We start from the raw sequence: 57,671 nt of genomic DNA, 5'->3' as shown, positions 1-57,671 counted from the left end.
AGCGGCACCGTGCCGGCTCAGTCTCGCCGCGGTGGGGACCAGCAGGGCGAGGAGGAGGCACCGCTTCCACCCCTGCACCAGAAGGCGGTCGATGCGCTCGAGGGAGGTGACCTCGACGGTGCTGTCGCTGCGTATGAGCAGGCGCTGAAGGAGAACCCGGCCGACGAGGATGCCAAGCTCGGCGCGGCGCAGGCAAAGCTCATGCAGCGCACGCAGAGCGCGGACCTCAGCGAGGTGCGGCAGCGTGCTGCCGATGAGCCTGACAGTGTGGAGGCTCAGACAGCCGCCGCGGATGTGGACGTCCTGGGCGGCCACGTCGAAGATGCCTTCGCCAGGCTCGTCCGCTTCATCCAGGCTCATCCTGGTGAGGAGCGTGAGGCCGCGCGCAAGCACCTCGTCGAGCTCTACAGCATCGTGGGGGACAGCGACCCTCGGGTGGCGACTTCACGCCGCAGCCTCGCACGGGCGCTGTTCTAAGCCGCTGTGGCTGTGCGCAGCGCCGGGAGAGCCGGTGGACCGAAGGGCGGGGCGGTCAGCTTCCGCACCGCCGAGCCCGCCCCCGTTGTTCTTCTGCGCGGCGCCGAAGACTACCTCGCCTCGCGTGCTCTCGATCGCATCAAGGCCGCGCTGCGTGAGAAGCACTCCGAGCTCGAGTACACGCGCATGGACGTGTCGGAGGCGGTCGTCGGCGAGCTGTCCACCCTCGCATCTCCGTCTCTGTTCGGGGAGCCCCGGCTGATCCTCGCCGAAGACGTCGCGAAGACGAGCGATGCGTTCCTGTCGGATGCCCTCACATTCCTCGAACAGCCAGTCGATGAGGACGTCACGCTCGTGCTTCGCCATACCGGCGGAAATCGTGGCAAGAAGCTCCTCGATGCACTCAGCAGGAGAGCGGTCGTCGTCGACTGCGCCGCCGTGAAGTCAGACACCGACAAGCTCGAGTTTCTCCGCCAGGAGTTCAAAGGGGCGGGGCGCACCATCCATCCCGACGCCGCCCGGGCCCTCGTCGCGGCCGCCGGAGGAACCTTGTCGGACCTCGGCGCCGCCGCGCAGCAGCTGATGCGCGATGTGCCCGGGGATGTGACCGCGGAGCATGTGGACAAATACTTCGGCGGTCGCGTCGAAGCCAGCGCATTCAAAGTGGCTGACGCGGCGTTCGAAGGGCGCGGTGAGGCCGCCATGCGGCTGTACCGGCACGCTCTTGCCACGGGAGTGGCGCCCGTGGCGGTGACCGCTGCACTTGCGCGCAAGGGGCGCCAAGTGGGGGCCCTCGTCGACCATCGCGGACGCCCAGACCAGCTCGCATCCGCCCTGGGAGCTGCGCCGTGGCAGCTGCAGCAGAGCGCCGAGACCGCACGCCGATGGACGCCCCGCGCGGCGGCCCGTGCAGTTGAGGCCATTGCCCGTGCCGACGCCGAGGCGAAGGGCGCCGGGCGCACCCCCGAGTACTCGGTGGAGCGGGCCCTTGCCGCGATCGCAGCCGACGCTGGGCGCTGACGATGCGCGCTCGCGAAAATGGCTCTCCTCTCTGATAAAGTAGAAAATTAGTGTCTTGAGGTCTGTAGAAGGATCTCAGCGCGCCCGACGACGGCATCAGCGCCTGCGGCTCAGGGCCCCTCTACCCGACGGGCCGCAGGTCTTATCGCCATGGTGCCCCACACCACTGAAGTCTTCAGCCGTCATGGATCGGGAACGCGCAGCCCGTCAACGACGCACACAGAACAGGAATAACCGCGATGGCAAACATCAAGTCTCAGAAGAAGCGCATCCTCACCAACGAGAAGGCCCGGCAGCGCAACCAGGGCGTCAAGTCCGAGCTGAAGACAGCTGTGAAGAAGGTCCGCAACGCTGTTGCCTCCGGTGACAAGGACGCGGCCGTTGCAGCTCACCGCTACGCGGCCATGAAGCTGGACAAGGCCGCCTCCAAAGGTGTGATCCACAAGAACCAGGCGGCGAACCGCAAGTCTGGTCTGGCAGCCAAGGTGAACGCTCTCTGATCACCCGCTCTGCCGTTCGAAGGCTCCGCTCCTCACTGGGGCGGAGCCTTCGGCGTATTATGGAGCACTGATTCTCCCCGCCGCCGAGCAAAGGATGTCCCACCTCGTGTCACCCAAGGCCAGCTCCCCACTGGTGCCTGCCAAGACGGACCCTGCGTCGATTCGCAACTTCTGCATCATTGCCCACATCGACCACGGCAAGTCCACCCTGGCAGACCGGATGCTTCAGCTGACCGGAGTGGTCGAGCCTCGCGACATGAAGGCCCAGTACCTGGACCGGATGGACATCGAGCGAGACCGCGGCATCACCATCAAATCCCAGGCTGTCCGCATGCCCTGGGGTTACAACGACGGCACGTACGCGTTCCATATGATCGACACCCCCGGCCACGTCGACTTCTCATACGAGGTGTCGAGATCACTCGCCGCCTGCGAAGGCGCGGTTCTGCTGGTCGACGCCGCACAGGGCATCGAGGCGCAGACCCTCGCCAACCTGTACCTGGCTATGGAGCATGAGCTGGCCATCATTCCGGTCCTCAACAAGATCGACCTCCCCGCAGCCCAGCCCGACAAGTACGCAGCGGAGATCGCAGGGCTTATCGGCTGCGAGCCCGAAGATGTGCTCCGCGTCTCGGGGAAGACCGGCGAAGGCGTCGAAGACCTGCTGGACAAGATCGTCGAGGAGGTTCCTGCTCCGGTGGGGGACGAGGATGCTCCGGCCCGAGCGATGATCTTCGACTCTGTCTATGACACGTATCGGGGCGTCGTGACGTTCGTGCGCGTGGTGGACGGCTCTCTGGGCCACCGGGAGAAGATCCAGATGATGTCCACCGGGGTGACGCACGAGCTCTTGGAGATCGGCGTCTCCTCGCCCGAGCCGGAGCCCACCAAGGGTCTCGGAGTCGGTGAGGTCGGATACCTGATCACAGGTGTGAAGGATGTGCGCCAGTCCAAAGTCGGTGACACTGTGACGGCTGCCAACAAGCCGGCGGAGAGCATCATCGGCGGCTACCAGGAGCCCCGTCCGATGGTCTTCTCCGGGCTGTTCCCCATCGACGGCTCAGACTTCCCCGTACTGCGTGAGGCCCTGGAGAAGCTGCAGCTGAACGACGCTGCGCTGAACTTCGAGCCCGAGACCTCCACCGCCCTCGGATTCGGCTTCCGTGTGGGCTTCCTCGGCCTTCTCCACCTGGAGATCACCCGGGAGCGGCTCGAGCAGGAGTACGGCCTGGACCTGATCTCCACCGCGCCGAACGTGATCTACCAAGTGACCGCGGAGGATGGGGAGCACCACCAGGTGACCAACCCATCAGAGTTCCCCGAAGGAAAGATCTCGGAGATTCGCGAGCCGATCGTTGACGCCACCGTCATCGTCCCGGCCGAGTTCATCGGCCCGGTGATGGAGCTGTGCCAGTCCCGCCGCGGCCAGATGAAGGGCATGGACTACCTCTCCGAAGAGCGGGTGGAGATCCGCTACGTCATGCCGCTGGCCGAGATCGTCTTCGACTTCTTCGACCAGCTCAAATCGCGCACCAAGGGGTACGCGTCCTTGAACTGGCAGGGGACCGGCGAACAGGTCGCGGACCTCGTCAAAGTGGACATCCTCCTTCAGGGCGACAAGGTGGACGCATTCTCCGCCATCACGCACCGTGATCAGGCCTACAGCTACGGGGTCAGAATGGCCTCTAAGCTCAGGGAGCTCATTCCGCGTCAGCAGTTCGAGGTCCCCATTCAGGCAGCGATCGGAAGCCGCATCATCGCCCGCGAGAATATCCGCGCCATCCGCAAGGATGTCCTCTCGAAGTGCTATGGCGGGGACATCAGCCGCAAGCGCAAGCTGCTCGAGAAGCAGAAGGAGGGCAAGAAGCGGATGAAGATGGTCGGCACCGTAGAAGTGCCGCAGGAAGCCTTCATCGCCGCGCTGAGCTCCGACGAGGACGCCGGCAAGGAGAAGGCGGGCAAGAAGTAGGTGGCACCCTCCGCCCTGCCTGTGGGCGACCCTGTCCCAGCTGACGGATCATTTCCCCTGACCATCCGCCAGGCTCTGCAGGCCAGAGCCGACATCCCCCTGGGCCTCTACGTGCATATCCCGTTCTGCTCCGTGCGGTGCGGGTACTGCGACTTCAACACGTATACGGCTGAGGACCTGGGGCCGGGAGCGTCACGCCAGTCATACCCGGACACGCTGATTGAGGAGCTGAGATTCTCCCGCGGCGTCTTGGACTCCGCCGCCGCACCCGCCCGGGAGCTCTCCACCGTGTTCTTCGGCGGCGGCACTCCAACGCTGCTGCCTGCAGAGGAGCTCGGCCGCATCCTGGGAACGGCAAGAGACCTCTACGGGTTCCGGGCCGACGCCGAGATCACCGCGGAGGCGAACCCGGATACGGTGACCCTCGACTCGGCGAGAACATTGGCTGAGGCGGGATTCACCCGCATCAGCCTGGGCATGCAGTCGGCTGTTCCGCACGTCCTGCGCACGTTGGACCGCACGCATGACCCTCGCAACGTTCCTGCGGCTGTCGATGCCGCCCGCTCAGCGGGACTGGAAGTCAGTGTTGATCTGATCTACGGAACTCCCGGCGAGTCGCTCGAGGATTGGCGAGCGAGCCTCGAGGCAGCCATCAGCATGTCACCTGACCATGTGTCGGCCTATTCGCTGATCGTGGAAGAGGGGACCGCCATGGCCGCCGCTGTGAAGAGGGGTCAGCTTCCGGATATCGACGGCGATGATCACGCTGACAAGTACATGCTGGCCGATGAGCTGCTGAGGGCAGCGGGATACGACTGGTACGAGGTCTCAAACTGGGCGCGTTCGCCGGAGACCAGGTCCGAGCACAACCTGAACTACTGGCTGGACTCTGACTGGTGGGGGGCTGGACCGGGTGCGCATTCCCACATGGCAGGGCTGCGCTGGTGGAACGTCAAGCACCCCGCCGCCTACGCCCAGCGGCTTCATGGAGGCACCACGCCTGGTCACGGCCGCGAAAAGCTCGACGAGGAATCCCTGGCACTGGAGCACCTCATGCTGCGCCTGCGCATAGCCGAGGGGCTCGACATTGCTCAGTACAGCCGCCTGCCTGGCGCTGAGGAGATCAGCTCCGCCCGTCTTGATCAGTTGGCCGCGCAGGGGCTCCTCGAGCGGGAGGCTCTCACTCCCACACCGGAGCACCCGGCGGGCCGAGCCGTCCTCACACTGAACGGTCGGCTGCTGGCGGACGCCGTCACTCACCAGCTTTCGAGCTGAGCCCTCGCGGCGCCCTCGGAGGAGCAATTTATGGGCCTGGCGCCCGCGGCCGCTACTGAATGAACCTGAAGTTCAAGCGATAGCGGTAGGGCCGTCCCTTGTTGCACTCCGCGCCGGCGACCAATCCTGTGATGGCCATGATGGCCCAGAGGAACACGGCGACCAGGCTGAAGATCCAGCCCACGGCGGGGAGGTACCCGAGTGCGAAGAGCACGACGAGGACCACGGTGAGCGGGAGCGTGAAGTTCAGCGCCTCCCGGGACTCCTGCGCCGTGAAGGGGCCGCGGTCCCTGAAGATGAAATAGATGGCCGCAGAGGGCAGGCATCCTGCGATGCCGCCGAAATGCGACAGAGTCGCCCACCGGCGATCCTCCTCAGGCGTAAGAGGAGGAGCCGAGGAATCGGAGCCGCGCATGAGCTGGGAGGCGGTGGGGCGGGAAGGGTGCGACTGCGGCATGTCCCTCATTTTACGTCTCTTCGGCTGAACGTGCGCTGATCCCATGGCCGCGCCCGAAACGGCGTGTCATGGATCGTCAGCCGTCTTCGACAGTGACGAAGTCGATGAGCTCCTCGACCCGTCCCAGCAGTGAGGGCTCCAGGTCTGCGTAGCTCCGCACCCGTCCTAGAATCTGCTTCCAGCCGGCTGCGATGTGGCGCTGGTCAGCGTGGGGGAGTCCCAGGGCCTTGAGGGTGCCCACTTTGATGTCCGTTCCGCGGGGGATGTGGGGCCACGCCTGGAGGCCGACCCGTTCGGGCTTCACTGCCTGCCATACGTCCACGTAGGGGTGTCCGAGGATGAGGACGTTTCCGCGAGCCCCGGGCCGCCCCATCGTCTCCTCGGCAATCCGAGTCTCCTTCGAGCCCGCCACAAGGTGGTCCAGCAGCACGCCGAGTCTGCGGTGAGGAGCAGGCTGGAAGTCTGCGACTGCACCGGCGAGGTCATCAGCGCCGTGCAGAGGCTCGACCACGATGCCCTCGCCGCGGAGATCATCGCCCCACACCTTCTCCACCAGCTCAGCATCGTGCGTGCCCTCGACCCATATGCGGGAGGCCCGGGCGGTGCGGGCCCTCGGCGGGGCGCCCTCAGCGGCGAAGGAGCCGGAGGCGGTGCGCCGTCGGACGGGCTCCGCAGACCCGCGCTGCGGAGCACGAAGCTCCACAGGCCTGCCGTCCACCAGGAAGCCTGCCCCCAGGGGGAAGGTGCGTACGGCTCCTCGGCGATCTTCGAGCCGGACGCTGGGCACCCCGTGGACCTGCTCCAGCCCGACCACGGCGCCCACCCAGCCGGTCTCCCGATCCTCCACGACGGCCCCGGGCTCGGCATCATGCGTCGGCAGGCTGGGGCGTCGTTGCGCAGTCAGATCCTGCGGGCCCCACGAATCAATAGGCATGATGCAGAACTCTACTGAGGCGGCGTGAGGGGCTGCGGGCGGCACGCCATAGGGGCGCCGCAGTCACCCGTATAATTAGCAGTCGAGATCGTAGAGTGCTAAGGAGGTGCGCGGTGTCTGATACCCGTCGGCTGCAGGTGCTGCGAGCCATCGTGGAGGACTACGTCCACACCCGGGAGCCTGTGGGATCGAAGGCACTCGTGGAGCGCCACAATCTGGACGTGTCGCCGGCGACGATCCGGAACGACATGGCTCAGCTGGAGGAGGACGGGCTCATTGCAGCGCCGCACACGTCGGCCGGACGCATTCCGACCGACTCCGGCTACAGGCTGTTCGTGGACCGGATCTCAGAGGTCCGCCCGCTGTCCCGAGCTGAGCGGCGGGCCATGGACCTGCTCGCAGAGACCACTGATGATCACGAGGCCATGCTGGAGCAGACGGTGCGGCTCCTCGCTACGCTGACGAATCAGGTCGCCGTCGCTCAGTATCCGCAGAGGAGCTCAGCGAAGATCCGCCACGTGGATGTGATTCCTGTCACGGAGATGCGGACTGTGGTGATCGTGATCCTCTCGACCGGCAAGGTGGAGCAGCGCATGGTCACGCTGGCCGAGCCCGTGCATGAGGATTCGCTGCACACCATCGGCCTCAGGCTCAGCGAGAAGCTCTCGGGACGCCCAGCCTCTGCCGTGCCCCTGCCCGCGGAGAGTCTCATGGCCTCTGTGGAGCCTGCTCTGCAGCCGGTGATGGCGATCATCGCCAACGCCCTGGAGGGCGTTCTGGAGTCAGGGCGGGTGGATCGCATCATCATGGCCGGCACTGCTAACCTCGCCAAGTCAGGCGGCGACCTCGGCCCCTCCATCGCTCCGATCCTCGAAGCTCTGGAGGAGCAGGTCGTCCTGCTGCGTCTGCTGCACGAGATGCAGCAGGATCGGCGGGGCGTCTCCATCCGCATCGGTCAGGAGACTTCGCACCAGTCGCTGGCGGAGACCTCCGTGGTCGCCGCCGAATATGTGTCCTCCCGAGCTGGGGGCGACGGAGCCAAGCTGGGCATCGTCGGCCCCACCCGGATGGACTACACCTCAACGATGTCGGCCGTGCGGGCCACTGCGCGGTACCTCTCGCGCATTCTGTCCGAATAGAGAACCACAAAAGGGTGAGATTCACAGCTGATGAGCTCTGACTACTACGAGGCGCTCGGCGTCTCCCGGGACGCCTCGACCGAGGAGATCAAAAAGGCATATCGGAAGCGGGCTCGCAAGCTCCACCCCGATGTCAACGGTGCGGAGGACGCCGAGGATCAGTTCAAGCTCCTCGGCACCGCCTACGAGGTCCTCTCCGACCCCCAGAAGCGCCAGAACTACGATGCCACGGGCGACCCGGAGGGCAGGCCGTCCGGGTTCGGCGGCGGCGGAGGAGGCTTCGGAGGCTTCAGCGACATCTTCGAGACGTTCTTCGGCGGAGGCGCGGCAGGTCCGGCAAGCCGCACCCGCAGGGGGCAGGACGCGCTGGTGCGCGTCCGCATCGACCTTCGCGACGCCGTCTTCGGCACCACCAAAGAGGTCGAGGTCGAGACGGCCGTGGGCTGCTCGGTGTGCGACGCCTCGGGCATGCAGCCGGGCACCAAGCCCAGCACCTGTCCGGACTGCCACGGGCAGGGTCAGATTCAGCGCCCTATGCGCTCCATCCTCGGCACCGTGGTCCAGACGCAGACGTGCCCGCGCTGCACCGGCTTCGGGAACATCATCGAGGACCCGTGCAAGGAGTGCGACGGGCAGGGCCGCGTGCGCGAGCGGCGGACCCTCAAGGTCAAGATCCCCGGCGGCGTAGATCGCGGCAATCGCATCCACCTGTCCGGTGAGGGAGAGGCAGGCGTCGCCGGAGGGCCTCCGGGCGACCTCTTCATCGAGGTGGACGTCCGTCCCCACGATGTGTTCACCCGTCGCGGAAACGACCTGCACGCCACTGTCACGGTCCCGATGGCTTCGGCAGCCCTGGGCACGACGACCACGATCGAGACCTTCGACGGTGTCGAGGATCTCGACGTGAAGCCGGGAACCCAGTCGGGCGAGGTCATCACCCTGCGGGGCAAGGGCGTTGCTCACCTGCGCGGCACAGGGCGCGGGGACCTCAAGGTTCACCTGAAGGTGGAGACGCCCACCAAGCTCAACGACAAGCAGCGCGAGCTCTTGAAGATGCTGGCCGAGGAGCGCGGCGACAAGCCCGGCGAATCCTCTACGGAGCACAAGGGAATGTTCAAGAAGTTCCGCGAGGCCTGGGAGTCGCTGTGAGCGTGACGCAGGCGGGGCTGTGACTGCTCCGCTGTTCCATATGGCGCCTGGCTCTCTCGATGAGGTCCAGGTCGGCTCCCCGGTGCTGCTGGACGGGGCGGAGGGCCACCACGCAGCGACGGTGATGCGACTGCAGGCGGGCGAGGACGTCCTGCTGTCGGACACGCAGAACACATTGGTCACCGGTGTCGTTCTGGAATCGGGGCAGGGGCGGCTCATGGTCGAGGTGGTGGCGACCCGCACCGAACCTCAGCAGGTGCCCGAACTCGTCCTGGTTCAGGCCCTCGCGAAGGACAAGCGCGACCTCCAAGCCGTGGAGTCCGCCACCGAACTGGGGGTCGATCGTGTGATCCCCTGGCAGGCCGACCGATCAGTGGCACGCTGGAAGGCCGGGCGCGAGCAGAAGAAGCATGCGGAGTGGACAGGCACCGCCGGCTCGGCGGCCAAGCAGACTCGGCGGATACGCGTCCCAGTCGTGGAGCCGATGTGCACGTCGCGGCAGTACGTCCAGCGCATCGCCGCCGATCCGAACGCTGCGGTTCTGGTGCTCGACGAGGCCGACGAGGTCAGTCTCCACGACGGTCTCAGGCGGTGCGGCGCACTGCAGGACGGCAGCCCCCGTCCGGATGAGCTTCACCTCGTCGTCGGCCCGGAGGGCGGGATCAGTCCCGAGGAGCTGGGTCGGCTGCGAGACGCTGGAGCCCATCCCTGCAGGCTGGGTCCGCACGTGCTCCGCTCCTCGACCGCAGGCCCTGCTGCGCTGGCCGCGGTCCAGCTCCTACTCGGGCGCTGGGACCTCCCGCTATCCTGATCTGTGACGATGTCGACTATGACAAGTGAGGCTGCTCATTACCGCGACCCCGAATGCTGAAGAGCGCGAGGCCCCTCAGGCCGAGCGACAGGTCACCTTCGCAGACGCCGAGACGATGTTCCGCACCCTGGGCGTGCAGGATCTGGCTGTACGCATTCTTGCCGGCATATACCCCGATGCGAGCATCGGACTGCGTGAGCGGCAGATCACGGTCAGAGGCCGCACCAGCGAGGTGGCCCAGATCGTCGAGGTCCTCACGCAGCTGAGGACGCTCGCCGCGTCCGGCACCACTGCCACCGAGGAGCTGGCCGAGCAGATCATCACGATGGTTCGATCGCAGAACTCCACGACCTCGGCGCGTATGGTTTCGACGAATATCCTCTCCCACAGGGGACGAACGATCCGTCCCAAGACCGCCAATCAGCAGCGGTACGTGGAGACGATCGACGAATCGACGGTGGTCTTCGGCATCGGGCCAGCCGGCACCGGAAAGACGTACCTGGCTATGGCGAAGGCGGTTCAGGCCCTCCAAGCCAAAGAGGTCAACCGAATCATCCTCACTCGGCCCGCCGTGGAGGCGGGGGAGAAGCTGGGCTTCCTGCCCGGGTCGCTCAACGAGAAGATCGACCCCTATCTGCGTCCGCTGTACGACGCGCTGCACGACATGCTCGAACCGGAGTCGATCCCGCAGCTGATGGCCTCAGGCACCATCGAGGTCGCGCCTCTGGCGTATATGAGGGGCCGTACCCTCAACGACTCCTTCATCATCCTGGACGAGGCGCAGAACACCACCGCTGAGCAGATGAAGATGTTCCTCACCCGTCTCGGCTTCAACTCCAAGATCGTCGTCACCGGTGACATCACTCAGGTCGACCTGCCCCACGGGACCGACTCCGGGCTTCGGACCGTGCTGGACATCCTCGGCGGCGTCGACGACATCACCATTACCCGCCTGACGTCCGAAGACGTGGTTCGCCATGAGCTGGTGGGCCGCATCGTCGACGCGTACGAGCGGCACCAGGCTGACCAGCAGCCCGCACGGCGTGGGCGAGAGGAGCGCTGATGAGCGTCTCCATCAGCGACGAATCGGGGCAGGAGACGGTCTCTGCCGAAGGTTTGGCCGAGCTCACGGACCTCGTCGCATTCCTCTACGCGCAGATGCACTTGGGCAGGGAGGTGGAGCTGGCGGTCACCCTCTGCGATGAGTCGCGCATGGAGCAGCTGCACCAGGAATGGATGAGCCTGCCGGGCGCCACCGACGTGATGAGCTTCCCCATGGACGAGCTCTCACCCGGTCTGCCCGGCCACGTCGTGGAGACCGGCACCCTCGGAGACATTGTGCTCTGCCCGACGGTGGCTGCGGCGCAGGCCGAAGCCCACGGCCACAGCATCCTCGACGAACTGTGCCTGCTGACCGTCCACGGGGTGCTGCATCTTCTGGGATACGAGCACGACACCCCCGAGGCGCGCTCCGAGATGTTCCACCTCCAGAGGGTTCTCCTCGAGGAGTTCCTGGGCCGCGATGCCCCGGTTCCCACAGAGAGCGACCCCGGCTCAGCATGATCGTCACCCTCCTGCTCCTCGGAGCGCTGGCAGCGGCCGCGCTGGCCTTCCTGCTGTCGACCGCGGAGGCAGCCTTCATTCGGCTGACGCGCAAGGAGGCGGAGGAGATCGCGGAGAGGCTGGGCTCCCGCGCCGTTCACCGAATCCTCGAGGAGCCTGTGCCGCATACGCTGGCACTCCAAATGTGGCGATGGGTCCTGACCACCATTGCCGTGGTGCTGATCACCGCTACGGCGGTGATCCTGTTCAACGACCTGGTCGTGGGCGCGATCGTGGCTGCGCTGGCCCTGACGCTGAGCGGATTCGTGTCCGCTGCGATCTCTCCGCGCAAGGTGGGCCGGGCGCAGCACGAATTCATCTCCGCGGCCACAGCGCGGATGGTCCGAGGGCTTCGCATGAGCCTGGGGCCCATCCCGCAGTGGCTCTCCGCTGCGGGTGTGAAGCTCTTTCCCGGGACGGCCGGAGGCGACCAGGGCTTCTTCGACGACGACGAGCTCCTGGAGTACATCGCTCGGGCCAACGAGTCCGACGTCATCGAGGACGCCGAGGCGGAGCTGATCCAATCGGTGTTCGAGATGTCCAGCACGCGGGTCAGAGCCGTGATGGTGCCCCGCACAGACATGGTGACGATCGACGCGGACGCCACACTGGAAGAGGCCATGACCCTGTTCCTCCGATCGGGCTACTCCCGGGTCCCTGTCATTCGCGGTTCCGCAGACGACATCACCGGAATGATCTATCTGAAGGATGTCGCCTACCTGGAGCACATGCTCCGCATCGGTCGTGCGCCCGAGCACTTCTCCTCCCGGGGTCCTGAAACCATCACGGCCGAGGAGCTGCAGCGCGATGTCCGCTACGTTCCGGAGTCCAAGGCGGTCGGTGAGTTCCTCTCTGAGCTGCAGCGCGAAACCACCCACGTGGCCATCGTCATCGACGAGTACGGCGGCACCGCCGGCATGGTGACGATGGAGGATCTCATCGAGGAGCTTGTGGGGGAGATCGTCGACGAGTATGACCATGAGGACGCCGAGCTCGAGCCGTTGGAGGACGGCCGGCTGAGGCTCTCCTCGCGGATGGGCATCGACGACTTCGCCGCTGCGTTCGCCATAGACCTTGAGGATGAGGAAGACGTCGATACCGTGGGCGGGCTCCTGGCCAAGCATCTGGGCAGGGTCCCCATCGCCGGCTCTGAGGTGGAGATACCGCGCAGGAACGGCACGACCGTGGTGCTCCACGCGGACCGGCTCACCGGGCGGCGCAACAGAGTCAGCCACGTGCTGGCCTGGGAGTCCGAGCGCCACCGCGGCGCCCGGGGCGCTGTGGGCACGGCCGATGAGCAGTCGGCGCTGACAGACGACCACCACCAGGAGAGTCCCTCCGCAACAGAGAGTGAGAGAGCCCGATGACAGATGGCGTGCTGCTCGACGAATTCCCCGAGCACGACGAGAACTACCGCGCCGGATTCGCCTCATTCGTGGGTCGTCCCAACGCCGGCAAGTCCACCCTGACCAACGCGCTGGTGGGGGAGAAGGTGGCCATCACCTCGTCGAAGCCTCAGACGACGCGGCACACCGTCCGCGGAATCGTCACGCGCCAGGGCGCACAGCTGGTGCTCGTGGACACGCCTGGTCTCCACCGGCCGCGCACCCTGCTGGGGTCCCGGCTGAATGATCTGGTCGTGGACACGCTCAGCGAGGTCGATGCGATCGGCTTCTGCCTGCCCGCGGATGAGAAGGTCGGCCCGGGGGACAGGTTCATCGCCGCTCAGCTGGCGAAGGTCTCGCACAAGCCTGTGGTCGCTCTGGTGACCAAGATCGACACGGTTGCCCCCTCTCAGGTGCCGGAGAAGCTCATCGCAGCCGACCAGCTGGGACGTGAGCACCTCGCGGGTGAGAAGAAGCAGGCGGACGGCTTCGCCGCCATCATTCCGGTCTCGGCAGTCGACGGGACCCAGGTGGACACGGTGGCTGATGAGCTGACCAAGATGATGCCCATCTCACCGCCGCTCTACCCCACGGGCGAGCTGACGGATGAGCCGGAGGCTGTCATGATCGGCGAACTGGTGAGGGAAGCGGCCCTGGAGGATGTGCGCGACGAGCTTCCCCATTCCATCGCCGTCACCGTTGAGGAGATGACGCCGCGCGAGGGGCGGCCGGACGACAGGCCCCTGCTCGACGTATACGCCACCATCCATGTGGAGCGGGACTCGCAGAAGGCGATCATCATCGGCAAGGGTGCCGGCCGGCTGAAGCAGATCGGCTCCCAGGCGCGTCAGGGGATCACCAAGCTCCTGGGCACCCCGGTGCACCTGGACCTTCGCGTGAAGGTGACCAAGGAGTGGCAGCGTGACGCGAAGAAGCTGAACAGGCTGGGATTCTGAGCCAGCCCGCTCAGCTTCCTGCGGCGCCCACTAGGACTTCTGGCTGTCCCCCGCTGGGTGGGCGGCCTTAGGCTCCGGCCTGTGGTCCACGCCGGCCTCCTTGCGCTGCTGGCTCGTGATGGGGGCCGGGGCGGCGGTCAGGGGGTCGAAGCCGCCGCCGGTCTTCGGGAAGGCGATGACTTCGCGTATCGAATCCTCTCCGGCGAGGAATGCCACGGTGCGGTCCCAGCCGAATGCGAAGCCGCCGTGCGGTGGAGCCCCGTACTTCATGGCATCGAGCAGGAATCCGAACTTCTCCTGTGCTTCGTCCTCGGGAATGCCCATGACGTTGAAGACCCGCTCCTGGATGTCCTGCCGATGAATACGGATCGAGCCGCCGCCGATCTCGTTGCCGTTGCACACCAGGTCGTAGGCATAGGCCAGGGCTTCTCCGGGGTCGGTGTCGAACGTGTCCATGAACTCCGGCTTGGGCGCGGTGAACGCGTGGTGCACTGCGGTCCAGCTGCCGCCGCCGACGGCGACGTCGCCGGCCGCAGTCGCCGCGGCGGCGGACTCGAACATCGGAGCGTCGACCACCCACACGAAGGACCAGCTGCCTTCTTCGATCAGACCCAGTCGCTGCGCGATCTCGTTGCGCGCCGCCCCCAGCAGCGCCCGCGACGGTGCTGCCTCGCCCGCGCCGAAGAAGATGCAGTCGCCCGGCTCCGCGCCGACCGCTGCGGCCAGACCGTCCCTCTCCTCCTCTGAGAGGTTTTTGGCGACAGGGCCTCCGAGCGTCCCGTCCTCCTGCACCAGCACGTATGCCAAGCCTTTGGCGCCTCGCTGCTTGGCCCACTCCTGCCACGCGTCCAGCGTCCGTCGGGGCTGGTCGGCCCCTCCGGGCATCACCACCGCGCCCACATAGGGCGCCTGGAACACGCGGAAGGGTGTGCTGCTGAAGTACTCGGTGAGCTCGGTGAGCTCAAGGCCGAATCGGAGGTCGGGCTTGTCGGTTCCGAACCTCCGCATCGCTTCCCGGTAGGTGATGTGGGGGATCGGGGTGTCGATATCCGTGCCGATGAGCCTCCACAGGCGACGGACAAGCTCCTCCACCAGCGAGATGATGTCGTCCTGCTCGACAAAGCTGGCCTCGATGTCCAGCTGGGTGAACTCCGGCTGCCGATCGGCTCTGAAGTCCTCGTCCCTGTAGCAGCGGGCGATCTGGTAGTACTTCTCGACACCGCCGACCTGGAGGAGCTGCTTGAACAGCTGCGGCGACTGGGGCAGGGCGTACCAGGATCCGGGGGCCAGTCGCGCGGGCACCAGGAAGTCGCGTGCCCCTTCTGGGGTGGAGCGGGTCAGTGTGGGGGTCTCGACTTCGGTGTAGCTCTGCTCGTGCAGGAACTCTCGGGCCACCCGGTTCGCCTCGGAGCGCAGCCGCAGCGCGCGGGCGGGCCCCGGCCGGCGCAGGTCCAGATACCGGTGCTTCAGGCGCGCCTCTTCGCCGACTTCGACGTGCTCGTCCACCTGGAAGGGCAGGGCCTGGGCCTTGTTGAGCACCTCAAGCTCAGAGACGAGGATCTCCACCTCGCCGGACGCGATGCTGGGGTTCTCATTGCCCTCTGGGCGCTTAGCGACGGCGCCGGTGATCTTCAGCACCCACTCGTTCCTCAGCGGGTCGAAGTCCTCTTCGTCGCGAACGACGACCTGGGCCACTCCGGAGGCGTCCCGGAGATCGAGGAAGGCGACGCCGCCGTGGTCGCGTCGGCGGGCGACCCACCCGGAGAGGGTCACGGTCTGGCCAATGAGCTCGGCGCTGATCTCGCCGGCGTTGTGAGTGCGGAGCACGGGTTTCCTCGTCGTTGTTGGTGCAGTTCGAGCGGATGGATGCCCGGCTGGTGCCGGGACGGGGCGGTCAGCCCCTGATGACCTGCGGACGCAGATCCTCAGCCGGTGGGGACCATGTCATCGGGTCAGCTGCGTGCTGCTCACCCGATCGGATGTCCTTGACCTCGTGGCGTCCCTCCGCGTCAGTGAACCACACGAAGGGAATGCCGCGCCGGTCGGCGTATTTGATCTGCTTGCCGAACTTGTCGGCGCTGTAGGCGACTTCGGCGCTGATGCCGCGTTCCCGCAGCTGCTCGGCGGTCGCCGTCGCAGCGTTCCAGTCGTCGTCGGTGCGGAGGGTGACGTACACCGCTGTCGGCACCTGGCGCGACGCCCTGAGGGCCTCTGAGTCGAGCAGGGCCGAGAGCAGGCGGGTCACGCCGATGGAGAGCCCCACGCCCGGATAGGACTTCCGGCCTGCGGATGCCAGTGATTCGTAGCGGCCTCCGGAGCAGATGGACCCGAGGTGCTCGTACCCCTTCAGCACGGTCTCGTAGACGGTCCCCGTGTAGTAGTCGAGGCCTCGGGCAATGGAGAGATCGGCCGCAGCGGTGCCGGGCGCCTGCTCGTTGAGGGCGTTCATCACCTCTGTCAGCTCAGACAGGCCCTCCTCGAGCAGCTCGTTGCTCTCGGTGCCCTCGAGCAGGTCGCGCACCTGCTCGGCGAAGCTCGCGTCGGTGGTGCGGATCTGCGCCAGCGCCAGCGCCTTCTTCGTCTGCTTCCGCGAAGCTCCCACTGCATCGGCGAGCTCAGACTCGACCTGCTGCGCACCGATCTTGTCCAGCTTGTCCACGATGCGGAGCACGGCAGGAGCGTCGTCCATGCCGATGGCCGTGTAGAACCCGGCGGAGAGCTTGCGGTTGTTCAGGCGCAGGGTGAACTCACCGATCTTGAGGGCCTGCAGAGCCTTGGCGATCACGACTGCCAGCTCGGCGTCCGCGCGGAACGGCAGCGACCCGTCCCCGATGATGTCTACGTCCGCCTGGGTGAATTCGCGGAAGCGTCCGGCCTGCGGCCGCTCCCCGCGCCACACCTTCTGAATCTGATATCTGCGGAATGGGAACGCCAGGTGTCCCGCGTTCTCCACGACGTAGCGGGCGAACGGCACGGTGAGGTCGAAGTGCAGGGCCAGGCGCCCCCTGTCTGACCCTTCGTCGTGGATCCGAGAGATCGTGTAGACCTCCTTGTCCACCTCGCCCTTGTTCAGGAGCGTGTCGAGGGTCTCGACAGCACGGGACTCGATGTTCGCGAAGCCGTGGGACTCGAATACTCTGCGCAGGGTGTCGAGCATGTGCACCTCCACCAGCCGTTCGGCCGGCAGCAGCTCCAGATAGCCGGAGAGGGAGGCATTACGGGCCATATGTGCTCAGGACTCCTTGTGCGTGGGGCGTGAGGGCGTGGCAATCATACCGGTGGTGAGGTGCTGGGGACGCGTTCCGGTTACGCTGGAATCTATGAGCCGCGCTGCCGTGAAGCCGACATACCACCAGACCTCACTCGATGAGGCCCGTGAGCGTGCCCGAGTCGATGAGGAAGGGCACGTCTATCTCAAGCCCCCCGAAGAGGGAAGCGAGGAGATCTACGTCGGCCAGTACTCTGCGGCAGGCGAGGAGCAGGCACTGGCCTACTTCACGCGCAAGTTCGACGAGCTCTACAACCGCGCCCTGCTTCTCGGCGCCCGGGTGGCCACCCAGGCCGACGGCGCGAAGTCGCTGCGCGCGAGCCGGATCGCGCTCCTCAAGGAGCTGGATGACGGCGCCTGGGTCGGGGACGTCAGTGCCCTTCGCGCTCTGCTCGCCGAGATCGAAGGCGGCATTGAGAGCATCGCGGCTGAGGAGGAAAAGGCGCACCAGGCTCTTGCTGAGGAGCGGCTCGCGGCTCGCGAGGAGATCGTCGTGGAGGCCGAGCAGCTGGCCGCGGGGGATGAGGAGAGCACGCACTGGAAGAACGCCCAGGCGCGGATGGCCGAGCTCTTCGAAGCGTGGAAGGCCGAGCAGCGGACCACGCCCCGCCTGAGCAAGGCGCAGGAGGACCCGCTCTGGAAGCGTTTCCGCGAAGCCCGCTCCACCTTCGAGCGTCGCCGCAAGGCATTCTTCGTCAAGCGGGACAAGGACGCCGCTGAGATCAAGAAGGCCAAGGACGAAATCATCGCCGAGGCGGAGAAGCTCAGTGCCTCACGCGATTTCGGGCCTACGACCAAGGCGTACCACCGCCTGATGGACCAGTGGAAGGCCTTGGGGCGCGGCCCCCGCAAAACGGAGGATGCCCAATGGAAGCGATTCCGGGCCGCTCAGGATGTCTTCTTCTCCGCCAGAGACCAGGCCAACGCTCAGACGGATGCTGAATTCGCCGAGAACCTCCGGGTGAAGGAGGACATCCTCTCCAAGCTGCGTGAGCTGATGCCGTTCACCAAGCCTGCCGCCGTCAGGGAGCGCTACTTCAAACTGATCGACGAGTGGGATGCCGCCGGCAAAGTGCCCCGGCAGGACGTGAAGCGCATGGAGCGATCCCTGGCGGAGGTTCAGGATGCGTTCCGTGAGGCCAGCTCCACCACCAAAGCGGAGTCGGCCTCGCCGAAGGACGAGCGGCAGGAGGCCATGCTCGCACAGCTGGAGGACACTATCGCCGGCCTCGAAAGGGACCTCGCACACGCTCGCGAAAGCAACGATTCCAAGGCCATCAGCGAGGCAGAGGAGGCTCTCGCGGCACGCCGGAGTTGGCTCCAAATGCTGAAATCGGCTTAAAGTAACGGAGATATTACAATTATGAGCGCCCTGGGATCAGCTGGCATCGATCTCCGTGCGCCTGTCCATGTCCCCGACCGTGCCCCTGTGAGGATTCTGCGTGAGCGATGAACAGCCCCCTGAGGCGGGCTCCAGGCGTCGTCGCCGCGAAATCCGCGAGGCGCGGGAACGCGAACGTGCGGCCGAGCGCGAGAGCGAGTCGGCAGTTCGAAGGCTGAGCACCTCAACTCCATCCTCCGAGCGCCAGACCCCTCCGCTCTTCGACCAGGAGGAGCTGGAGCGCAGGCGCCGCCGCGGTGAGCCCCTCGACGGTCAGCGCTCAGGATCGCTTCGCGAACGCACAGCCGCCTCAGCCTCAAGCGCCGACGCTGCCGGAGCAGCTTCGCGACGGGCGCGGCGCGAGCAGCAGGAGCGCGAGCGTCAGGCAGCCCTGAACCAGCAGCTTGCCGAGCGGAAGAAGGCGGAGCAGGAGGCCGCGGAACGAGCCGCCGCGCCTCGCGGTGCAGCCTTCTACGCGGGCTCCGGGCTCGACGCGGAGTGGAATGGAGGGGCTCCGCTCCGCAGCCTGTCCCCTCCGCCGGGGAGCAGAGGCCCCCCGCCGGCATTCGGCGCGAACAGATGCCGTCGGAACAGCCTGCGGAGCCGAACGGGCAGCGCCAGAAGCCCTTCCCGCAGCCGCCGGCAGCCCCATCGGCGGCTTCGGGCGAGGCCGCCCCGTCCCGCAGATCCCCGCAGCCGGAGCCTGCACGCGAATCCCAGGAGCCGAGCGGCTCCCCCAGGGCCGATTCTGACGACCCGCACCCCACTCAGGCTGTGCCGGCCGCTGTGCCTCCCACGCCCTTTGACGAGGTGGTCGCTGGCTCCCCGTCAGACGCTGAGCAGGGCGAGGACTTCTATGAGGATGCTCATCAGGACGATGAGAGCTTCCACGAGCTCAACGGCTTCGAAGAGCTTGACTGGGACGACTTTGAAGCGGGACTGCCTGAGTACGACGAAACCGGCGCTCCGGTGCTCGTCGCGGCCTCGGACTTCGGCCGCGGCTACCAGACAGTCCAGCCTATGGAAGGGCGCATGAGCCTCACCGCACTGAAGGCGAAGAAGGCAAAGCGCCGTCGTCGCAACATCACCCTGGCCCTCGTGCTGGGCGTATTCGCCGCCATGGTCATCGGCGTCGTCGCCGTGGTCCAGAGCTTCCTCGGAGGAGAGGAGGCCGTGACGGACTATGAGCAGGCCTCCGGCGAGACGATTGACTTCGAGGTCCGGGAGGGCGATGGATTCGAGACCGTCGGAAACCGCCTGATCGAGCAAGACATCGTGGCGTCCTGGGATGCCCTCTCCGGCGCCTTCCAGGCCGCTGATGCCGACGGGGAGATGGGAACCCTTCAGCCCGGCGAGTACCAGATGCAGGAGCAGATGCCTGCGGACGAGGCCATCGAGGCTCTGTTCGCGGAGGGCCCGGCTCAGCTCGTCGTGGGCATCGCCCCAGGCATCTGGATCGATGACGCCCTCGACGAGATCGCTGCGCGAACCCCCTTCAACCGCCAGGAGATCGACGACGCAGCAGCCGACCCCCAGGCGTATGGGCTCCCTGACGAGGCGGAGACGCTCGAGGGCTATCTGGCTCCCGGCGAGTACACCTGGGAGGTCGAGGAGGAGCCTTCGGCCGAAGAGGTTCTGCAGGACATGGTCGACGAGACGTTCTCCCGCTTGGACGACCTGGGCATTGAGGACGAGGAGGAGCAGTGGGAGACAGTGACCATCGCCTCCCTCATCACCGCAGAGGCGAACCATGCCAACCCTGAGGACTATGACCTGATGTCCAGTGCCATCCAGAACCGTCTGGTGCCGGACAATCCAGAGACCGACGGCTACCTCTACATCGACGCCACCAGCAACTACGCCATGGGCGAGCACGACCTGCACATCGCCGCTGAGCACAGCCCGGAGGACCCCTACAACACCAGGACCAATCCTGGTCTGCCCCCGGGCCCCATCGGTGCTCCCACCCGGGCGACCCTTGAGGCAGCGATCAACCCGCCCGACACGGACTACCACTACTGGGTGACCGTCAACATCGAGACGGGCGAGACCGAGTTCGCCGAGGATCTGGCACAGCATGAGCAGTACGAGCAGCAGTTCCTCGCATACTGCGCCGACAACCCGGATGTCTGCAGTCCTGGCGAAGTGGATGCAGCCGAAGAGGAGCTCGACCTGTGAGCGTCGGGGCCTCCGGCGGGCCCCGACGCGCATGTGTTCTGGGCTCGCCCATCAGCCACTCGCGGTCGCCCCAGCTGCACTCCGCCGCCTATGCGTTTCTCGGCCTCGACATCGAGTACACGCGGCGGGATGTCGACCAGGATTCGCTGGAGACGTTTCTCCACGGTGAGGGGTCCGCGTCGGACTGGGTCGGATGGTCCGTCACCATGCCGCTCAAGGCCGCGATGGCGAGGCATGTGGATACACGTTCGGAGCGGGTCAGCTCTCTCGGCGTGCTCAACACTGTCGTCCTGAGTTCGGGCGAGGGCGGCCGTCTCTACGGCGAGAACACCGATGTCGACGGAATCGTCGGCGCGCTCACCGAGGCTGGAGTGCTCGAGCGGCAGGCCGGGGCCTTCGGCATCCTCGGGGCCGGAGGGACGGCATCGGCTGCCGCGGCTGCGGCGGCGGAGCTCGGATTCGACGAGGTGCGTGTCTACGCCCGCTCCCCGGAGCGTGCCGCTGCCCTTGGACCGGTCGCAGAGCGTCTGGGCCTGACGCTTCGTGCCTCGCCGCTCGAGGCACTGGCAGCGGACGTCCAGGCGCAGCGGCTCGCCGCGCTCGTCTCCACCTTGCCGCCCGGGGCGGCCGATGCTGCGGCCCAGACGGTGCTGCCAGGTGCGGAGGGTCCCGTTCTTCTTGACGCTGCCTATGAGCCCTGGCCCTCTGTGATCGCCGCCGCGTGGACCCGCAGCGGCTGGCCCGTCGTCAGCGGGCTTGTCATGCTTCTGCACCAGGCGGTTCGTCAGGTGGAGCTCTTCACCGCTGAGAGCAGGAATCCGGCCGGGAGCCTGTCTGCCGCCGACCGGGCTGAGATGGTCCGGAGCATGCGCGGCGCCGTCGGTCTCGGCTGACCCGCTGAGTACCTGACCCCTTACGAGATATAGGATGTTCTGCATGTTGCGCTGGCTCACCTCCGGAGAATCACATGGCAAGTCGCTCGTGGGCATACTCGAAGGCCTGCCAGCCGGAGTGTCCCTGACCACGTCGGACGTGCAGGAGAGGCTCGCTCGCCGACGCCTCGGCTACGGCCGGGGCGCCCGGATGAAGTTTGAGCAGGATCAGGTCAATCTGCTGGGCGGCGTCAGGCACGGACGGACGATGGGCGGGCCGCTGGCCATCGAGGTGGAGAACACCGAGTGGCCCAAGTGGCAGGTTGTGATGTCTGCGGACCCTGTTGACCCCGCCGCCCTGGAGGGCCTGGCCCGCAACGCGCCCCTGACGCGCCCCCGTCCCGGTCACGCCGACTACACAGGCATGCAGAAGTACGGCTTCGCGGAAGCGCGGCCTGCGCTGGAGCGCGCCTCGGCACGGGAGACCGCCACCCGCGTGGCGCTGGGCACCGCTGCGCAGCAGCTCCTGCGCGAGCTCGGCATCACCACGGTGTCCCACACTGTTGCCGTCGGCGCCGTCTCCGCCCCGGAGGAGGCAGCCCTGCCCGGCGCCGCTGACGTGGACCACCTGGATGCTGACCCGCTCCGATGCTTCGATGCAGCCACTTCGGAAGCGATGGTCGCCGAGGTCGACGCTGCACATAAGGCGGGGGAGACCCTCGGAGGCGTGGTAGAGGTCATTGTGGAGGGCCTTCCGCCCGGCCTGGGCTCATTCGTCCACTGGGACCGCCGGCTGGACTCTCGCCTGGCAGGCGCTCTGATGGGCATTCAGGCGATCAAGGGAGTGGAGGTCGGAGACGGCTTCCGCACCGCCGCGCGTCGCGGCTCAGAGGCCCATGACGAGATCGAGCTGGACGAGACCGGTCAGATCATACGAAGCACCAACCGTGCCGGCGGCATTGAGGGCGGCATGAGCATCGGCGACGTGCTGCGCGTACGTGCCGGCATGAAGCCCATCGCCACCGTGCCCAGGGCGCTGCGCACCGTGGACATGGCCACCGGCGAACCGACTACGGCTCACCACCAGCGCAGCGACGTGTGCGCTGTGCCTGCAGCCGGAGTGGTCGCCGAGGCCATGACGGCGCTGGTGATCGCGGATGCTGTGCTGGAGAAGTTCGGCGGCGACAGTGTGGATGAGGTGCAGCGCAATATGGCGACATATCGAGCCACCCTGCCGCAGCTCGGGACCGGAGCCTCAGCCGGCGGCGACGGAGACCCGCTGCAGGCGCCCGCCGGATTCGACGAGACGCTCAGTCGCTGATCGCTATGCCTGACCAGATTCCTGTACCGGTCCCGCCGGCGCAGCCGAACGTGGTGCTCATCGGCCCCATGGCATCGGGAAAGTCCAGCGTGGGGGCCGCTCTCGCTCGGCGACTCAGCCGTCCACACGTGGACTCCGACCAGTTCTTCGTGGCACGGCACGGTTCAGTGGCCGCTTTCTTCACTGCGCACGGAGAGGAGGCGTTCCGCCGAGCCGAGGAGACGATCGTGGCCGAGCTTCTGGCCTCACCGCGCCCGTCGGTGATCAGCCTCGGCGGTGGGTCGGTTCTCTCTGAGGCGACGAGGGAACGGCTGCGCCGCCACTTCGTCGTCATGCTCGATGTGACGGAGGAGCAGGCTCTGGCACGCATCGGCGATGCGGTCACGCGTCCCCTTCTGAAGGGGAACCCGGCTGCGGTCTGGAAGGGCATCTACGAGGAGAGGGAGCACCTCTACCGCCAGTGCGCAGACCTCGTCATCGATGCGTCGCACCACAGCGTCGAGGCTCGGGTCGATACCATCGAGAAAGAACTTCCGTCTCGCGAGGAGCTGAGATCCTAAGCATGAGCAGCACAACTGACCACACGGCCGAAGACCCTGCACTGGGGGAGGGCGCCGGGTCGCCCGGCGACGGCGGCGCCCCTGAGCCCGCAGCGATACGCGTGGGGGAGGGTGCCGGCACCGGCGGGCAGGAGCTCGGCTACGACGTGGTGATCGGCAACGGCCTGCTCTCGCGGCTGCCGGACATGATCGGCCCGGGCCCGGAGCGGGTGCTCGTCATCCACCCGCGTGCGCTTCGGGCCACCGGCGACGTCGTGCGCGAGGACTTGGAGAAGGCCGGCTACACGGCGCTTGTCGCTGAGATCCCGGACGCTGAGGAGGGCAAGCACATCCAGGTGGCCGCCTTCTGCTGGCAGGTTCTGGGGCAGAACGACTTCACCCGCTCGGACGCCGTCGTCTCCGTCGGCGGCGGCGCGGTCTCCGACACAGCAGGGTTCGTCGCCGCCACATGGCTCCGCGGCGTCAAGGTGATCCACATGCCCACCACGCTGCTCGGCATGGTCGATGCCGCCATCGGAGGAAAGACCGGCATCAACACGGCCGAGGGCAAGAACCTGGTGGGCTCCTTCCACCAGCCCGCCGGAGTTCTGGCCGACCTGGACACACTCATCACTCTTCCCCGCAACGAGCTGGTGGCGGGACTGGCCGAAGTGGTGAAGTGCGGCTTCATCGCCGACGAGCGCATCCTCGAGATCATCGAGGCCTCTCCGGAGGCTGCGCAGAACCCGCATTCGCCCCAGCTGCGTGAGCTGATCACACGCGCGATCCAAGTCAAGGTCGACGTCGTCTCGGTCGACGCGCACGAGGCAGGGGTCCGGGAGCGGGTCAACTACGGCCACACCCTCGGTCACGCCATCGAGCTTGCTGAGAGGTACCAGTGGCGCCACGGCGCCGCGATCTCGGTCGGAATGGTCTTCGCCGCTGAAGTGGCGAGAAGCTTGGGCCGGCTCACGGACGAGGAGGTCGACCGTCACCGGTCCGTCCTGTCCTCCCTGGGCCTGCCGATCACCTACCGCGACGATCGCTGGAACCAGCTGCTCGAGGGGATACGCCGGGACAAGAAGAACCGTGGCGACACCCTTCGGTTTGTGCTCCTCAACGGTGTGGGCTCGGCTGCCACAGTGGAGATCCCAGATGCTTCGCTGCTGTTCGCCGCCTACCAGGAGATCGGCGAGGAGCCGACGCAGACCGTCTCCCTGTAGGATGGCCTGCTGGTATTCGTGAATCGAGTCGAACACTCTGCGCAAGGCTGAGAGGAACCTGTGGCAAGCTCCAACGACATCAAGAACGGCTCCGTGCTGAAGCTCGAGGGTCAGCTGTGGAACACGCTGGAGTTCCAGCACGTCAAGCCCGGCAAGGGCGGCGCGTTCATCCGCACCAAGCTGAGGAACATCAGGTCGGGCAAAGTGGTCGACAAGACCTTCAATGCCGGGGCAAAGGTGGAGTTCGCCACGGTGGACCGGTCTGACTATCAGTACCTGTACCAGGATGGTGATGACTTCGTCTTCATGGACATGCGGGACTACGACCAGATCATCGTGCCCGCCTCGGTCGTCGGCAGCTCGGCGAACTATCTCCTCGAATCTGCTACGGCAACGATTGCGATGCACGAAGGCACTCCGCTCTACCTGGACCTGCCTCCTTCGGTCGAGCTGAAGATCACATACACCGAGCCGGGCATTCAGGGCGACCGCTCCAAGGCGGGCACCAAGCCGGCCACTCTGGAGACGGGCGCGGAGATCCAGGTGCCGCTCTTCGTCGATCAGGGCACCACAGTGAAGGTCGACACGCGCGGCGGCGAATACCTGGGGCGGGTCTGATCCTCCTTGGCTAAACGCAGCAGAGCTCGTCTTCGGGCGCTCGAGATTCTCTTCGAGGCCGAGCAGCGGAGCATGGCGCCCGATCACGTGCTGGCCGCCCGGACCCAGCACTCGGAGCTCACATCCAATGAGTATGTGACTGAGATCCTCAACGGTGTCACAGAGCATCAGGCCGAGATTGACGAGCTGCTCTCCACCTACGCCCGCGGCTGGACGCTGGAGCGTATGCCGCGGGTCGATGTGATGGCACTGCGCATCGGGGCCTGGGAGCTGCTCCACAACCCAGATATTCCTGATGGGGTGGCGGTGGCCGAAGCAGTGGCTCTGGTGCGTCAGATGTCCACCAACGAATCCCCCCAGTTCGTCAACGGGCTTCTGGGGCGCCTGCAGCAGCTGAAGCCGAGTCTCGGGGACGGTGAGGGCTGAGCCTGCGATAGGCTGAGCCCACTAGCCAACTCCTTTAATGATCGTCCTGTGAGGCGAGGAAGGAGTCAATACGGTGAGCGAGTCACCTGAGACGACCCAGGTCATGGGCGCATCTGACATCGATCGTGCCCTGACCCGCATATCCCACGAAATCGTGGAAGCCCAGCGCGGCACTGACAGCCTTATCGTGCTGGGAATACCCCGCCGAGGCGTTCCCCTGGCCTCACGGCTTGCCGAACGTCTTCAGAGCGTCGACCCAGACTTCGACGCGGACGCTCGATCCGGGGCTCTGGACGTGACGATGTACCGCGATGACCTGCGCAGCCGCGCCGCACGGACCCCCGAACCCACCCAGCTTCCTCAGACCGGCATCGACGCCGCGACGGTGATCCTGGTCGACGACGTCCTCTACTCCGGCCGGACGGTGCGAGCCGCTCTGGACGCGCTCTCGGATCTGGGCCGTCCTCGGTCGGTGCGGCTGGCCGTCCTCGTGGACCGAGGCCACCGGCAGCTGCCGATCCGCGCCGATCACGTGGGCAAGAATCTTCCCACCGCCCGCGATGAGCGCGTGCAGGTGCGGCTCCACGGCGTGGACGGGGTCAGTCGCGCCGACGAAGCCGTGGTGATCGAACGATGAAGCACCTCCTCTCCACCGCAGACCTCAGCCGCGAGGACGCTCTTGCGATCCTGGACACCGCAGAGGAGATGGCTGCTGTCTCCGCGCGGGAGGTCAAGAAGCTGCCTACTCTGCGCGGACGGACCGTGGTGAACCTGTTCTATGAGGACTCCACGCGAACACGCGTCTCCTTCGAGGCGGCGGCCAAGAGGCTCTCGGCCGACGTCGTCAACTTCTCCGCCAAAGGCTCCTCAGTGTCCAAGGGCGAATCCCTCAAGGACACCGTCCAGACGCTGGAGGCGATGGGCGCGGACGCAGTCGTCATTCGGCACAGCGCCTCGGGCGCAGCCGCGCAGCTCGCCGCAAGCGACTGGACGGATGCCGCCGTGGTGAACGCCGGAGACGGAACGCATGAGCACCCCACCCAGGCCCTCCTCGACGCCCTCACGCTGCGTCGGGACTGGAGCGCTGCCCGGGGGGCCGAGACGCCGCGCGGGGCAGACCTGGCCGGCATGAAGGTCCTGATCGTCGGCGATGTCGTGCATTCCCGCGTCGCCCGGTCCAACATCTGGCTGCTGCAGACTCTGGGCGCGGAGGTCATTCTGGCCGCCCCGGCCACCCTGCTGCCCCAGTCTGTGGGACGGTGGCCGGTGACCGTCCGGTACAGCCTCGACGACGCGCTGGCCGAGGGACCGGATGCCGTGATGATGCTGCGCGTCCAGGCGGAGCGCATGGGAGGCGCCTACTTCCCTCACGCCGCCGAGTACAGCAGCAGATGGGGGCTCACCGACGAGCGGCTGAAGGTCGTCGAGGGGCTCCGGATGGGAGACGCTGATCGTCGCGCCATCATTCTTCACCCCGGCCCCATGAACCGAGGGGTTGAGATTTCGGCCGCAGCGGCTGACTCGGCCCAATCCCGCATCACTGATCAGGTGGCCCACGGAGTGTCCGTTCGGATGGCCGTGCTCCACCTGCTGCTCACAGGAGGCCCCGATGTCTGACTCATACCTGATCTCTGGAGCTCGACCCTACGGGGAGGAGCCTGCCGACATACTGATCGCCGATGGAGTGATCGCTGAGATCGGTGAGCGCGCCGGATCCCGCGCGTCCCAGATGGAGAACCTCGTTGAGATCGATGCCTCAGGCATGATCGCTCTGCCCGGAATGGTGGATATGCACACCCATCTCCGCGAGCCCGGCCGCGAAGATGCGGAGACGGTGGAGACAGGGACCCGCGCCGCGGCCAAGGGAGGCTTCACGGCTGTCCACGCGATGGCCAACTCCTTCCCCGTGGCGGACTCGGCTGGGGTCGTGGAACAGGTCCGGAGGCTGGGCGAGGAGTCAGGCTGGTCTGAGGTGCATCCGGTCGGGGCCGTCACCGTCGGCTTGGAGGGTGAGCGGCTCGCCGAGATGGGGGCCATGGCCTCATCTGAGGCGCAGGTGCGCATGTTCTCCGACGACGGACACTGCGTCGCCGACCCGCAGCTGATGCGTCGAGCCCTCGAGTACGTCAAGTCCTTCGGCGGCTTCATCGCCCAGCATGCGCAGGATCCGAGCCTGACCTCGTGGGGAACGGCGAACGCCGCCCAGATGAATGAGGGCGAGGTCTCGGCAGTGCTTGGGCTGCCGGGCTGGCCCTCGGTGGCCGAAGAGGCGATCATCGCCCGCGACGTGCTGCTCGCCGACTATGTGGGATCCCGGCTCCACATCTGCCATGTCTCGACGAAGGGGTCGGTGGACATCGTGCGCTGGGCGAAGCAGCGCGGCATCAGCGTCACCGCCGAGGTGACGCCCCATCACCTGCTGCTGACCGACGAGCTCGTCCGCAGCTATGACCCCGTCTACAAGGTCAACCCCCCGCTGCGCACTGAGGCTGATGCTGAGGCGCTGCGCGAAGGTCTGGCCGACGGCGCCATCGACGTCGTGGGCACAGACCATGCTCCGCATCCGACTCAGGCCAAAGAATGCGAATGGCAGCAGGCAGCGATGGGCATGACCGGCCTGGAGACGGCACTGTCCGGCGTCCAGCGCGCCATGATCGAGACCGGCCTGATCGGCTGGCGACGCTTTGCCGAAGTCACCTCCGAGCGACCTGCCGAGATCTACGGGCACCGGCATCAGGGCCGCCCTTTGGCAGCAGGTGAGCCCGCACACCTCATCCTGGTCGATGCGCAGGCCCGCCGCGTCGTCGTCCCCGAGGAGCACGCCACGAAGGGCCGCAACAGTCCCTTCCGCGGAGTCGAGCTGCCGGGCCAGGTGATCGCCACCTTCTTGGGAGGCCACCCCACGGTGCTTGACGGGCAGCTCGCCACCTCCCGCACCGGGAGGACCGCATGACGGCCGCGGCGCAGCGGACGGCTGACGCGGCTGTGCGCCAGCTGGACATGACGGGCACGTACCTCAACTACCTGTGGGTCTCTGGGGCTGTCATCCTCATCATCTGCCTGCTGCTGTGGTGGGGGTGGCGCGGGCGCAAGCGCCGCCAGGGAGATCTTCCGGCTCCGGGCGACGTTCCTGCGGAGGTCCTCGAGGCCGAGCCGGCAGCGGCTGCCGAAGGCATGGTGATCGGCACCGTCAGCGCCTCCGACTACCTCGACCGCATCGCCGTCCACCAGCTCGGACTGCGCACCGGCGGACGCTTGGAGGTCCACGAGGCCGGGGTGGCCGTATTCCGGGCCGGGAGCGCCAACTTCCTCATACCGGCCGACGACCTGCACCACGTCCGCACGGATCGCGGAGTGGTCGGCAAATTCGTCGAGCGCGACGGAGCGATCATCATCGGATGGTCCCTGGGCGGCTACGAGGTTGAGACCGCATTCCGCCCCCGCCATGCCGCCGAGGCCCAACGACTGCTTGATGTCCTGCATCCCAGAACAGGAGAGAACCCCACCTCATGAGCACCTCATCCCCAGCACTCCTCCTCCTGGAGGACGGCTCCTCGTATTCAGGCCGGGCCTTCGGCGCCGAGGGCACCACCCTCGGCGAAGCTGTGTTCTCCACCGGAATGACCGGCTATCAGGAAACCCTCACGGACCCCAGCTACGCGCGTCAGATCGTGGTGATGACGGCTCCGCACATCGGAAACACCGGCATCAACGATGAGGATCCAGAGTCTCGCCGGGTCTGGGTCGCGGGCTACGTGGTCCGGGACGCATCCCGCCGTCCCTCCAACTGGCGGTCCGAGCGCAGCCTCCACGATGAGCTGGCCGCCCAGGAGGTCGTGGGCATCAGCGACGTCGACACCCGGGCGATCACCCGACGGCTCCGTGACCAGGGGTCGATGAAGGCCGGCGTCTTCTCCGGCGAGGCGGCCCGAGCGCCGCTGCCGGAGCTGCTGGAGCAGGTCCGCAGCCAGCCGGGCATGCTCGGAGCGCGCCTGGCCGAAGAGGTCACCGCCGAGCACGTGTACGTGGTGGAGCCGGCCGACCATGGGTGGAACGAGGAACCTGTGGGAACGGTCGCCGCCATCGACTTGGGCATCAAGTCGATGACTCCGGTGCGGATGGCTGAGCGGGGGCTGCGCGTGCATGTGCTGCCCGCCACGTCCACCTTCGAGGAGATCCAGTCGATCCGCCCCGACGGCGTGTTCCTCTCGAACGGACCGGGGGACCCGGCGACCGCGGCCGGCCAGGTCGGCATGCTCCGCGAAGTCCTCGGCACGGGCACCCCGTTCTTCGGGATCTGCTTCGGGAACCAGATCCTGGGGAGGGCCCTGGGCTTCGGCACCTACAAGCTGCCGTTCGGCCACCGAGGCATCAACCAGCCTGTGATGGACCACGCCACAGGCAAGGTGGAGATCACCAGCCAGAACCACGGCTTCGCCGTGGACGCCCCCGTGGGTGAGACGATCACCGCGCCTCAGCATGAGTTCGGGAGAGTCCAGGTCAGCCACAGCTCTCTGAACGACGGCGTTGTTGAGGGGCTCCGCTGCCTGGACATCCCGGCATTCAGCGTGCAGTACCACCCGGAGGCTGCGGCAGGCCCGCACGATTCCGCCTACCTCTTCGACCGCTTCGTCGAGCTCATACGCGCTGCGCAGTCCGGAGAGTCGGCCACCGGTGCCGACACGCTCCCGCCCGCAGACCGACGCCCCAGCGCTGAGCTCGACGCTGAGAACAAAGCCGCACCGACCACAGGAGACGCCGCCCATGCCTAAGCGCCAGGACCTCAAATCCGTGATGGTGATCGGCTCCGGCCCGATCGTGATCGGCCAGGCTGCCGAGTTCGACTATTCGGGGACCCAGGCCCTGCGCGTCCTGAAGGAGGAGGGCATCCGTGTCATCCTCGTGAACTCCAACCCGGCCACCATCATGACGGACCCTGAGTTCGCCGACGCCACCTATGTGGAGCCCATCAGCCCGGCCGTGGTGGCGAAGATCATCGCCAAGGAGCGCCCAGATGCCCTGCTGCCGACCCTCGGCGGCCAGACGGCCCTGAACACGGCGATCGCCTTGGACAAGGACGGCACCCTCGAGCAGTACTCGGTGGAGCTCATCGGTGCGAACATCGAAGCCATCGAGCTGGGCGAGGACCGTCAGAAGTTCAAGGGCGTCGTGGAGCGCTCCGGCGGCGAGTCGGCGCGCTCCACCATCGTGCACTCGATGGACGAAGCCCTCGAGGCCGTGCAGGATCTCGGCTATCCGGTCGTTGTCCGCCCCTCCTTCACCATGGGCGGGCTCGGTTCGGGCATGGCCTACAACGAGGAGGACCTGCACCGCATCGCCGGCGCCGGCCTGCAGTACTCACCCACCACGGAGGTGCTCCTGGAGGAGTCGATCCTCGGGTGGAAGGAGTACGAGCTGGAGATGATGCGCGACGCCAACGACAACGTGGTCGTCGTCTGCTCGATCGAGAACCTCGACCCCGTGGGCGTCCACACAGGCGACTCCATCACCGTGGCCCCGGCCATGACGCTCACCGACCGGGAGTACCAGAAGCTCAGAGACATCTCCATCAACGTGATCCGCGAAGTCGGCGTCGACACCGGCGGGTGCAACATCCAGTTCGCGGTGGACCCTGACACCGGTCGCGTCGTGGTCATTGAGATGAACCCGAGGGTCTCGCGCTCCTCGGCGCTGGCGTCGAAGGCAACGGGCTTCGCCATCGCGAAGATCGCGACCAAGCTGGCGCTCGGCTACACCCTCGATGAGATCCCGAACGACATCACGCAGAAGACGCCCGCGAGCTTCGAGCCCACGCTGGACTATGTGGTCGTGAAGATTCCGCGCTTCGCGTTCGAGAAGTTCCCGGCAGCCGACCCCACGCTGACGACCACCATGAAGTCCGTCGGAGAGGCGATGGCGATAGGGCGCAGCTTCACCGAAGCCCTGCAGAAGGCGCTGCGCTCGCTCGAGCAGCGGGACAGCGAGTTCGCCTTCGACGCACCCGAGGACGTGTCGCTGCTCCTCGACGCTATGGCCACGGCCACTACGGAGCGGCTCTACCAGGTGCAGCAGGCGCTCAATGCCGGCGCTGACATGGAGACGGTCTATGGCATCACCAAGATCGACCGGTGGTACTTGGATCAGATCAGTCTCATCAACGAGACCGCCCACACGCTGAGAACGTCCCCGGAGCTCGATGAGGATGTGCTGCGACTGGCCAAGCGCCACGGATTCTCGGATGAGCAGATCGGCCGGCTCCGCCACATGGACCCGGCCGTGGTGCGCGGAGTGCGCCACGCTCTCGGGGTGCGACCGGTGTACAAGACGGTGGACACCTGCGCAGCCGAGTTCCCCGCCTTCACCCCTTACCACTACTCCAGCTACGACTTCGAGAACGAGATCGCCGAGCATGAGCGGCCCTCGGTGATCATCCTCGGCTCAGGCCCCAACCGCATCGGCCAGGGGATCGAGTTCGACTACTCCTGCGTCCACGCCACGATGGCCCTGCGCGACGCCGGCTGGGAGACGGTGATGGTCAACTGCAACCCTGAGACGGTGTCGACCGACTACGACGTCTCGGACCGGCTCTACTTCGAGCCGCTCACCCTCGAGGATGTCTTGGAGATCATCCACGCCGAGGAGCAGACCGGGGGAGTCGTCGGAGTCTTCGTTCAGCTGGGCGGGCAGACTCCGCTCAAGCTCGCTCAGCAGCTCGCCGACGCGGGGGTGCCGATTCTGGGCACCAGCCCCGCGGCCATCGACCTGGCGGAGGAGCGCGGCGAGTTCGACCAGGTCCTGCAGCGGGCTGGACTGACCGCGCCGAAGAACGGCACGGCGGTGAGCTTCGAGGACGCAAAGCGAGTGGCTGACGAGATCGGCTACCCGGTGCTCGTCCGCCCGTCGTACGTCCTCGGCGGCCGCGGGATGGAGATCGTCTACGACGAGCCGGGGCTGGCGCGCTACATCGCCAACGCCACTGAGGTCACTCCCGAGCACCCCGTGCTTGTCGACCGCTTTCTCGAGGATGCCATCGAGGTTGATGTGGACGCACTGTATGACGGGTCCCAGCTCTACCTCGGCGGCATCATGGAGCACATCGAGGAGGCCGGCATCCACTCCGGCGACTCCGCCTGCGCGCTGCCGCCCATCACCTTGGGCCCGGACGTGCTGGCCCGAGTCCGGGAAGCCACCGCCGCGATCGCAGAAGGCGTGGGCGTCCGGGGACTGATCAACATCCAGTTCGCCGTCGCTGCTGACGTGCTGTACGTCATCGAGGCCAATCCGCGGGCCTCGCGCACGGTGCCCTTCGTGTCGAAGGCCACCGGTGTGCAGCTCGCGAAGGCCGCCGCACTGATCGGCACTGGGGTGAGCATCGCCGAGCTGCGCACCGGCTCGGGACATCCCCGCGCGGGTCTGCTCCCTGCTCAGGGAGACGGCTCGCTGCTTCCTCCCGGAGCGCCGGTGGCGGTCAAGGAGGCTGTGCTTCCATTCGCGAGGTTCCGCACTCCGGAGGGTCGCGTCGTCGACTCTCTGCTGGGCCCGGAGATGCGCTCAACCGGTGAGGTGATGGGCATCGACAAGCACTTCGACACCTCCTTCGCAAAGTCTCAGCAGGCGGCCAGCAATCCGCTGCCGGTGAGCGGGAAGGTGTTCGTCTCTGTGGCCAACCGGGACAAGCGCGGGGTCATCATGCCGATCAAGCGGCTCGCGGACCTGGGCTTCTCGCTGGTGTCGACCGGCGGCACCGCCGACGTCCTGCGGCGCAACGGGGTCCAGTGCGAGGAGGTCGCCAAAATAGGCGATGACAGCGGCACCGAGACCATCCTCGACGTGGTGGAGGCTGGGCGCATCGACCTGATCATCAACACGCCGTCAGGCGGGGAGGCGCGCTCCGACGGCTACGAGATCCGCGCGGCAGCAACCTCGTTGGGCGTGCCCGTCATCACCACCGTCGCCGAGCTGGGCGCAGCCGTGCAGGCCATCGAAGCGCTGGGCAGATTCGAATGGTCCGTCACCTCCCTCCAGGAGCACGCCGAGAGGCTGCACGAAGCGGGGTTCAGCACGCGTGAAGATATAGCCGCCGTGGCGGAACGCGTATGACGGTCGGCTTCGGGAGGCGCTTGGAGGCGGCGATGGGGGAGCACGGGCGCCTGTGCCTGGGCATCGACCCTCACGCCTCACTGCTGCAGGCGTGGGGTCTGGGGGCCTCGCCGGACGGGCTGCGCGAGTTCGGTCTGCGAACGGTGGAGGCAGCCGCAGGCCGCGTGGGTGTCGTGAAGCCCCAGGTGGCGTTCTTCGAGGCGTACGGGCCTGAGGGGCTGTCCGTGCTCGCGGAGGTTCAGCAGGCCGCGCAGGATGCGGGACTCCTCGTCATCGCCGATGCCAAGCGCGGGGATATCGGATCGACCATGGCTGCCTACGCGCAGGCGTGGCTGAACCCTGCGGCTCCTCTGGGAGCGGATGCCCTGACGGTCAGCCCATATCTTGGTTTCGGCGCGCTGCAGCCAGCCGTCGATGCCGCACGGACCTACGGCACGGGAATCTTTGCGCTCGCGCTGACCAGCAATCCCGAAGGCGCGGCGCTGCAGCTTGCTCGAGGTGCGGACGGCAGAACTGCGGCCGGTTCGGTGGTGGCTGCCGCTGCGCAGGCCAACGCCGCGTCCGGCAATGACGACGGCAGCCTCGGAGACGTGGGCCTGGTCGTGGGCGCCACCACCGCCCGGTACGCCCAGGAGTACGACATCGACCTCACCATCGGCCGGCCGCCCGTGCTCGCTCCTGGGTACGGAGCTCAGGGGGCTTCAGCCGGGCGCATGCGCGAGGATTTCGGCCCCGCCTGGCCCCAGGTTCTGGTGAACTCCTCCCGGGAGATTCTGGGCCGGGGTCCAGACCGGGCGGCCCTGGTCGACGCGCTGGAACGCGCCCGGAAGGATCTCGCCGGCTGACGGATGGGAGCGCCCTTCGGCGTGACTGGAGCCGATCGGCATGGTCACCGTCCGGACATGTTGCCCCTTACATCGATTGCGGCTACATTCAGCGAACAGAACATGTCCGTACGGGAAGACCCCACCTTTCGAGGAGAGCGCCGTGGCACTTCGACAGCTCAGCCAGGAAGAGCGCGACCGCGCACGGGAAAAGGCCTTGGAGGCCCGAAGCGCACGGGCGCAGGTCAAACGTGAGTTCGGCGCAGGCGCCCTCAGCTTCACGCAGGTCCTCGAGCGGGCCGATGCGGAGGAGGCGATCGCTCGACTCAGGTGCACAGAGCTTCTCGAAGCCCTCCCGGGGATCGGCCGCGTCACTGCGGTCAGGATCTGCGATGAGCTCGGCGTCTCGGTGAATCGGAGGCTGGGCGGACTGGGAGTCAAGCAGCGCCGTGCGCTGACCGACCGGCTTGCCTCCTTCGCGTAGCCGGCCAGAGGTGTCGGGACAGTGGGGCGGCGGCAGGTATGGCACAATCGGCCCAATGTCAGAAGCTCCCCAGGCCACGGTTCTCGCCGGACCCACATCGGTGGGCAAGTCGACGCTGAGCAAGCACATTCGTACGCACTACCCGCAGGTGCACTTTTCAGTCTCGGCGACGACACGGCCGCCGCGCGCCGGCGAAGTCGACGGTGAGGACTACCGCTTCATCAGCCCCGCGGAGTTCGACGAGCTCATCGCGGCCGATTCGTTTCTGGAGTGGGCCACCGTCCATGGCCGTCACCGCTACGGAACGCTGCAGTCCACCGTCGAGCAGGCTGTTGCCGCAGGCAAGCGCGTGCTCCTCGAGATCGACCTGCAGGGGGCCCGCCAAGTGCGCAGCCGGCTGCCGGGTGCGCACTTCGTCTTCCTGGCGCCTCCCAGCTTCGACGACTTGGTCTCTCGGCTCGCCGGCAGAGGCACCGAGGATGAGGAGGAGCGACAGCGGCGCCTCGAAACCGCTAGGATAGAGCTTGCGGCAGAATCCGAGTTCGATGTGACCATCGTCAACGATGACATCGACCGTGCCGCCCGTGAACTCATCTCACGCATGGGCCTGGACCCAGAAATCGACGTCTAAAGGAAGCATCTCTCCGTGAACCAGCTTGAAGGCATCATCGACCCACCTATCGACGAGCTCGTCGCGAAGGCTGACTCCAAGTACGCCCTCGTCCTCTTCGGCTCCAAGCGTGCGCGTCAGATCAACAACTACTACGCCCAGCTGCACGAGGGCCTGTTCGAGCACATCGGCCCTCTCGTCGAGACCAAGCTCAACGAGAAGCCGCTCTCCATCGCCCTGCGCGAGGTCCACGAGGACCTCCTGGTGATGCGGCCCCGCACTGCCGACGACGAGGCCGCTGCGTTCAGCGCCCCGCAGGCTGAGTTCGTCGAGGCCGGCGGCGAAGAGGGCTGACCCAGCGCCTATGCGCGTACTTCTCGGCGTCACAGCGGGCATCGCAGCCTACAAGAGCGCGATCCTTCTGCGACTGCTGAGGGAGTCCGGCTGTGAGGTCGACGTGGTTCCCACTCCCTCCTCGCTGGAATTCGTCGGCAAGGCCACCTGGGAGGCGCTCTCCGGCCGCCCCGTCACCACAGGTGTGTTCGAGGGCGTGGATGAGGTCCGGCATGTGCGGCTGGGCCAGGAAGCCGACCTCATTGTGGTAGCCCCGGCCACTGCGGACGTGCTGGCCAAGATCAGGGGAGGCCGAGCAGACGATCTGCTCACATCGAGCATCCTGGCCTCCGAGGCGCCCAAGCTGCTCGTCCCGGCGATGCACACGGAGATGTGGCGCAACCCTGCTACGACCGAGAACGTCAGTGTCCTGCGCGAGCGCGGCTTCGACGTGATGGAACCGGCGGAGGGGCGCCTGACCGGAAAAGACACCGGCAAGGGCCGGCTGCCCGAGCCCGACGAGATCTTCGAACGCGCTCAGAAGCACCTTGCAGGGATCCGGGCCGCTCCGTCTGCGGCCGTGCGTGATGAAGAGGCCCAAGATCTCCGCTCCACACCTCTGCGCGGACGCGCCGTCGTCGTCACCGCAGGCGGCACACGGGAGCCGCTGGACCCAGTGCGCTTCCTGGGCAACAGGTCCTCCGGCAAGCAGGGCATCGAACTGGCACGGGCAGCTGCTGCTGCCGGCGCCGACGTCCGGCTCATTCTGGGCACGGCGGAGACGACGGTGCCGCATGCAGACGAAGGCATTGTGGTGGAGCGAGCGGAGACGGCGGACCAGATGCTGGGCGCGGTCCTCGCCTCTGCGCCGGCCTCCGACGTGCTTCTCATGGCCGCAGCGGTCGCGGACTTCAGGCCCGCGGCATACGCCGAGGCGAAGATCAAGAAGACTGACGACGGAACGTCGCCGGTGATCGAGCTTCAGCGCAACCCCGACATTCTCGCCGAAGCCGTGCGCCGCCGGGAGAGCTCAGGCGCTCCTCAGGTCATCGTAGGCTTTGCCGCTGAGACAGGCTCAGCCGATGCAGACCCCGCAGATCTTGCTCGCGAGAAGCTTCAGCGCAAGGGATGCGATCTCCTCGTGCTCAACCAAGTAGGCGAGGGTCTCGTGTTCGGCCAGGACGAAACGAGCATCCAGGTATTCGCCTCCGCGGCCGCGGAGCGGACCCTCGGACCTCTCGGTGAGGCCGGAACAGTCACAGGAACAAAGGCGCAGGCCGCAGAGTCGATCGTTCAGCTCGCGTCGCAGCTGCTCGCAGCGTCCGCAGCGTCCGCACCGACTTCTGCGTAGTCGTCGCCTCAGAGGATGCTCACGGCGAAGCAGGCCCCGTGCTGTCCACTGTCCTCTGACGTGTGGGCGGCACGGGGCCTGCTCTGCAGCTGGGCTGCGCTGTGCTATTCGACGATGACCGAGTCGAGATCGATCTCCTCATCGATGAAGTCGTACTCCACCATGAGGTCGACCATGTCGCTGAGCTGGTCCTGCCGCGGGTCCCCGTCGAACTCTTCCATATTGACGTTGGCGGCAGCGTCCTCGGGCAGGTCGAGGAACTCCGCGAGGGACGCCGCGACGCCGTCAGGGTCTCCCTCAGCCTGCTCGAGCACGTCGGTGAGCGCCTCCTGGAACTGCTCAACCTCTTCGGGCTCTGCGTCTGCCCGCTCCCCGGAGGTGAAGCTGATCATGGTGGGCAGGCCGGGAATGACCTCCTGGTTGGGATAGCCCAGGAGCTCGAACTCGTCCTCAGCCAGAGCCTGCGAGAGGAAGGGCTCCGGCAGCCAGGCGGCGTCGATGTTGCCGCGCTCGAGCTGCGCGGCCATGTCCGGGAAGTCCACCTCGGTGAGTCCCAGCGCATCCGGGTCTCCGCCGTCCTCAGCGACGGATTCCATGATGGTGAGGTCTCCCTGACCGTTGAGCACGTTGACCGCCACGGAGAGGTCCTCGAGGTCGGCCCACGACTCGACGTCGTCATCGGATCGCACCACGACGCCGTTGATGTCGTCGCCCTCAGCATAGGAGTGCGAGTATCCGGTGAGGATTCGCATGTCCAGGCCCTGGTCGACGGCGACGAGCACTGAGAGCGCGTTGCCGATGGCATAGTCCATGTCCCCGGTCTGCACGGCTGGGAGCATCGCGGCCGCGCCCTGGCCCGGCGTGAGTGTCACGTCGAACCCGTGCTCCTCGAAGATGTCGTTGTCGAGGCCGTACTGGACCGCGGCGGAGGGTGCGATGGAGAGAACCCCCAGGGAAATCTCCGTGAGCTCGCCGTCGGCGGCGTCGTCGCCGTTGGCTGCGCCGCCATTGTCGCCGCCGTCGCCGTTGCCTCCGCAAGCGGTGAGCGTCAAGGCCACCAGGGAGCAGAGAGCGCCGGTTGTCTTGAGTCTGTGTTTCATGGGGATCCCTCGTTGAGTCGCTGGAGATGCCCGTTCCGAATTCCTCGGGACAGGGGAGAGGTCACTACTACTTGTGACTCATGCCACATTCAGTATCAGGCTACCTGTTGATCAAGTCAAGCCGATGCACCCGATCGTCTGCCGGCGCGGGCGACCCTGTCAGCTGCCGTCAGAGAAGCCGAAGAGACGGGCTGCGTTCTCGAGGTAGATGAGGCGCTTCACGTCGTCGTCGTACCCGAGCTGGTCGAAGTCCCTCATCCAGCGCTCAGCAGTCAGCAGCGGAAAATCGGTGCCGAAGAGCATCTTGTGCTTGAGCAGCGTCCTGGCGTGCTGAACGAGGTTCGGCGGGAAGTACTTGGGCGACCAGCCCGACAGGTCGATGTGCACGTGCGGCTTGTGCAGGGCCACGGACAGAGCTTCGTCCTGCCAGGGGAACGACGGGTGGGCGAGGATGATCTTCAGCTCCGGGAAGTCGACGGCGATGTCGTCGACGTGCATGGGGTTGGAGAACTTCAGCCGGATGCCGCCGCCGCCCGGGCGGCCTGCTCCGGCGCCGGTGTGTCCGCTGTGGAACAGGGCGACGGTGCCGGTCTCCTCGATCGCCTCGAGGATCGGGTAGAAGCTGCGGTCATTGGGGTAGAAGGCCTGATAGCTCGGGTGGAACTTGAAGCCGCGTGTTCCGGCCTCGGCCAGTCGGCGCACTTCGCGTGCAGAGCGCATTCCGCCGTGGGGGTCCACGCTGGAGAACGGAATGATGGTCTCCGGGTATTGGGCGGCCAGGTCGATGATCTCGTCGTTGCTGACCGGATTGGGTTCGCCCGTGGCCCAGCTGGTGTCCACGGAGAAGACCACGCACATCATGTTCTGCTCGCGGTAGGTGGCGGCGAGGTCATGGACGGTCGGATTCTTGAAGTCTCGTCCGAAGTACTTCTGCATGGCCTCGTTGTGCTCTGCGTGCTCGGCGGAGTCGTCGGGCACATCGGCCGAGGCGAGGACGTGGGTGTGGACGTCGATGGCCACGATGTTCTCTGGCAGGGAGGTGTTCATGGTGCTCCTTTAGGGGGCTCAGGGTGCTTGGTTGTTGAGCTGCCGCAGGTTCCGGCGCATGGTGCGAAGGGTCAGAGCCAGCTGATCGGCGGCCTCTCGGCTGAGACCTTCGAGGAGCTGAGCCTCGGTGCGTGAGACGGGCTCCTCGACGGCGGCGAGGACACGGAGGCCCTCGGGCGCAGTGTGGAGCAGCAGCCGTCGCGCGTGGGTGGGGTCCTGCTCGCGGGTGATCCAGCGGCGCTCCTGCATCACGGAGACGGTCTCGGCCATCGACTGCGCCCTCACGAATGAGCGACGAGCCAGTTCCGACGAGGTGATCCCGGGACGTGTGCGCAGCACGGACAGCGCAGTGTACTGAGCGGCGCTGAGGCCGTGCGCAGAGAGGGCCTGCTCCAGCGAGGGGCGGAACCCGGTCTCGATGAGCTTCAGCATGTACAGATACCAACCCGCGCCGGGATCCTCTGCAGTGATCTGGTCCATACGTCCTCGTGACAGTCTCGGTGTTCAGGAGTCCGCTCAGCATAGCCGTCACCTCCTCGTGATCAGATCTCATCCAGCGAGACAAGGATTTGACCTCGTGATTAAGGCTACCTGATACTCAATGTGACACAGGTCAAGTTTTTCGTCGATCTATGGAGGTACACATGTCATCCGCTCCCCAGAACCCCATTTCCGTGAGCATCGAGGATCTGCCCAGCATCGAAGGCCAGAGCTTCGGCCCGTCCAGCTGGGAGACCCTCACCCAGGAGGACATCAGCCGGTACGCAGACATCTCCGGCGACCACAACCCCATTCACGTGGACGCCGATGCTGCCGCCCGCAGTCCGTTCGGCACCATCGTGGCGCACGGCTACCTCACCCTCAGCCGCGTCGTCCCGCTGATGGCAGAGGTCTTCGAGGTCAAAGACATCAGCTCCGGCATCAACTACGGGCTCGACAAGCTGCGGTTCCCCGCACCTGTGCCGGCCGAGGGCCGCATCCGCGTCCACGGCACAGTGACCCAGGTCAAGGAGATCTCGGGCGGCTACCAGGTGCACGCCGACCTGACGTGGGACGTCGAAGGAAACGACAAGCCAGCCTGCTTCGCGCAGCAGGTCCTGCGCTACTACCGATGAGAGGAACGTCCATGAACGAGCACAAGACACTCGCAGAGCTGCGGGAGAAGGTCGGATCAGCTGAGCTGAACGGCAAAGTTGCCATCGTGACCGGCGCCGGACGAGGCCTCGGCCGCTGCTACGCTCTGGCGCTGGCCGCCGCCGGCGCCTCCGTCGTCGTCAACGACGCGGACGAGAAGGCCGCCGAGGAGGCCGCTGCGGACATCACCGAAGGAGGCGGCAAGGCGATCGCCGCTCCGGGTCGCATCGGGCCGGAGGCCGAGGCCCAGCGCCTCGTCGAGACCGCCGTCGCCGAGTACGGGCGCCTGGACATCATGGTGACCAACGCCGGCATCCTGCGCGACCGCGTGTCGTGGAAGATGTCCGAAGAGGACTTCGATGCCGTCATCGGCACGCACCTGAAGGGCACGTGGACCTGCGGCAAGGCGGCCCTGCAGCAGATGCGCTCCCAGGGCGAGGGCGGCCGTCTGATCCTCATCGGCTCTCCAGCCGGCCAGTTCGGGTCCTTCGGCCAGTCCAACTACGCTCCCGCGAAGGCGGGCATCGTGGCGCTGGCCCGCACCTGGTCCATGGAGCTCTCGCGGGACAAGATCACCGTCAACGTGGTGGTCCCCACCGCCATGACAGCTATGACCGCCACCATTCCCGTCTACAAGGAGTGGGCCGAGGCCTACGAGAACGGTCTGCCGCTGCCGAAGGTCGCGCGCACCGACCACGCTCTGGGAAGCCCGGAGGACGTCACCCCTCTGATCGTGTGGCTGGCCAGCGAGCAGGCCCAGGACGTCACGGGGCAGGCCATCGGCCTCGGCGGCGACCGGCTCACCCTCTACTCCCACCCTGCGGAGCTGGAGACGGTCGACGCATCCGGCGGCTGGGACGTCGAAGCTCTCGGCAGGACCTGGCAGGATCAGCTGGCCTCGAAGGCCCAGCCGTCCGGCATGGGGCCCAAGCCCGATCCCGCCGAGCACCCGGCCGGTGCCCCATCAGGAGACAGGGGATGACGCTGTGCGCGAGAATCACGCCAACATCTGGCAGCAGATAGCGCGCACCCGCCCGGAGAAGATCGCCCTGGTCTCAGGCGATCGTCGGTACACCTACGAGGAGTTCGAGCAGCTCGCCGAAAAGGCTGCGGGCACGCTGTCCTCCCACGGGGTGCAGTCCGGCGACGCGGTCGGCTTCTATCTGCACAACACCGCCGAGTTCCTCATCGGCTTCTACGCCTGCCTGAAGCTGGGCGCCACCCCGGCGCCGATGAATTACCGGTATCGCGGCGCCGAAGTGGCGGAGCTGGTGCAGACCTCCCGGCCCAAGGCCATGCTGTACCGGGCGGCCTCACGGGAGGAGGCTGCGGAAGCGCAGCGTCTCCTCGACGAGAGCGCCCCGGCGCTGTGGGTGGAGATCGACGATGACTCAGCCCCTCAGGGCCGCGGCCCTGAGGGGGCGATCAGCTTCGATGAGCTGCTGCAGGGTCCTCGGCATCAGGATTCCGGGCCCGCCAGCCCTGACGGTGAGCTGTACATCTTCACCGGCGGCACCACGGGCAGGCCCAAGGCGGTGGTGTGGGAGATCGGCGGCCTGATGGACATTCAGGGCAGCTCAACCTACCCGCCCATCGGCCTGGACATACCCGAGACGCTCGAGCAGGCCGTCGACATCGCGACCAGCGAGTCCACGCCTCAGGTGAACACACTTCCGCTGGCCCCCTTCATCCACGCCACGGCTCTGTTCATGTCCACGAACACCCTGAACGTCGGGGGCACTGTGGTGGTGAACCCCAACGCGAGCCTCGACGCACGAGCTGCCGCGGACCTGGCGATCAGGGAGCATGTCACGCAGCTGATCGTCGCCGGCGATGCGGTCGCTCTTCCCGCCGTGGAGGCTTTCGAGGAGCACCCGGATCGGGACAGGCTGGCCGTCCAGTCGGTGCTGAGCTCAGGAATGCGCTTCAGCGACGAGACCAAGGCCCGGCTCCACCGTGTGGCGTCCCTGAGCATCTTCGACATCCTCGCCTCCAGCGAGGGCGGGCCCTACGCCATGGCGATCACCCGCTCAGAGGCGGATCTGCCGGCGCGGTTCCGTCTCACAGAGGGGGGTGTGGTCCTGGACGAAGGCAACAACCAGGTGCAGGACACGCCCGGATCCACCGGCATTCTGGCCTTCCGGGGAGCCCTCCCGAAGGGCTACCTCAATGAGCCGGAGCGAAGCCTGGAGACCTATCCGGTGATCGACGGGGTCCGCCATGTGCGCCCCGGCGATTACGTGGAGGCCGGCGAGGACAGGCACATCGAGTTCCTCGGCCGCGGCTCTGCGGTGATCAATACCGGAGGCGAGAAGGTGTACCCCGCCGAGGTGGAGCAGGCGCTCCTGGAGCACCCGGGCGTCCACGACGCGGTGGTCTTCGGCCTGCCGGATAAGCGCATGGGCGAGCAGGTCTGTGCTGTGGTGGGCGTCGAGGACGTCAGCTCCATCAGCGCCGACGACCTGCGTGCATGGGTGCGGGAGCGCCTGGCCGGCTACAAGAAGCCTCGGATCGTGGCTGTCCGGCAGAGTCTGGATCGCACTCCGGCCGGGAAAGTCAACATGAAGGCTGTGAAGGAGACGGCGCGAGAAGCCGCGTCGCAGGAGACATGATGCCCGATCAGTCCGAGCTGAATCCCGTGGGTCCTGGGGACTTCTACGGATTCGCGGATCGCCTGACGGACGCCGAAAAGGCTGCGCTGCGCAGGCTCCGCACGTTCCTGCGCGAACGTGCGGAGCCCATTCTCGCCGAGCACTGGGAGTCGGCGACGCCCCCGGCGTTTCTCCGGCACGAGTTCGCAGCCGGTGATTTCGTGAACCCGTGGGAGCTGCGAGAAGCGGGGGAGGAGGTGCGTCCGCTCTTCGTGGGCTTCCGCAATCTGGAGCTCTCGCGGACGGACAGCTCTCTGGCGATACTCATCGGCGGTCAGATCGGCATGTTCAACGGTGTGATGCGCATGGGGCTCACACCCGAGCAGTACTCGTCGGTGCAGGCAGACATCGAGAGCTTCCGCATGACGGGATGCTTCGCTCTGACGGAGCCGGAGCACGGCTCGGACATCGCCGGAGGGCTCAGCACCTCGGCTCAGCCTGCGGGCGATGGGTGGGTGCTGAACGGCCAGAAGCGGTGGATCGGCAACGCTGCCTATTCGCAGTACGCCTTGGTGCCCGCCAAGGATTCCTCGACAGGGGAGCTGCGGGTGTTTCTGGTCCGCACCGACGCGCCCGGAGTGCGTATTGAGAAGATCCAGGGCAAGACCGCCGTGCGCATGGTCCACAACGCCCATATCTTTCTCGACGATGTGGAGGTGTCTGAGGCGGAGCGGCTGCCGCGCATCTCCTCCTTCGAGGAGCTCGGCTCGGCCTTCCGCACCCTCCGGCCTGACGTGGTCTGGAATGCGGTCGGCCTGCAGGCCGGTGCCTACGAGCATACTCTGGCGTATGTGAAGCGGCGCCAGCAGTTCGGACGGCCCATCGGCAGCTTCCAGCTGGTGCAGGAGAAGCTCGTGCGCATGCTCGGCAACGTCACCGCCTCATTGGGCATGGCAGTCCAGCTCGCCGAGCTCGCTGAGCAGCAGGGCGGCGCCGACGGCGCGGTGAGCCACGCGCAGGCAGCTCTGGGCAAGTCGTGGGTCTGCGCGCGCATGCGCGAGACCGCCGCCTGGGGCCGCGAGCTGCTCGGCGGGGACGGCGTGCTCCTGGAGAACGACCTTGCGCGCTTCCATGCAGATGCTGAAGCTCTCTACACCTTCGAGGGCACCCATGAGATAAACAGCCTCATCGTGGGGCGGGAGATCACAGGCCACAGCGCCTTCCGCGGCTGAAACCTCAGGATGTGTCCGCACCAGGGCATAGCATCGGGGGTGATGGAACGCTCAGCCTCTCAGCCGGCGCTGCTGGACGCGCCCGCCCCGTCGGCGGTTCGTCTTCCGGCGGGCGCGACGGAGGAGCTGCCGATCGCCCAGGTCCTCTTGGACTCTCCTGTGCCTCACCTGGACAGGCCGTTCGACTACGCCGTGCCCATGGATCTCTCAGAGACTGTGGTCCCGGGCGGACGGGTCAAGGTGCGGTTCTCCGGGCGCGAGTTCTCTGCGTGGGTGCTGGCTCGCCGGCAGGAGGCGAGCACTGGGGCACGTCTGAGCATGATCACGAAGGTTGTCTCGGCGCTTCCCGTTCTCTCTGCGGAGGTCATTGAGCTGGCAGGCCAGGTGGCCCGGCGCTGCGGCGGGGTGACGTCTGATGTGCTTCGGGCCGCAGTGCCCCGACGTGCCGCTCGGGTTGAGCTTGAGTTCGGCCCAGAAGATTTTGCGCGACCGGGCATCACCGGCGAACGGGCCCTTGAGCCTCAGCGGACGGCCCACTTGGCTCTGAAGTCCTATGGCCCCGCGGCGTGGCCGCAGCAGGTGGTCTCGGCGGTGCGGCGGACGGTGGGGGAGTCTCCGGTCCCTGGGCAAGGGCCGGGTGCGGCAGTGGTGCTGCCGGATCAGCGTGATGCCGAGGCCGCGCTCGCTGCGCTGCAGGCCGCTTTCGGGGCCGACCTGGTCGCTCAGCTGACCTCCGATATGGGGCCGACCTCGCGGTACCGCTCGTATCTGCGGGTGCGCTGCGGGCAGGCGCGGATAGTGGTCGGCACCCGGTCTGCGATGTTCGCACCGGTCGCTGATCTGGGTCACATCGTGATGCTGGATGACGATGATCCCTCGCACGCTGAGCCTCGGGCGCCCTACCACCACGCTCGTGATGTGGCCCTGCTGCGAGCTGTCCAGACCGGCGCGGACGTCACGTTCCTCTCGGCTCATCGCAGCCTTGAGGTGCAGCGGCTCGTAGAGCGCGGGTGGCTGGCTGAGGAGGCTCCGGACCGCACCGAGCGCAGGGCGTGGAGTCCGCAGATCATCGCCTCCGCAGACTCCTACCAGCAGAGCCGGGATCCGGCAGCTCAGCGGGCCCGGATGCCGGAGGTGGCCTACCGTGCGGCGCGACAGGGTCTCGAGCGCGGACCGGTGCTGGTTCAGGTCGGACGCAGCGGGTTCGTGCCGGCTGTGCTGTGCGCCCGATGCCGGAGTCGCCAGGAGTGCCCGAACTGCCATGGTCCGCTCGCTCTTCCCCCACACCACGGACAGTCTAGGACGCTGCGCTGCCGGTGGTGCGGGCTGCACCACCGTGACCATCGGTGTGCTGAGTGCGGCTCCACGGAGCTGCGAGCCGCAGTGCGCGGCGCTGAGCGCACCGCCCAGGAGCTCGGACGTGCGTTTCCGAACATTCCTGTGATCTCCTCCACCGGCGATCAGCCCGCCGAACCGATCGGCGATCGGCCTGCGATCGTCGTCTCCACTCCCGGTGTGGAGCCGGTGGCGGAGGAGGGGTACGCCTCTGCCCTGCTCCTGGACGGGGACGCTCAGCTGCAGCGAGAGGGACTGGACGTGCCTCGCAGAGTCCTGGCCCGGTGGTTTCGAGCTGCGTCATTGGTGCGCCCTCGCGCTGAGGGAGGGACGGTGGTGGTGACGGCGGCTGACGAGGAGCTCACGGGGGCCCTGGTTCGCTGGGATCCGGTGGGCTTTGCGCGCCGTGAGCTGCACCGACGCCGAGACCTGGGCCTGCCGCCCGCGGTGCGGATGCTCAGTCTGACGGGCCAGCGGGCCGAGGCGGGGGACTTCTTGGCTGCGCTGAGCCTTCCGGCCGGGCTGGACTGGGTGGGGCCAGCGTCGACGGACAATGGAGAGCTCCGCTGGCTGCTGTTCTTCAGCTTCGCTCAGGCGGAGCAGGTGGTGGGCGAAGTCCGCAGGGTGCGTCGCACCACCAGTGCCTCAGCGGCGCGGAGCGGGCAGGGAAGGTCCCTGCGCATTGCGGTCGACGATGCGGAGAGCCTGCAGATCTGAGCATGCCTGCAGTCCTGTGTCAGAGCAGCTGCAGCGAGCGGGCGAAGCGTCGTACGGAGCGTCCCAGCTCAGCGGGCTTCTCGTAATGAATGAGGTGCCCCACTCCGCGCACCAGCTCGAGGTGACCTTGGGGGAGCGCATCTCGCAGCCGACGTCGCCCTTGAGGGGTGCCGAGGCTGTCCTCCGCTCCGGCAGCCAGCAGCACAGGCAGGCTCAGACCCTCGGCGAAGTCAGCGGCTGTGCTTCTGCTTGAGGCCCGGTAGGCGTCGAGGAGCGTCGCAATGTCGGAGTAGCCCCCGAAGAAGCGGCGGTGCTGATCACGCACGTATTCACGCAGGGCCGGGTCGCGGCTGCTGATGAGGGAGACATTGGTGATCTCCATGATCGTCCCGGATCGCAGCAGCGCGTGTCCTGCCCGTTCGGGCAGGATCCGGCTGAGCTGGTAGTAGGCCTCGACGGCCGCCGCTCCCACCATGGCGGGCCATCTGAAGATGGTCTCGCTCACGGGTGCGCTGAGGATGAGACCAGCCCAGGGAAGGTCAGTGTGTGCGGCGTGGGCCGCGGTGACGATGGTTCCGAACGAGTGGCCCAGCAGAAGATCCCCGGAGCCCAGGCGCAGTGCCTCACTCACGGCGGAGACATACGCCGCGTAGACCTCCAGGGTGTGCTCGACGCGACTGCCTGCGTCGTCTGTGACGGGGGGTGCGGCATTGAAGCCGGGCAGGTCAGGGACCATGAGCTCGAACTCGGGCAGCGCATCGGCCATGAGCTGAAGCCCGTGGTGATCGCCTCGAAAGCCGTGGATCATGAGCATCCGAGGTGCGGCTCTGCTCTGAGCACCGTCCGAGGCGTGTGCGAGCGGACCGGGAGCTGCGGGGAATCGCCATAGGTGCGCCTCGGCATGAAGCGTCCTGCCGTTCAGGCTGAGGGTGAGGCTGAGCTGCTCGGCGATGCCTTCACGGTGCGGGTATCCGGACCAGGCAGGGACATCTTGGACGGGACTCTTCACGTGTGCCAGCCTACGAGATCGCCGCAGGGGGCGCCGCCGCTTAGACTGGTCGGGTTCTGTTGTCCCCCAATCGATCGAAGGTGCCCGCACGGTGTCCGAAACTGCTGCAGACGTTCAGCCCGACGGCCAGAGGAAGAGCTACGACTTCCAGGAGATCGAAGCCCGCTGGCTGCCATTCTGGGATGAGGACGCAACGTTCGCCGTGGACCTGGAAGCCTCTTCCCGCCCCACCAAATATGTCTGCGACATGTTCCCGTATCCATCCGGGGACCTTCACATGGGGCACGCTGAGGCGTTTGCCATCGGCGACGTGCCGGCCCGCTATGCGCGGCTTCGAGGCTTCAACGTGCTGCACCCGATCGGCTGGGACTCCTTCGGCCTCCCGGCGGAGAATGCGGCGATCAAGAACAACGCCCACCCCGCCGAGTGGACCTACCGGAACATCGAGACTCAGGCGGCCAGCTTCAAGCGGTACGCGATCAGCGCGGACTGGTCGACTCGTCTGCACACCTCGGATGAGTCCTACTACCTATGGACCCAGTGGCTGTTTCTGAAGTTCTACGAGCAGGGGCTCGCCTACCGGAAAGACTCTCCGGTCAACTGGTGCCCCTCCTGCCAGACGGTCCTCGCCAACGAGCAGGTCATCGGTGAGGGAGTCTGTGAGCGGTGCAAGACACCCGTCACGAAGAAGGCGCTGAACCAGTGGTACTTCAAGATCACCGACTACGCCGACCGGCTCCTCGATGACATGGAGCAGCTGCAGGGCGCCTGGCCGGAGCGGGTGCTGGCGATGCAGCGCAACTGGATCGGCCGCTCCACCGGCGCGTCGGTCACCTACCGCATCGAAGCTGCTGAGGGCGCTGCGGAGACGAGCATCGACGTGTTCACCACACGTCCCGACACCCTGTACGGCGTGACGTTCATGGTGGTCGCCGCCGACGCCCAGCTCGCTCTGGACCTGGTCACCGAGGAGCATCATGATGAGCTTCACCGGTACCGCGACGGCCTGGGGAATGTGACCGAGATCGAGCGTCAGTCGGCCGACCGGGAACGGACGGGCGTCTTCCTCGGCAGGTACGCGACTCACCCGCTCACCGGTGAGCGGCTTCCCATCTGGGCTTCGGACTATGTGCTCGCCGACTACGGCACGGGTGCTGTGATGGGCGTGCCTGCCCACGATCAGCGTGACCTGGAGTTCGCCCGTGCCATGGGGCTTGAGGTCAGAGTCGTGCTGGACACCGGCGAAGAGGATCCCAGCGTCAGCGGCACGGCCACAGCTGGCGAGGGAACGCTCGTCAACTCCCCGGCGTGGGAGGGCCTGGCAAAGACGGAGGCCATTGCGAAGTCCATCGACGTGCTGTCCTCCGAGGGCACCGGCGAGGCGAAGGTCAATTACAGGCTGAGGGATTGGCTGCTGTCGCGCCAGCGCTTCTGGGGCGCGCCCATCCCGATCATTCACTGTGAGGCATGCGGCGAAGTCCCGGTTCCTGCCGAGCAGCTGCCCGTGCGTCTGCCCACCGACGTGCGCGGTGAGGAGCTTTCGCCGAAGGGGAAGTCGCCGCTGGCGGGTCTGGACGAGTGGGCCAATGTGGACTGTCCGGCATGCGGCGGCTCCGCGCGCAGGGACACCGACACCATGGACACCTTCGTGGACTCCTCCTGGTACTACATGCGGTATCTGGCGCCGAAGAACGACGAGGAGATCTTCAGCACCGAGACGGTGAACCGCTGGCTGCCGGTGGACCACTATGTCGGGGGAGTGGAGCACGCCATCCTCCACCTGCTGTATTCGCGCTTCTTCACCAAGGTTCTCTATGACATGGGCCTGGTGAACTTCACCGAGCCCTTCAAGTCGCTGATGAATCAGGGGCAGGTCCTCAACGGCGGCAAGGCGATGTCGAAGTCGCTCGGCAACGGGGTGGATCTGGCGGAGCAGCTCGACGCGTTCGGCGTCGACGCGGTCCGGCTCACCATGATCTTTGCCTCGCCTCCGGAGGACGACGTGGACTGGGCCGACGTGAGCCCATCGGGCTCCGCGAAGTTCCTCGCGCGTGCCTGGCGCATCGCACAGGAGGTCACCAGTGAGACTGGGGCTGACCCGGCCCAAGGCGCGGCCGGCCTGCGTGCGGTGACCCACCGGACGATCGCCGACGCTGAGCAGCTTCTTGAGGCCCAGCGCTACAACGTGGTGGTGGCGCGTCTGATGGAGCTGGTCAATGCGGTCCGCAAGGAGATCGACAGCGGAGCCGGCCCCGCAGACCCCGCCGTGCGGGAGGCTGCTGAGACGGCCGCTCAGATCCTGTCGCTGGTCGCTCCCTATACCGCGGAGGACATGTGGTCGATGCTGGGCCGGGAGGCGTCCGTGGCGAACTCGGCGTGGCCGGCCTATGACGAGTCCCTGCTGGTGGAGGACACCGTGACCGCTGTGGTGCAGGTCAAGGGCAAGCTGCGTGACCGCATGGAGGTCCCGGCCGACATCACGGCGGAGGAGCTCGAGGCCCAGGCGCTCGCGCTGCCGAAGATCCAGAGCTACGTCGAGGCGGACGGCGGTGTGCGCAAGGTCATCGTCCGCGCCCCGAAGCTGGTCAACGTCGTCACCGGCTGATCCAGCTGAGCCTCGACGTGGTTGACTGAGGCCTATTGCAGCACTCCAGCACTTCTGATCGGAGAGCACATGCAGCAGGTCTCGCGGTCTGGACCCCAAGACGCCCGGAATGACGGGATGGCCGTTCGTGTGAGAAATCTCAGACGGACCTACGGAACCTTCGCTGCCGTGGACGACCTGTCCTTCGAGGTGCCCACGGGGTCTGTCTTCGCCTTCCTCGGAGCCAACGGGGCGGGGAAGTCGACGACCATCGGGTGCATCACGACCACGCTGTCGCCGACGTCGGGGCAGATCGAGGTCGCTGGTCAGGACGTCGTCCGGCAGGCGCATCAGGTAAGAGGTGCCATCGGGACGGTCTTCCAGTCCTCCCTGCTGGATCCGCTGCTCACCGTGCAGGAGAACCTGGTCCTGCGAGCCGGCTTCTACGGGCTCTCCCGCGGCGAGAGCCGCCGCCGAGTCGGTGAGCTCTCCGAGCTGATCGGGTTGGAATCCTTCCTGGATCGTCGCTACGGCAGGCTGTCCGGCGGTCAGAAGCGTCGCGCGGATATCGCCCGGGCCCTAGCGCACGATCCGACCGTCATCTTCCTCGACGAGCCGACCGCCGGCCTGGACCCTCAGTCGCGGGAACAGATCTGGCTCGCTATCGGTGAACTGCAGCAGACACGCGGCACCACCGTGTTCCTGACCACCCATTACATGGAGGAGACCGAGCGCGCCGACAGGGTCTGCATCATCGATTCCGGACGGATCGTGGCCGAGGGCACCCCCGGAGAGCTCCGGGCCCAGCACTCAACTTCGCTGCTCACCGTTCGCACGGAGAAGCCCGAGAGCGTGCTGGCCCACTGCCGCGACCGCGCCGTCCAGCACTCCAGAGAGGGCGAAGACATCCTCATTCCCGTCGAGTCTTCGCGACAGGCCCTGGAGCTGCTGGGTCTCCTGGACATCGTGGACTTCGAATTCCGCCACGGAACCATGGATGACGTGTTCCTGGCCGTCACAGGCAGGAGCGAAGCCTGATGGATATCGTCCGCCTCACGGGCCGCAATCTGCGGCTGTTCTTCCGCGACCGTGCAGGGGTATTCTTCTCTCTGCTCTCGGCGCTTATCCTCATCGCCCTCTATGCCCTCTTCCTGGGTGGGCTCCAGGTGGAGAACCTTGAGGGGGCCTTCCCGAACGCGGACCTGGAGGACATCAGTTGGTTCGTCAACACTTGGGTCTTCGCGGGGATCACCATGATCACCACGCTCACCACGGCGCTGGCGGCGCTCAATGTGTTCGTCGACGATCGGGCCACAGATCGCTTCCGGGACTTCGTGGTGTCGCCGATCCGCCGCTCAAGCCTGATTCTGGGCTATCTGTCGGCCGCGTTCATCGTCTCCCTCTCTATGACCTCACTGATCATCGTCATCGGGCAGGGCTACCTGCTGACCCAGGGCCAGACGCCGATGGCGCCGCTCGAGCTTCTGACGCTGCTGGGGTACACCGTGCTCTCCGCGGCAGCCTTCTCTGCCCTGGCGGCCTTCGCGGTGACCTTCATACGCAGCACCGGAGCCTTCTCAGCACTGTCCACAGTCGTCGGCACCCTGATCGGTTTTCTGGCCGGGGCGTACATTCCAGTCGGCGCCTTGCCCGAGGGTGTGGTGCACGGCATGAACGCTCTGCCCTTCGCCCAGTCGGCCATGCTCATCAGACAGCCGTATACCGCCGGAGCTGTGGACGCTCTCACCGGTGGACAGCAGCAAGCCGTTGACGAGCTGCACGCCTTCTACGGGATCAGTGCTTACGTGGGAGACACTGAGATCATCAACCCCTTGGCCATTGGCGTGCTCGTGATGCTCCTCCTCGCCTTCGCGGCACTGGGTGCCTGGCGGCTCTCCGGGAAGATCAGGTGATTCAGAGGGTCGGCCGGGCAAGGCGAAGCTTCTGGCTCCGGCTGACCCGCTCCTACGCAGGGGCCCTGCTCTCGCTGAGAGGAGGGGACTTCCTCACGGTGAGGACCGCTGTGCAGGCCGCTGCCAGCAGCAGGACGGCTGCCCCCAGGACCAGGGCAGGGCCGTATCCGCCTCCGAGGACCGGAACCACGATGAGGGGTCCAAGCACCTGCCCCACGCTGTAGGCCGCGGTGAGGGTGGCGACTCCGCCGGGCACCCCCAGGTCCGCCGCGGCTGCCAGTGTGAGCGTGACGATGCCGACGAACGTGCCCCCGAAGAGGACCGCCGCAAGCACCGCAGCCCACGAGGATGCTGAGACCACCGGCAGTATGCTGGCCAGTGCCTGGAGCAGCAGGGCGCATGTGAGGAGCGCAGGCCTGGATGCGTGGCGGCTCATCCACGTCCACAGGACGACTGACGGGATCGCGGCCAGCCCAGCCAAGGTCCACACGCCGCCGCCGGAGAGCTCTGCCTGCGTGGAGCCCACCACAGCGACCAAGAAGGTGCCGAGAATGATGTAGCCCGCGCCTTCGAGGAAGTAGGAGAAGATCAGTAGGCCGGCCGGCAGCCGTCGGCGCCTCCTCTCAGCGGGTCGTGCTCGTCGTTTCGCTGCGGTGCCGCCCCGGGGGCCGAGGTCCCAGCCGACGAGGATCAGGGCCGCGGTCGCAAGGCCGGAGGCGATCCACGCAGCTCGCCAGTCGCCCACAGAGGTGACGGCGGCGACAAGGAGGCCGGATGCCGCGATTCCGACACCGATGCCGCCGTAGGCCCAGCCGACGGTGCGTCGGTCGCGCCGGGCCAGAGTGGTCAGGACGACGTTGCCCGCCACGATGAAGATCGCGGCGCTGCCTGCTCCGGCTGCGAAGCGCAGAGCGAGCCACAGCTCTGTCCGCTCCGCGAGGGGCATCAGGAGCATGGAAGCGATCAGCAGGAGGCCGCCGGCCTGCAGGGTGCGCCGGACCCGGCCCCAGCGCGGAACCAGCATTCCTATGACGGCGCCGACCAAGTAGCCCAGGTAGTTGGCCGTGGCCACCAGGCTCGCACTCTGCGCTGTGAGTGCCGTCTGCGACTCCATGAGGGGAAGGATCGGCGTGTAGGCGAATCGTCCCAGCCCCATCGCGGCGGCCAGAACAGCCGCCGCTTTGAGGGCGAATAGCCACACGTGAGGCGGGTTGTCAGGCGCTGACACCGCACGCACGCTTCTCTCGACACTCATCGACGAGCTGCACTACCAGATCGTCATCCGCACACCGGTTGCGAATGCAGCAGCGGCGCCGAGGACGGCCACAGCAATCACAGCCCGCGAGATCATTCGCTCGGGCACACGGCTCTGGGCGAATCGCCCCAGCTGCACGCCCACGAAGATTGCAGCCGCGGAGCTGACCCAGCCCCACCACGGCAGGTGCGGCAGCTGCCCGTCGTCGATCTGCCACTTCAGCAGAAAGGCCATGGCTGAGACGGCCATCCACAGAGGCTGAAGGGTCGCCACCATTCTCAGCAGCGGCCACCCGGAAAGCACCGTGTACACGGTCGTGGCAGGTGCGCCGACGCCGGCAATGGCCGTCCCGGCACCAGCTGCCGACCCTGCTGCGACCTGGAGCATGCGGCTGTCGAACCTGCGGCCCGAACGCCGAACTGCTGCGGATACAGCCAGCCCCAGGACGACTACCGCTCCTACCACCATGTACAGCACTCCTGAAGGGGTGGCGACGGTCAGCCACGCGGCGGCGGGCATGATGGCAAGCGCCGGCCACATCAGCCACAGCAGCTTCTTCCACTCCACGTAGCTGCGCAGCTGCCACCAGATGAGGGCCGGTGCGATCGTGCTCAGAAAGTTTACGAGCATGACGCCTTCATGCGGTGGCAGAAGGAGCACCATGAAAGGTGCCATGACCAAGCCGAAGCCGAAGCCGATGACTCTCTGCATGGCGCTGACGGCAAGGGTCAGCACAGCAACTGCTATGGGAAGAAGAGCGCTCTCCATCAAAAACGTGCCACCTGACGCGGTAGGGAAGGCCGTGTCAGGACGACACGTCGAGGAGTATCTTTCCTATGTGCGTGCTCGTCTCCATCTCATGGTGCGCCTGTGCCGCGTCCTCGAGGGGATAGCGGGAGTGGACGATCAGTCTCATCGGATCTGCTTGGTCTGGGCCGAACGCGTCCCAGAGGGCTTCTCTGGTCTGCCTGACAATGGTTGACTTGGCCTCGTCCGAGCGGCTGCGCAGCGATGTGGCGATGATGCGGCCCCGTTTGACGAGGAGCGCGCCCAGATCCACTTCGGCTCTGCGTCCGCCGATCAGTCCTATCACCACCAGCCTGCCGTCGGGAGCCAGTGCCCGCACGTTCTGCTCGAGGTATTTGGCGCCGACGACGTCGAGTATGACGTCCGCGCCCCGACCCTCGGTCGCTGATTTCACCTTCTCCACGAAGTCCTCGTCCCGGTAGTTGATCAGGACCTCGGCCCCGAGCTCTGCGCAGGCACGGAGCTTCTCCTGTGAGCCTGCGGTCACGATGACGCGCGCTCCCAAGGAGGAGGCAACCTGGATCGCAAGAGTGCCGATGCCGCTCGATCCGCCGTGTATCAGGACGGTTTCGCCGCGGCTGAGCCCAGCTTCCATGACCAGGTTGCTCCAGACCGTGCAGGCGACCTCAGGAAGCGCAGCCGCCTCAGGCAGCGACAGGCCTGCTGGAACGGGCAGGACGTGGTCGACGGGCACAGCCGCATACTCGGCGTAGCCGCCGCCTGTCAGGAGCGCGCAGACCTCGAGCCCGATGGGCAGCTCATCACTGTCGCAGCCGGGTCCGAGGGCGGCGATGCGCCCGCTGACTTCAAGACCGGGCAGTTCGCTGGCTCCCGGAGGCGGGGGATAGTTGCCCTGCCGCTGCATCACGTCGGCGCGGTTCACTCCCGCAGCGACCACCTGGATCAGAACCTCACGGTGCTGCGGCACGGGCCGTGGTGTGCGGGTCAGCTCCAAGCTGCCCCCGTCTCCGTTCTGCTCGGAGACGATTCTCATCGCTTTCATATCTTCCATCAGACGACCGCGGTTCCCTTCGTTTCGGGATCAGTGTTGAGATCCTTGGCAAACTCCGTGTCTCTCGTCTCCGGCCCGAGGAAAGCTCCGAGTGCGACGAGCAGTCCGCCGATGACGAGCAGAGGCAGGACGGTGAGCTCAAAGGGCATGAGGCTCTCGAGTCCCACCTGGTAGAAAGCGTAGAACGATGGGGGGATGACCGCGAGGCTGTATCCCAGTCCGAACCCGCTGGCTCGGACGCCGGTCTGGAAGCGCTCGTTCAGGTACGTGGTGGCAAGGCCCCAGAACCACACAACGATCCAGATCATGGCGCCGGCCAGAATCACAGTGCCGATGAAGGTGCTGGGAGGCGATGTGAGCAGCCAGTAGTAGAGGCCGGCGCCGGGAATCGCAGCACCGAGTCCTGAGACGATCAGGAATGGCCGTCGTCCGACGATCTGGCTCACCTTTCCCGCCACCATATAGCCGACGCCCAGGACGAGGAATGTCACAGACAGGAGCACGGTCACTTCCGTCGATGAGAGTCCCACGACGTTCTCCAAAGAGCTCGGGAGAATTGCGGTGACGGTGTTCAGCGTCAGCCAGAATCCGCTCATCATGATGAACACCTGGAGGAAGGCGACCAGGTTGCGGCGCGTTCCGAAGAGCTCCTTCAGCGGTGCTTTCGTCCCGCCGCCTCGTTTGAAGACCTCAGACTCGTCGACGTTGACGATGTACCACCACACGTAGACGATCGCGATGAGTCCTCCGATGATGAACGGAATTCTCCAGCCCCATTGCACATAGGGGGAGCCGAGCCCGTCTGCTGGTGCAATCTGGAGCATCAGGAGAGTCAGCAGGGAGATGGCGACGAACGCAAAGGGGAAGCCGAGCATGATGTATGCGCCCCAGGTTCCTCGCTTGTGGCGGGGGAGCCGCTCCATGGCGAGCGGGCTCGCGGAGGAATATGACGCGCCGACGAAGACGCCGTCTACGAGCCGAAGAATGATGAAGAGAACAACCGCTGCGATGCCCCAGGTGGCGTAGCCCGGCATGGCCGCCATGGCGAAGCTCATGACGCCGTAGCCGGAGACCGCGACGATGTTCACCTTCTTGCGCCCGATGCGGTCGGCATAGCGGCCGCCGATGAGCGCCCCGAGGGGACGTCCCAGCAGGGTCGAGACAAAGATGAGCGATGACACGATCGCGGCCTGGCTTGCCGGCATATGCGGCGAGAGGAAGTAGACCATGGCCGGGCCCAGGGCGACGACGGGAAGATAAATATCGTACATATCGATGAAGAACCCTGAGAAAGCGCCGTGTGCGGCTTTCTTCGCCTTGGGGTCGACCGGATCGCCTTGTTTTCGTGTGTGCGATCTGGCCTGATCGGTATTGCCAATGTGTGACTCAGACATAGTGTCTTTCCTCGGAGTATGAAATAAGGCGATCGAGTGAGCATCCCTGTAATACAGAGTGTCGCGAAGCGGAGGGAAGCATAGAGAGTGCCCTCGCTCGGGGGTTCCGGAGCTGCTGTGCATTCGATTGCACCGGATGAAAGCGACGCTCTCACTGTTCGCCAGAATGTGTCAAGAGTCACACTAGCCTGTGATCCACTTCACCATGATTCCTTGACGACAGCGTATGAGTACGATTTCATGGAGGTGAATACGTTTGCACGATGTCCCAACACAGTGGTTGGTCAGAAGTGAGGTCGAAGATGACGCAAGACACTCCTAGCATTGCCTCCGTGATGAGCGGCGGTGGGCGACCACCGAACAGCGAACGAGAAATAAAGATCATCGACACCACTTTGAGAGATGGTCACCAGAGTTTATGGGCTACTCGAATGAGGACCGAGCACATCGTCGACTTGGCAGCAGAATTCGATGCTGCAGGCTACGAACATGTGGACCTCATGGCTCCGATTCAGTTCGATGTCGCCGTTCGCTATCTCCAGGAGGATCCCTGGGAGCGCGTGCGAAAAGCCCATGAGCTGGCCCCGAACACGAAGTTTCGAGCGCTGATCCGGTCCAAGAACATTGCGGCATTCGACTTCCTGCCCGATGATGTCATCACCGCCTGGGTCGAACGTCTCTACGCCAACGGATTCCGGGTCATCGGCTCGTTCGACGGCCTCAATGATGTGGACAACATTGCGCCGGGACTGCGACGCGCCAAGGAGCTCGGCGCAGAGACCTTCGGTGCCGTGTCCTTCAGCGAAAGCCCCGTTCACACCGATGAGCTGTTCGTCTCCAAGGCGCAGGAGCTCATTGAGAAGGCCGACGTCGACCGAATTATGCTCAAGGACGCTGGAGGGCTCCTGACGCCCGAACGCATTCGGTCCCTTGTCCCCGCCCTGAAGGCAGTCATGGGCGAGCGTCCGCTGGAAGTCCACACGCACTCGCTCACTGGGCTCGCTCCTCTGGTGTGCCTGGAGGCCGCAGAGGCAGGTGCAGATTCCCTGCACCTGTCCGTGGCGCCCTTGGCTGCGGGCAACGGCCAGCCTTCTGTGCAGAACGTCACGCGGGATCTTCGCGCCCTGGGCTACAGAGTCAACGTGGATGACGCAGCCGTCAGCCGCATCAGCGACACACTGCGGTCGATTGCTGAGGCTGAGGGCAAGCCCGTCGGGGAGCCCGTTGAGTACAACGGCATGCACTTCATGCACCAAACACCGGGCGGAATGCTGTCCAACTTCCGTTCGCAGCTGGCGACCGCCGGCCTGGAGGACAGGTACGAGGAGCTGCTGATCGA

At 66.3% G+C, this 57,671-nt stretch carries 52 protein-coding genes (2 of these 52 cut by a window edge); 40 read left to right on the top strand and 12 right to left on the bottom strand.

Annotated features, from left to right (window positions below; translation table 11 throughout):
• The 5 genes from FS388_RS00530 to hemW all read left to right on the top strand — a co-directional run.
• Window positions 1-477: the 3' portion of a tetratricopeptide repeat protein gene (locus FS388_RS00530; protein WP_146338644.1), read on the top strand. Its footprint begins 465 nt before the window's first position; the window shows 477 of its 942 coding nt (coding positions 466-942); its start codon lies beyond the left edge, outside the window; it ends in the stop codon at window positions 475-477.
• Between the two features lie 6 nt (window positions 478-483).
• Entirely contained in the window at window positions 484-1,497 is a 1,014-nt protein-coding gene (holA, locus tag FS388_RS00525) for a DNA polymerase III subunit delta (RefSeq protein ID WP_146338641.1), read from the top strand.
• Between the two features lie 239 nt (window positions 1,498-1,736).
• A complete protein-coding gene (gene rpsT / locus FS388_RS00520; RefSeq protein WP_146338638.1) occupies window positions 1,737-1,997 on the top strand; it encodes a 30S ribosomal protein S20 in 261 nt (86 codons plus the stop codon).
• A 106-nt stretch (window positions 1,998-2,103) separates the two neighbouring features.
• Window positions 2,104-3,966, top strand: coding sequence for a translation elongation factor 4 (gene lepA / locus FS388_RS00515; protein ID WP_146338635.1), 1,863 nt, complete (start codon window positions 2,104-2,106; stop codon window positions 3,964-3,966).
• Complete coding sequence (hemW, locus tag FS388_RS00510) at window positions 3,967-5,241, top strand: radical SAM family heme chaperone HemW (RefSeq protein ID WP_146338632.1); 1,275 nt, start codon at window positions 3,967-3,969, stop codon at window positions 5,239-5,241. It begins immediately after the preceding gene.
• Between the two features lie 52 nt (window positions 5,242-5,293).
• Here the strand turns inward: hemW and FS388_RS00505 are convergent, their stop codons facing one another.
• The gene (locus FS388_RS00505; protein WP_246836238.1) at window positions 5,294-5,698 is read right to left on the bottom strand and encodes a DUF4870 domain-containing protein; all 405 of its coding nucleotides are present in this window, start codon (window positions 5,696-5,698) and stop codon (window positions 5,294-5,296) included.
• A 76-nt stretch (window positions 5,699-5,774) separates the two neighbouring features.
• On the bottom strand, window positions 5,775-6,632 hold the full coding sequence (locus FS388_RS00500; RefSeq protein WP_146338627.1) for a DUF3097 family protein: 858 nt from the start codon (window positions 6,630-6,632) through the stop codon (window positions 5,775-5,777).
• 113 nt (window positions 6,633-6,745) lie between these two features.
• On the opposite strand from FS388_RS00500, the gene hrcA reads away from it, so the two are divergent.
• Genes hrcA through era form a run of 7 tightly spaced genes read left to right on the top strand, consistent with a single transcriptional unit; the run spans window position 6,746 to window position 13,674 of the window.
• Window positions 6,746-7,771: a heat-inducible transcriptional repressor HrcA gene (gene hrcA / locus FS388_RS00495; RefSeq protein WP_146338624.1), complete on the top strand. Its 1,026-nt coding sequence runs from the start codon at window positions 6,746-6,748 to the stop codon at window positions 7,769-7,771.
• 30 nt (window positions 7,772-7,801) lie between these two features.
• Window positions 7,802-8,920, top strand: coding sequence for a molecular chaperone DnaJ (gene dnaJ, locus FS388_RS00490; protein ID WP_146338621.1), 1,119 nt, complete (start codon window positions 7,802-7,804; stop codon window positions 8,918-8,920).
• 19 nt (window positions 8,921-8,939) lie between these two features.
• On the top strand, window positions 8,940-9,731 hold the full coding sequence (locus FS388_RS00485; protein ID WP_146338618.1) for a 16S rRNA (uracil(1498)-N(3))-methyltransferase: 792 nt from the start codon (window positions 8,940-8,942) through the stop codon (window positions 9,729-9,731).
• Window positions 9,732-9,762: 31 nt separating this feature from the next.
• Window positions 9,763-10,794, top strand: coding sequence for a PhoH family protein (locus FS388_RS00480; protein ID WP_246836330.1), 1,032 nt, complete (start codon window positions 9,763-9,765; stop codon window positions 10,792-10,794).
• Complete coding sequence (gene ybeY, locus FS388_RS00475; protein ID WP_146338615.1) at window positions 10,794-11,294, top strand: rRNA maturation RNase YbeY; 501 nt, start codon at window positions 10,794-10,796, stop codon at window positions 11,292-11,294. Before FS388_RS00480 ends, ybeY begins: the two co-directional genes overlap by 1 nt.
• Entirely contained in the window at window positions 11,291-12,700 is a 1,410-nt protein-coding gene (locus FS388_RS00470; RefSeq protein ID WP_146338612.1) for a hemolysin family protein, read from the top strand. Before ybeY ends, FS388_RS00470 begins: the two co-directional genes overlap by 4 nt.
• A complete protein-coding gene (era, locus tag FS388_RS00465) occupies window positions 12,697-13,674 on the top strand; it encodes a GTPase Era (RefSeq protein ID WP_146338609.1) in 978 nt (325 codons plus the stop codon). The genes FS388_RS00470 and era overlap by 4 nt, the downstream gene beginning before the upstream one ends.
• Before the next feature lie 30 nt (window positions 13,675-13,704).
• On the opposite strand, the gene aspS is transcribed toward era, so the two are convergent.
• Window positions 13,705-15,501 (bottom strand): aspartate--tRNA ligase, encoded by a 1,797-nt coding sequence (gene aspS / locus FS388_RS00460; RefSeq protein ID WP_146338606.1) that lies wholly within the window; start codon window positions 15,499-15,501, stop codon window positions 13,705-13,707.
• A 67-nt stretch (window positions 15,502-15,568) separates the two neighbouring features.
• Window positions 15,569-16,900: a histidine--tRNA ligase gene (hisS, locus tag FS388_RS00455; protein ID WP_146338603.1), complete on the bottom strand. Its 1,332-nt coding sequence runs from the start codon at window positions 16,898-16,900 to the stop codon at window positions 15,569-15,571.
• 94 nt (window positions 16,901-16,994) lie between these two features.
• Between hisS and FS388_RS00450 the strand changes: the two genes are divergently transcribed.
• The 19 genes from FS388_RS00450 to coaBC all read left to right on the top strand — a co-directional run bounded on the left by FS388_RS00450 (window position 16,995) and on the right by coaBC (window position 37,202).
• Window positions 16,995-18,284, top strand: coding sequence for a DUF349 domain-containing protein (locus FS388_RS00450; protein ID WP_146338599.1), 1,290 nt, complete (start codon window positions 16,995-16,997; stop codon window positions 18,282-18,284).
• A gap of 618 nt (window positions 18,285-18,902) precedes the next feature.
• Window positions 18,903-20,501, top strand: a complete 1,599-nt coding sequence (gene mltG / locus FS388_RS00445; protein WP_146338597.1) for an endolytic transglycosylase MltG — start codon at window positions 18,903-18,905, stop codon at window positions 20,499-20,501.
• Complete coding sequence (locus FS388_RS00440) at window positions 20,498-21,394, top strand: shikimate dehydrogenase (protein WP_168198539.1); 897 nt, start codon at window positions 20,498-20,500, stop codon at window positions 21,392-21,394. Before mltG ends, FS388_RS00440 begins: the two co-directional genes overlap by 4 nt.
• Before the next feature lie 43 nt (window positions 21,395-21,437).
• Window positions 21,438-22,694, top strand: a complete 1,257-nt coding sequence (gene aroC / locus FS388_RS00435; protein ID WP_146338593.1) for a chorismate synthase — start codon at window positions 21,438-21,440, stop codon at window positions 22,692-22,694.
• A 5-nt stretch (window positions 22,695-22,699) separates the two neighbouring features.
• Window positions 22,700-23,254, top strand: coding sequence for a shikimate kinase (locus FS388_RS00430; RefSeq protein ID WP_146338591.1), 555 nt, complete (start codon window positions 22,700-22,702; stop codon window positions 23,252-23,254).
• 2 nt (window positions 23,255-23,256) lie between these two features.
• On the top strand, window positions 23,257-24,456 hold the full coding sequence (gene aroB, locus FS388_RS00425; RefSeq protein WP_146338589.1) for a 3-dehydroquinate synthase: 1,200 nt from the start codon (window positions 23,257-23,259) through the stop codon (window positions 24,454-24,456).
• A 60-nt stretch (window positions 24,457-24,516) separates the two neighbouring features.
• The gene (efp, locus tag FS388_RS00420; protein WP_146338586.1) at window positions 24,517-25,074 is read left to right on the top strand and encodes an elongation factor P; all 558 of its coding nucleotides are present in this window, start codon (window positions 24,517-24,519) and stop codon (window positions 25,072-25,074) included.
• A gap of 6 nt (window positions 25,075-25,080) precedes the next feature.
• Window positions 25,081-25,500 carry a transcription antitermination factor NusB gene (gene nusB, locus FS388_RS00415; RefSeq protein WP_146338583.1) on the top strand — a complete coding sequence of 140 codons (420 nt, stop codon included), beginning with the start codon at window positions 25,081-25,083 and terminating at the stop codon, window positions 25,498-25,500.
• A gap of 73 nt (window positions 25,501-25,573) precedes the next feature.
• Window positions 25,574-26,137, top strand: coding sequence for a bifunctional pyr operon transcriptional regulator/uracil phosphoribosyltransferase PyrR (gene pyrR, locus FS388_RS00410; protein WP_146338580.1), 564 nt, complete (start codon window positions 25,574-25,576; stop codon window positions 26,135-26,137).
• Complete coding sequence (locus FS388_RS00405; RefSeq protein WP_146338577.1) at window positions 26,134-27,117, top strand: aspartate carbamoyltransferase catalytic subunit; 984 nt, start codon at window positions 26,134-26,136, stop codon at window positions 27,115-27,117. Before pyrR ends, FS388_RS00405 begins: the two co-directional genes overlap by 4 nt.
• Entirely contained in the window at window positions 27,110-28,453 is a 1,344-nt protein-coding gene (locus FS388_RS00400; RefSeq protein ID WP_146338574.1) for a dihydroorotase, read from the top strand. Before FS388_RS00405 ends, FS388_RS00400 begins: the two co-directional genes overlap by 8 nt.
• Entirely contained in the window at window positions 28,450-29,013 is a 564-nt protein-coding gene (locus tag FS388_RS00395; protein WP_146338571.1) for a hypothetical protein, read from the top strand. The genes FS388_RS00400 and FS388_RS00395 overlap by 4 nt, the downstream gene beginning before the upstream one ends.
• A complete protein-coding gene (gene carA, locus FS388_RS00390; RefSeq protein ID WP_146338568.1) occupies window positions 29,010-30,272 on the top strand; it encodes a glutamine-hydrolyzing carbamoyl-phosphate synthase small subunit in 1,263 nt (420 codons plus the stop codon). The genes FS388_RS00395 and carA overlap by 4 nt, the downstream gene beginning before the upstream one ends.
• Complete coding sequence (gene carB / locus FS388_RS00385; protein WP_146338565.1) at window positions 30,265-33,600, top strand: carbamoyl-phosphate synthase large subunit; 3,336 nt, start codon at window positions 30,265-30,267, stop codon at window positions 33,598-33,600. Before carA ends, carB begins: the two co-directional genes overlap by 8 nt.
• Window positions 33,597-34,445, top strand: a complete 849-nt coding sequence (gene pyrF / locus FS388_RS00380; protein ID WP_146338562.1) for an orotidine-5'-phosphate decarboxylase — start codon at window positions 33,597-33,599, stop codon at window positions 34,443-34,445. The genes carB and pyrF overlap by 4 nt, the downstream gene beginning before the upstream one ends.
• 142 nt (window positions 34,446-34,587) lie before the next feature.
• Window positions 34,588-34,908 carry an integration host factor, actinobacterial type gene (gene mihF, locus FS388_RS00375; RefSeq protein ID WP_146338559.1) on the top strand — a complete coding sequence of 107 codons (321 nt, stop codon included), beginning with the start codon at window positions 34,588-34,590 and terminating at the stop codon, window positions 34,906-34,908.
• A 55-nt stretch (window positions 34,909-34,963) separates the two neighbouring features.
• Window positions 34,964-35,539, top strand: coding sequence for a guanylate kinase (gene gmk, locus FS388_RS00370; RefSeq protein ID WP_146338556.1), 576 nt, complete (start codon window positions 34,964-34,966; stop codon window positions 35,537-35,539).
• A 15-nt stretch (window positions 35,540-35,554) separates the two neighbouring features.
• Window positions 35,555-35,872, top strand: a complete 318-nt coding sequence (gene rpoZ, locus FS388_RS00365; RefSeq protein ID WP_146338553.1) for a DNA-directed RNA polymerase subunit omega — start codon at window positions 35,555-35,557, stop codon at window positions 35,870-35,872.
• Window positions 35,873-35,882: 10 nt separating this feature from the next.
• Window positions 35,883-37,202, top strand: a complete 1,320-nt coding sequence (coaBC, locus tag FS388_RS00360; RefSeq protein ID WP_146338550.1) for a bifunctional phosphopantothenoylcysteine decarboxylase/phosphopantothenate--cysteine ligase CoaBC — start codon at window positions 35,883-35,885, stop codon at window positions 37,200-37,202.
• A 104-nt stretch (window positions 37,203-37,306) separates the two neighbouring features.
• Here the strand turns inward: coaBC and FS388_RS00355 are convergent, their stop codons facing one another.
• From FS388_RS00355 to FS388_RS00345, 3 genes are all read right to left on the bottom strand, one after another.
• A complete protein-coding gene (locus FS388_RS00355; RefSeq protein WP_146338546.1) occupies window positions 37,307-38,302 on the bottom strand; it encodes an ABC transporter substrate-binding protein in 996 nt (331 codons plus the stop codon).
• A gap of 159 nt (window positions 38,303-38,461) precedes the next feature.
• Window positions 38,462-39,349, bottom strand: a complete 888-nt coding sequence (locus FS388_RS00350) for an amidohydrolase family protein (protein ID WP_146338543.1) — start codon at window positions 39,347-39,349, stop codon at window positions 38,462-38,464.
• An 18-nt stretch (window positions 39,350-39,367) separates the two neighbouring features.
• Complete coding sequence (locus tag FS388_RS00345) at window positions 39,368-39,829, bottom strand: MarR family winged helix-turn-helix transcriptional regulator (protein WP_146338540.1); 462 nt, start codon at window positions 39,827-39,829, stop codon at window positions 39,368-39,370.
• A gap of 164 nt (window positions 39,830-39,993) precedes the next feature.
• Here FS388_RS00345 and FS388_RS00340 point away from each other — a divergent pair, with 164 nt between their 5' ends.
• The 5 genes from FS388_RS00340 to FS388_RS12940 are packed head-to-tail and all read left to right on the top strand — an operon-like array spanning window position 39,994 to window position 46,358.
• Window positions 39,994-40,464 carry a MaoC family dehydratase gene (locus tag FS388_RS00340; protein ID WP_246836236.1) on the top strand — a complete coding sequence of 157 codons (471 nt, stop codon included), beginning with the start codon at window positions 39,994-39,996 and terminating at the stop codon, window positions 40,462-40,464.
• 11 nt (window positions 40,465-40,475) lie between these two features.
• A complete protein-coding gene (locus FS388_RS00335) occupies window positions 40,476-41,465 on the top strand; it encodes an SDR family NAD(P)-dependent oxidoreductase (RefSeq protein ID WP_146338535.1) in 990 nt (329 codons plus the stop codon).
• Window positions 41,466-41,469: 4 nt separating this feature from the next.
• Complete coding sequence (locus tag FS388_RS00330; RefSeq protein WP_146338532.1) at window positions 41,470-43,095, top strand: AMP-binding protein; 1,626 nt, start codon at window positions 41,470-41,472, stop codon at window positions 43,093-43,095.
• A complete protein-coding gene (locus FS388_RS00325; protein ID WP_246836235.1) occupies window positions 43,092-44,306 on the top strand; it encodes an acyl-CoA dehydrogenase family protein in 1,215 nt (404 codons plus the stop codon). Before FS388_RS00330 ends, FS388_RS00325 begins: the two co-directional genes overlap by 4 nt.
• A 42-nt stretch (window positions 44,307-44,348) precedes the next feature.
• Window positions 44,349-46,358, top strand: coding sequence for a primosomal protein N' (locus FS388_RS12940; RefSeq protein ID WP_168198538.1), 2,010 nt, complete (start codon window positions 44,349-44,351; stop codon window positions 46,356-46,358).
• Window positions 46,359-46,377: 19 nt separating this feature from the next.
• Here FS388_RS12940 and FS388_RS00310 read toward each other — a convergent pair whose 3' ends face one another.
• The gene (locus tag FS388_RS00310) at window positions 46,378-47,367 is read right to left on the bottom strand and encodes an alpha/beta fold hydrolase (RefSeq protein WP_146338522.1); all 990 of its coding nucleotides are present in this window, start codon (window positions 47,365-47,367) and stop codon (window positions 46,378-46,380) included.
• A 91-nt stretch (window positions 47,368-47,458) separates the two neighbouring features.
• Here FS388_RS00310 and leuS point away from each other — a divergent pair, with 91 nt between their 5' ends.
• The 3 genes from leuS to FS388_RS00295 all read left to right on the top strand — a co-directional run bounded on the left by leuS (window position 47,459) and on the right by FS388_RS00295 (window position 51,864).
• On the top strand, window positions 47,459-49,972 hold the full coding sequence (gene leuS, locus FS388_RS00305; protein WP_246836234.1) for a leucine--tRNA ligase: 2,514 nt from the start codon (window positions 47,459-47,461) through the stop codon (window positions 49,970-49,972).
• A 117-nt stretch (window positions 49,973-50,089) separates the two neighbouring features.
• Window positions 50,090-50,989, top strand: a complete 900-nt coding sequence (locus FS388_RS00300; RefSeq protein ID WP_146338517.1) for an ABC transporter ATP-binding protein — start codon at window positions 50,090-50,092, stop codon at window positions 50,987-50,989.
• The gene (locus tag FS388_RS00295) at window positions 50,989-51,864 is read left to right on the top strand and encodes an ABC transporter permease (protein WP_246836233.1); all 876 of its coding nucleotides are present in this window, start codon (window positions 50,989-50,991) and stop codon (window positions 51,862-51,864) included. Before FS388_RS00300 ends, FS388_RS00295 begins: the two co-directional genes overlap by 1 nt.
• Before the next feature lie 52 nt (window positions 51,865-51,916).
• Here FS388_RS00295 and FS388_RS00290 read toward each other — a convergent pair whose 3' ends face one another.
• From FS388_RS00290 to FS388_RS00275, 4 genes are read right to left on the bottom strand one after another with little or no spacing between them, the layout of a single operon-like run.
• On the bottom strand, window positions 51,917-53,119 hold the full coding sequence (locus FS388_RS00290) for a YbfB/YjiJ family MFS transporter (protein WP_146338511.1): 1,203 nt from the start codon (window positions 53,117-53,119) through the stop codon (window positions 51,917-51,919).
• Window positions 53,120-53,131: 12 nt separating this feature from the next.
• A complete protein-coding gene (locus FS388_RS00285) occupies window positions 53,132-53,887 on the bottom strand; it encodes a sulfite exporter TauE/SafE family protein (RefSeq protein WP_146338507.1) in 756 nt (251 codons plus the stop codon).
• 37 nt (window positions 53,888-53,924) lie between these two features.
• The gene (locus FS388_RS00280; protein WP_146338504.1) at window positions 53,925-54,929 is read right to left on the bottom strand and encodes an NAD(P)H-quinone oxidoreductase; all 1,005 of its coding nucleotides are present in this window, start codon (window positions 54,927-54,929) and stop codon (window positions 53,925-53,927) included.
• Between the two features lie 8 nt (window positions 54,930-54,937).
• Window positions 54,938-56,332, bottom strand: coding sequence for an MFS transporter (locus tag FS388_RS00275; protein WP_146338501.1), 1,395 nt, complete (start codon window positions 56,330-56,332; stop codon window positions 54,938-54,940).
• A 263-nt stretch (window positions 56,333-56,595) separates the two neighbouring features.
• Between FS388_RS00275 and FS388_RS00270 the strand changes: the two genes are divergently transcribed.
• A protein-coding gene (locus FS388_RS00270) for a pyruvate carboxylase subunit B (RefSeq protein ID WP_371708422.1) crosses the window boundary here: on the top strand, window positions 56,596-57,671 show its 5' portion. It continues 496 nt past the right edge of the window; only the first 1,076 of its 1,572 coding nucleotides appear in the window; the start codon lies at window positions 56,596-56,598; the stop codon falls past the right edge of the window.

The organism is Nesterenkonia sp. NBAIMH1, from assembly GCF_007922635.1.
In the GTDB taxonomy this organism is placed as follows: Bacteria; Actinomycetota; Actinomycetes; order Actinomycetales; family Micrococcaceae; genus Nesterenkonia; species Nesterenkonia pannonica.
The sequence above is the reverse complement of the archived record's forward strand: the minus strand, read 5'-3'. Positions and strand labels throughout refer to the sequence as shown.

Bases quoted from the DNA above. Each gene is read 5' to 3' on its own strand.
- rpsT (WP_146338638.1), top strand. From the start codon at position 1,737: ATGGCAAACATCAAGTCTCAGAAGAAGCGCATCCTCACCAACGAGAAG.
- FS388_RS00505 (WP_246836238.1), bottom strand. From the start codon at position 5,698: ATGCCGCAGTCGCACCCTTCCCGCCCCACCGCCTCCCAGCTCATGCGC.
- FS388_RS00500 (WP_146338627.1), bottom strand. From the start codon at position 6,632: ATGCCTATTGATTCGTGGGGCCCGCAGGATCTGACTGCGCAACGACGC.
- dnaJ (WP_146338621.1), top strand. From the start codon at position 7,802: ATGAGCTCTGACTACTACGAGGCGCTCGGCGTCTCCCGGGACGCCTCG.
- ybeY (WP_146338615.1), top strand. From the start codon at position 10,794: ATGAGCGTCTCCATCAGCGACGAATCGGGGCAGGAGACGGTCTCTGCC.
- FS388_RS00470 (WP_146338612.1), top strand. From the start codon at position 11,291: ATGATCGTCACCCTCCTGCTCCTCGGAGCGCTGGCAGCGGCCGCGCTG.
- era (WP_146338609.1), top strand. From the start codon at position 12,697: ATGACAGATGGCGTGCTGCTCGACGAATTCCCCGAGCACGACGAGAAC.
- hisS (WP_146338603.1), bottom strand. From the start codon at position 16,900: ATGGCCCGTAATGCCTCCCTCTCCGGCTATCTGGAGCTGCTGCCGGCC.
- FS388_RS00450 (WP_146338599.1), top strand. From the start codon at position 16,995: ATGAGCCGCGCTGCCGTGAAGCCGACATACCACCAGACCTCACTCGAT.
- mltG (WP_146338597.1), top strand. From the start codon at position 18,903: ATGCCGTCGGAACAGCCTGCGGAGCCGAACGGGCAGCGCCAGAAGCCC.
- aroC (WP_146338593.1), top strand. From the start codon at position 21,438: ATGTTGCGCTGGCTCACCTCCGGAGAATCACATGGCAAGTCGCTCGTG.
- FS388_RS00430 (WP_146338591.1), top strand. From the start codon at position 22,700: ATGCCTGACCAGATTCCTGTACCGGTCCCGCCGGCGCAGCCGAACGTG.
- aroB (WP_146338589.1), top strand. From the start codon at position 23,257: ATGAGCAGCACAACTGACCACACGGCCGAAGACCCTGCACTGGGGGAG.
- FS388_RS00405 (WP_146338577.1), top strand. From the start codon at position 26,134: ATGAAGCACCTCCTCTCCACCGCAGACCTCAGCCGCGAGGACGCTCTT.
- FS388_RS00400 (WP_146338574.1), top strand. From the start codon at position 27,110: ATGTCTGACTCATACCTGATCTCTGGAGCTCGACCCTACGGGGAGGAG.
- FS388_RS00395 (WP_146338571.1), top strand. From the start codon at position 28,450: ATGACGGCCGCGGCGCAGCGGACGGCTGACGCGGCTGTGCGCCAGCTG.
- carA (WP_146338568.1), top strand. From the start codon at position 29,010: ATGAGCACCTCATCCCCAGCACTCCTCCTCCTGGAGGACGGCTCCTCG.
- carB (WP_146338565.1), top strand. From the start codon at position 30,265: ATGCCTAAGCGCCAGGACCTCAAATCCGTGATGGTGATCGGCTCCGGC.
- pyrF (WP_146338562.1), top strand. From the start codon at position 33,597: ATGACGGTCGGCTTCGGGAGGCGCTTGGAGGCGGCGATGGGGGAGCAC.
- gmk (WP_146338556.1), top strand. From the start codon at position 34,964: ATGTCAGAAGCTCCCCAGGCCACGGTTCTCGCCGGACCCACATCGGTG.
- coaBC (WP_146338550.1), top strand. From the start codon at position 35,883: ATGCGCGTACTTCTCGGCGTCACAGCGGGCATCGCAGCCTACAAGAGC.
- FS388_RS00355 (WP_146338546.1), bottom strand. From the start codon at position 38,302: ATGAAACACAGACTCAAGACAACCGGCGCTCTCTGCTCCCTGGTGGCC.
- FS388_RS00350 (WP_146338543.1), bottom strand. From the start codon at position 39,349: ATGAACACCTCCCTGCCAGAGAACATCGTGGCCATCGACGTCCACACC.
- FS388_RS00345 (WP_146338540.1), bottom strand. From the start codon at position 39,829: ATGGACCAGATCACTGCAGAGGATCCCGGCGCGGGTTGGTATCTGTAC.
- FS388_RS00340 (WP_246836236.1), top strand. From the start codon at position 39,994: ATGTCATCCGCTCCCCAGAACCCCATTTCCGTGAGCATCGAGGATCTG.
- FS388_RS00335 (WP_146338535.1), top strand. From the start codon at position 40,476: ATGAACGAGCACAAGACACTCGCAGAGCTGCGGGAGAAGGTCGGATCA.
- FS388_RS00325 (WP_246836235.1), top strand. From the start codon at position 43,092: ATGATGCCCGATCAGTCCGAGCTGAATCCCGTGGGTCCTGGGGACTTC.
- FS388_RS12940 (WP_168198538.1), top strand. From the start codon at position 44,349: ATGGAACGCTCAGCCTCTCAGCCGGCGCTGCTGGACGCGCCCGCCCCG.
- FS388_RS00300 (WP_146338517.1), top strand. From the start codon at position 50,090: ATGGCCGTTCGTGTGAGAAATCTCAGACGGACCTACGGAACCTTCGCT.
- FS388_RS00295 (WP_246836233.1), top strand. From the start codon at position 50,989: ATGGATATCGTCCGCCTCACGGGCCGCAATCTGCGGCTGTTCTTCCGC.
- FS388_RS00290 (WP_146338511.1), bottom strand. From the start codon at position 53,119: ATGAGTGTCGAGAGAAGCGTGCGTGCGGTGTCAGCGCCTGACAACCCG.
- FS388_RS00285 (WP_146338507.1), bottom strand. From the start codon at position 53,887: ATGGAGAGCGCTCTTCTTCCCATAGCAGTTGCTGTGCTGACCCTTGCC.
- FS388_RS00280 (WP_146338504.1), bottom strand. From the start codon at position 54,929: ATGAAAGCGATGAGAATCGTCTCCGAGCAGAACGGAGACGGGGGCAGC.
- FS388_RS00275 (WP_146338501.1), bottom strand. From the start codon at position 56,332: ATGTCTGAGTCACACATTGGCAATACCGATCAGGCCAGATCGCACACA.